Source organism: Streptomyces sp. NPDC013187 (assembly GCF_042899705.1).
GTDB lineage: Bacteria > Actinomycetota > Actinomycetes > Streptomycetales > Streptomycetaceae > Streptomyces > Streptomyces hawaiiensis_A.
Map to the genome: position 1 here is coordinate 55,867 of NZ_JBIBAF010000002.1, position 57,671 is coordinate 113,537.

The following is a 57,671-nucleotide window of genomic DNA, read 5'->3' on the forward strand; positions in this document are numbered from 1 at the left end:
CTCCTCGGCGCGGAAGCTGGAGACGCGCGCGAGGCCCGCCTCCGCACAGGCGGCGAGCCAGGCCACGACGACCAGGGCGATGGCGCCCAGGACGAGTTGAGGACTCATCGGCGGGCGTTACGAGACCGTCGGCGCCGGGGACGGGCCGGTCAGGCCCCGCTCCGCGCGCCAGCCGTCCACGATGGCCGCCTGGAGGCCGAACATCTCGGCCTTCTCGTCCGGCTCCTCGTGGTCGTAGCCCAGCAGGTGCAGCACGCCGTGGACGGTGAGGAGCTGGAGCTCCTCGTCCATGGAGTGCTGCGTCTCCGCGTCCTTGCCCTGCTTCTCGGCGACCTCGGGGCACAGCACGATGTCGCCGAGCAGGCCCTGCGGCGGCTCGTCGTCGTCCTTGGACGGCGGGCGCAGCTCGTCCATGGGGAAGGACATGACATCCGTGGGGCCGGGGAGGTCCATCCACTGGATGTGGAGCTGCTCCATGGCGTCGGCGTCCACGACGATCACCGAAAGCTCGGAGAGCGGGTGGATGCGCATCCTGGCGAGCGCGTAGCGGGCGATGTCGAGGATCGCCTGCTCGTCGACCTCGGTGCCGGACTCGTTGTTGACGTCGATCGACATGGTGCTGTGTGTGTCTACTTCCCCTTGTGCCCGGACTTGCCGCGGCCCTTGTGTGCGCCGTTCTGGGTGCCGTGCGTGGTGTCGTACTTCTCGTACGCGTCGACGATACGGCCCACCAGCTTGTGCCGGACCACGTCCTGCGACGACAGCCGGGAGAAGTGGACGTCGTCCACGCCGTCCAGGATGTCCTGCACCTGCCGCAGACCGCTCTTCGTCCCGTCCGGGAGGTCGACCTGCGTCACGTCACCCGTGATCACGATCTTCGAGTCGAAGCCGAGGCGGGTGAGGAACATCTTCATCTGCTCGGGGCTGGTGTTCTGGGCCTCGTCCAGGATGATGAAGGCGTCATTGAGGGTTCTTCCCCGCATGTACGCCAGCGGCGCCACTTCAATAGTCCCCGCAGCCATCAGTCGGGGAATCGAGTCCGGGTCGAGCATGTCGTGCAGCGCGTCGTAGAGCGGGCGCAGGTACGGGTCGATCTTCTCGTAGAGCGTGCCCGGGAGGAAGCCGAGCCGCTCTCCGGCCTCGACCGCCGGGCGGGTCAGGATGATGCGGTTGACCTGCTTGGACTGCAGGGCCTGCACGGCCTTGGCCATGGCCAGGTACGTCTTGCCGGTGCCCGCCGGGCCGATGCCGAAGACGATCGTGTGCTTGTCGATGGCGTCGACGTAGCGCTTCTGGTTGAGCGTCTTGGGGCGGATCGTGCGGCCGCGCGAGGACAGGATGTTCTGGGTGAGCACCTCGGCCGGGGTCTCCTGGCCGTCGCTCTCGCCGTTGTCGCTCGCCTTCAGCATGGCGATCGAGCGTTCCACTGCGTCCTCCGTCATCGGCTGCCCGGTGCGGAGCACCAGCATCATCTCGTCGAACACGCGCGAAATGAGGGCGACGTCCTTCGGGTCGCCGACCGCGCTGATCTCATTGCCCCGGACGTGGATGTCGGCCGCCGGGAAGGCCTTCTCGATCACGCGCAGGAGGGAATCGCCGGACCCCAGAACGGTCACCATGGGGTGCTGGGCGGGGACGGTGAGCTGTGCTCTCGCCTGTTCCTGCGCGGGGGTGTGAGCTGTCGATGATTGAGTCATGGGCCGGCGCTGAAGGCCTGCGGTTCCTCCTCGTCACGGCCGCACAGCTGAGGGCGGCCTCGCGATTCCCAGGGTACGACGGGGGACTGACAACGCCGTAGGGGTTTTGACGGCGGGGTCGGAAAGGGGAGGCAACGGCAGCACCCTCGACCGACCGCTTCTCGGGCGACGGCACTTCTCGACCGACCGCACCGGAGGCGAGAGCACTTCTCGGCCGACCGCACCGGAGGCGACGGCACTTCTTGGCCGACCGCACCGGAGGCGACGGCACTTCATGACCGACCGCTTCGGAGGCGACGGCACTTCTCGGCCGACAGGTACGGGCGGTGGGTGGGTGCAGGTCGGGGGTCCAGGGGGCGGAGCCCCCTGGCAGGCCAGGGGGTCACGCCGAGCGCCGGAAGCCGATCGTGGGGACAGCCCTCCGCAACGGCCAGGGCCTCACCAACTCCTCCGACACGAGCCCCGCCAGGAACCCGTACCTCTCCAGCGCCGCCGGTGACTGCCCCTCGACCGACTGCACCTTCCGCCACCACGCCGCGATCTCCGACCACCCCGGCGCCGACAGCGACCCCCCGAACTCCTGCACCGACAGCGCCGCCGTCAGCCCGGCGAAGGCCAGCCGGTCGGCGAGCGGCCAGTCCGCCAGGGTCCCGGTCACGAACCCGGCGACGAACACGTCTCCGGCGCCGGTCGGATCGAGCGCCTCGACGGCGATGGCCGGCACCTCCGCCGTCTCCCCCGTCCGCCGGTCCACCGCGTACGCCCCGTCGGCGCCGAGGGTGACCACGGCGAGCGGCACATACTCGGTCAGGGCGTGGGCGGCGGCCCGGGGGCAGTCCGCGCCCGTGTACCGCATGGCCTCCTCCGCGTTCGGCAGGAACGCCTCGCAGTGCCGCAGGTCGGGCAGGCCCGCCAGGTCCCACGCGCCGGTGTCGTCCCAGCCGACGTCGCCGAACACCCGGGTGCCGTTGCTCGCGGCCTGGGCGATCCAGGGCGCGCTCACGCCCGGAGCGAGGGAGGCGACGGCGGCACGCGCGCGGGAGGGGGATGCGGGGGCGGGCTCCTCGGGGGGTGGCTCGTGGCCGTGCGAGACCATCGTGCGCTCCCCCTCGTAAGCCATGGAGACGGTCACCGGGGAGTGCCAGCCGGGCACCGTGCGCGACGGGGAGAGGTCGATGCCCTCGCCGTGCTCCAGGGCGTCCCAGCAGTAGTCGCCGTAGTGGTCGTCGCCGAAGGCCGCCGCGAGGGACGTGCGCAGGCCGAGGCGGGCCAGGGCCGTCGCCATGTTGGCGACGCCGCCGGGGCTCGACCCCATCCCGCGCGCCCAGGACTCCGTCCCGCGCACCGGGGCGGAGTCGAGGCCGGTGAAGATGATGTCCAGGAAGACGGTGCCGGTGAGGTAGACGTCCCAGGGCGGGTCGTCCGGTGTGCGCAGCGGGGCGAGGGGATCGACCTGGCTCTGGCGGTGCGATGCCTTTCCGGCCGGGCCCTTTCCGGCCGGGGCGGTGGACGCGGTCACGATGCGCTCCCTGACGTGGTGCGGATCAGGCCAGTCTGCACCACATCACCGACGACGTGACGCCGATCACGCCGGACCCATCCGTCCCGTGAGCTCGCGCCGGGCTCTCCCGCGGCCCCGCCATGACCTCGGCGGGCCCTACCAGCGGGGCATCGCGGGGACCGCCCAGTCCGGGTCGGCGATCCGCATCGCCGCCGCGTCGTCGCGGTCCCGCAGGGCGCCGTCGTCGTCCAGCCACCGCTGATGCAGTGCGGCCAGCCGCTCGTGGTCGAGCTCCACACCGAGGCCGGGCGCGTCGGACACGGCGACCCTGCCGTCCTCGAAGGCGAGCCGCTCGGTGAGGACGTCCTCGGACTGCCAGGGGTAGTGGGAGTCGCAGGCGTGATGGAGGTTCGGGACGGTGGCCGCGACGTGGGTCATCGCCGCGAGCGAGATGCCGAGGTGGGTGTTGGAGTGCATCGACACGCCGACCCCGAAGGTGCGGCAGACGGCGGCGAGCTGCTGGGTGTTGCGCAGTCCGCCCCAGTAGTGGTGGTCCGAGAGGACCACTTGGACGGCATCCCGGGTGAAAGCCTCCTCGATCTCGGCGAACGTCGTCACGCACATGTTGGTGGCGAGCGGCACGCCGGTGCGCTGGGCGACCTCGGCCATGGCGGGTGTGCCGAGCGCCGGGTCCTCCAGGTACTCGAGGACGTCCCCGAGCTCCCGAGCCACCGTCACGGACGTCTCCACGGACCAGGCACCGTTCGGGTCGAGCCGCAGCGGGTGCCCGGGAAAGGCCTCGGCAAGGGCCTTGACCGCGGCGATCTCCTCGTCGGGCGGGAAGACGCCGCCCTTGAGCTTGAAGGAGGTGAAGCCGTAGCGCTCGGTGAACCGCCGGGCCTGCTCCACCACCCCGGCCGGGTCGAGGGCGGCGCCCCAGTCGTCCTTCTCGGCCGGCACGCCCTCGGGGTGGCCGGCCCACTTGTAGAACAGATAGGCGCTGTACTCGACCGCGTCGCGCACCTTGCCGCCGAGCAGCGCGTGCACGGGCAGTCCGATCGCCTTGCCGAGGGCGTCCAGACAGGCGACCTCGAAGCCGGAGAGGACGGACAGCCGCAGCTTGTCGGCGGTCTGGACACCGCGCAGCCCGCCGACGTCGACCGCGTTCTCGACGCGGGAGGCGTCCACCGCGACCTGGTCCGCGACCGTGAACAGGCCGTTCGGATCGCTGACCTGGCGCCCCTTCAGCCGCTCGGCGAAGGGCCGGGCGAGCTCCAGGTACTTGGCGTCGCCGTAGGTCTCCCCCACGCCGGTGATCCCGTCCGCCGTGACGACCTCGACGATCAGCCGGGGGGTGTACGGCTGGTGCACGCCCTGGGTGTTCAGCAGCGGCGGGTCGGCGACCAGGATCGGTGTGAGCCGTACGTCGGTGATGGTGAGGTTCACGAAGTCGTCTCCCCATGTAGATGTCATCCATGTATGAGAATGCGGGTTGGGTATGGGAACGTCAACCGCCCGGGCGGCACGATTACCATCGGCGCATGTCAGACACAGGGGGCGTCCGCGAAGTGAAGTCCGCGGCGCGCACGGTCGAGCTGCTGGAACTCCTCGCCGCGCGCGGCGACCGCCCGGCCCGGCTCCAGGAGCTGGCCGGTGAACTCGGCGTGCCGCGCAGCTCGATGTACGCCCTGCTGCAGACCCTGATCTCACGCGGCTGGGTCCGCACCGACATCACCGGCTCCCTGTACGGCATCGGCATCCACGCCCTGCTCACCGGCACGAGCTACCTCGACTCCGACCCCCGCGTCCGGGCCGTACGGCCGTACCTCGACGAGGCGTCCGAGGCGCTCGGTGAGACCATCCACATGGGCAGGCTGGACGGCCGGGACGTGGCGTACCTGGCCACGCGGGAGTCGCACGAGTACCTGCGCACGATCAGCCGGGTGGGACGGCGCCTGCCCGCGCACGCCGGAGCCCTCGGCAAGGCCCTGCTGGCGGAACGCCCGGACGGCGAGCTGCCCGAGGGGCCGTACGAGAGGCTCACCCCGAACTCGCACACGAGCAGGGAGTCCCTGGCGGCCGACCTCGCACGGATCCGGTCACGCGGCTGGTCCGAGGACCGCGAGGAGGGCGTGCCCGGCATCGTCGGCTTCGGATTCGCGCTGCGCTACGACACCCCGGCGCAGGACGCGATCAGCTGCTCCGTGCCGGTCGCCCGGCTCACGCCCGCGCACGAGAAGCGGATCGTGGCCGTGATGCGGGAGATCCGGGCGAAGGCCGAGGCGACCGTTCCGACGGGGCCCGGTTCGGTGCACTGGCGCTAGCGAAGGCGCCCACGAGCGTCGCCGAAAGCCCGCTCGACGCCTGACGAAAGGCGCTCGTTTACCCGGGCTTCACCACCCCAAACACAACGTGCCCCAGATCACACACCCCGGGCTCCCGTGGGTGACTACGTGCTTGATACAAATTGCTCGCGCGTTCCTGTCCGTCGACGGTCGTCGCCCAACCCCCCTTTTCCCCCGCTCCTTTCGCATGCCCTGGGAACGCCCGTGTTCGCCCCCCGCACCACTCCCTGGCCCCTCGTCGCCCTTTTCACGGCCGGGTACCTCGCTCCGTATCTGCTGCCCACCACCGTCGGCAGGCTCGACTCGGACCTTCCGCTCTCCGCCACCCAGGCCGGTGCCGTCGGCAGCGCCCTGCTGCTGAGTTCGGCCGCCGCCGGGTTCGCCCTGGCCTCCCGGGTCGAGCGGGTCGGAGCCCGCACCCTCGCCCGGCTCGGCCTCGCCCTGGCCCTGCTCGGCTACGGCGCCGCCGCCCTGACCACCGCGATCCCCGCCGTCGTCGCCGGCGCGATCGTCGGCGGGTTCGGCTCCGGCACGGCCACCACCGTCGCGGCGACCCTCATCGCCGGTGAGCGCGATCCGCACCGGGCCTCCACGGCCGGGCTGCTCAGCGTCTCCGCCCTCGCGGGCGCCGTGTATCTGACGGTGCCGCACCTCGGCCCGGGCCACGGTCTGCCGCTGGCCGCGATCGCCCTCACGGCCCTGGCGGTCTGGCCGCTCACCGGCCGGCTGCCCGTCGGCACGCCCGTCGCGCCCACCCGGCACGACAACGCCCGGCTGCCACACGCCCGTTCGGGGCTTCTGCTGGCCGCCGCGATGGTGTGCTGGTCGCTCGCCCAGAACTCTCTGTGGGGCGTGAGCGGGCGGATCGGCCTCGAGCAGGTGCACCTCGGCGAGGCCACCGTCGGTGTGGTCTTCGCCCTCGGGCTGGGCGCCGGCCTGGCCGGGGTCCTCGCGGCCGGCGCACTCGGGGCCCGCCTCGGACGCGCGATACCCATCGGCGGCGGCACCGTCCTCATCGCCGCCTGCATCGCGCTCAGCGCCTCCGCGACCGACCTGGGGAGCTTCGCGGCCGGCGAGATCGCCTGGAACACGCTCTACCCGGTGGTGCTGTCGTACCTCATCGGCCTCGCCGCCTCGCTCGACCCGCGCGGCCGCTGGGCGGTACTGGTCGGCTCGGCGTCCTCGCTGGGCACCGCCGCCGGGCCGCTGACCGGCAGTGTGCTGTCGGCGCAGGCCGGATTCCCGGTCATGGGCGCGGTCCTCGGCGCGGGACTGCTGGTGATCGCCCTGCCGATGACCGCCGTCGCCCTGCACACCGGCGGACGTCCGCTGCTGCCCGGCGCGATCCGCCGCCGCGGCGGGCACCCGGCCGCCCTGGTCGCCGCCGCCCCGGGTGCGCCCACGGGCGCGGTTCCCGAGATCGGTGCCCCGGAACAGCCGGTGGTGGAGATCGAGGTGGAGACCCCGGCCGTCCCCGCCCAGCGTGCCTACGACAAGGCGGGGTCGGAGGTCTTCTGAGACCTGCCTGTAGCTAACCGAAGGTGTACGACTCCACCTCGGCGAGATACCGCGCCCGCAGCTCCTCGTCGTCCTCCAGGAAGGAGGCGAGGAAGGAGTTGCGGGCCAGCTCGCGCAGCCGCTCATCGGTCAGGCCGAGGGTGGCGCGCACGGCGTCGAAGTTGTCGCCCGCGTAGCCGCCGAAGTAGGCCGGGTCGTCGGAGTTGACCGTGCACATGAGGCCCGCGTCGAGCATGGCGGGCAGCGGGTGGTCGGCGAGGGTGTCGACCGTGCGCAGCCGGACGTTGGACAGCGGGCACAGCGTCAGCGGTACCCGGTCGCGCACCAGCCGCTCCACCAGCGCCGGGTCCTCCACACAGCGCAGCCCGTGGTCGACGCGCTCCACGCCGAGGATGTCCAGCGCCTCGGTGATGTACTCCGGCGGGCCCTCCTCACCGGCGTGCGCGACCCGCCGCAGACCGAGTGCGGCGGCGGCCTCGTAGACCTCGCGGAACTTCACCGGAGGGTGTCCGACCTCGGCGGAGTCGAGGCCGACACCGGTGATCCGGTCCAGGTACGGCTTGGCCGCGTCCAGTGTGGCCAGGGCGGACTCGGCGGACTCGTCGCGCAGGAAGCACAGGATCAGCCGGGTCGAGACGCCGTGGTTGGCCTCGCTGTTCCCCAGCGCCCGCCACAGCCCCTCGACGACGGTGCCGATCTCGACGCCGCGGCCGGTATGGGCCTGCGGGTCGAAGAAGATCTCCGCGTGCCGCACGCCCTGGGCGGCGGCCCGGGCGAGATAGGCGTTCGCCAGGTCCTCGAAGTCCCGCTCGGTGCGCAGGACGGCCATGAGTTCGTAGTACAGGTTCAGGAAGGACTGCAGGTCCTCGAACCGGTAGGCCTCGCGCAGCTCGTCCGTGTCGGCGTAGGGCAGTGTGACGCCGTTGCGCGCGGCGAGCTCGAAGGCGAGTTCCGGTTCCAGGGTGCCTTCGATGTGAAGGTGCAGTTCGGCTTTGGGGAGGGACATCAACTCATCGTACGGCCGTTTCACCGACGCTTCGGAACCGGCACCCTGAGTAGATCGTGGGCCACCGTCAGCTCACCGTCGTACCCGGCGGCCCGGGCCTGCCGCTCGAACTCGTCGGGATCGGTATAGCGCTGGCTGAAGTGGGTCAGCACGAGGTGGCGCACACCGGCGTCCCGGGCCACCCGGGCAGCCTGACCGGCCGTCAGATGGCCGTGCTCCACGGCGAGTTCCTCGTCCTCGTCGAGGAACGTCGACTCGATGACGAGCATGTCGCAGCCCTCGGCCAGCGCGTGCACGCCGTCGCACAGCCGGGTGTCCATGACGAACGCGAACCGCTGTCCGCGCCGCACCTCGCTGACGTCCTCCAGCGAGATGCCGCCGAGCGAGCCCTCACGCTGCACCCGGCCCACGTCCGGCCCCTTGATGCCGTGCGCCGCGAGCCGCTCCGGCAGCATGCGGCGGCCGTCGGGCTCGACGATCCGGTAGCCGTACGACTCCACCGGGTGCGACAGCTTGCGGGCCTCGATCGTGTAGCCGTCCGTACGGGCGAGGGGCCCGTCCGCGGCGACCGGCGCCTCGGTGATGCCGACGGTCTCGCGGTAGGCGGTGGCGTACCGGAGCCGGTCGAAGAAGCGCTGCCCGGAGCGGGGGTAGTGGGCGGTGATCTCGTGCGGGACCTTGTCGAGGTTGATGCGCTGGATCACACCGGCGAGGCCGAGGGAGTGATCGCCGTGGAAGTGCGTGACGCAGATCCGGTTCAGGTCGTGCGCGGCGACCCCGGCGCGCAGCATCTGGCGCTGCGTGCCCTCGCCGGGGTCGAAGAGGATGCCCTCGCCGTCCCACCGCAGCAGGTAGCCGTTGTGGTTGCGGTGCCGGGTCGGGACCTGACTGGCGGTGCCGAGGACCACGAGTTCACGTACGGACAAGGCGGACTACCCGGGGGGCCATTCGAGGCCGCGGCCGCCGAGCACGTGGCCGTGCACGTGCCAGACCGTCTGGCCGGCGCCGCTGCCCGTGTTGAAGACGAGGCGGTAGCTGTCGAGCTTCTCCTCGTCGGCGACGGCCTGGGCCTCGCGGAGCACGTCCGCGGTGAGGGCCGGGTCGGCGGCGGCGAGGGCGGCGGCGTTCTCGTGGTGCGCCTTGGGGATGATCAGGACGTGGGTGGGGGCCTGGGGGTTGATGTCGCGGAACGCGACGGTCGTCTCCGTCTGACGGACGATCGTCGCCGGGATGGTGCCTGCGACGATCTTGCAGAACAGGCAGTCTTCCTGGGGCTCCCCTGCCATTTTCCCTCCGGGGGTTGGCCGAATGTGGTCCGGGTGGGCATCGTATCGTCGTCGAGTGCGGGTGCGTTGTGGCTGGTCGCGCCCACGCGGCGGAGCCGCACATGGATACAGCCCCGCGCCCCTAAGAGGTGGGCACAGTCGGCGGCGTTTTGGCCGGACTGGACTCCAGTGCCTCCAACGCCAGCCTGATTGCCTCGTCCAGTTGGGTGTCCCTGTCCGCCGCGTAGTCCTGCGGGCGCTGCACGACCTCCACGTCGGGATCCACGCCGTGGTTCTCCACTCCCCATTCGTAGCCCTCCAGCCAGAAGGCGTACTTGGGCTGGGTGACCAGGGTGCCGTCGACCAGACGGTAGCGGCTGTCGATGCCGATGACGCCGCCCCAGGTGCGGGTGCCGACGACCGGGCCGAGGCCCAGGGCCTTGATCGCCGCGTTGACGATGTCGCCGTCGGAGCCGGAGAACTCGTTGGCGACGGCGACGACGGGGCCGCGCGGGGCGTCCTCCGGGTAGCTGTAGGGGCGCATGCCGCGTGGGACGGCCCAGCCGACGATGCGTCGGGCCAGTTTCTCGACGACCAGCTGGGAGGTGTGGCCGCCGCGGTTCTCGCGGACGTCGACGACCAGGCCCTCTCGGGCGACCTCGACGCGCAGGTCGCGGTGGATCTGGGCCCAGCCGGGGGCCTGCATGTCGGGGACGTGCAGATAGCCGAGGCGGCCGCCGGACTTCTCGTGGACGTAGGCGCGGCGGTCGGCGACCCAGGCGTGGTAGCGCAGGGGTTCCTCGTCGGCGACCGGGACGACGACGGCGTGCCGGGGGTCGCCGCCGCCGGACGGGGAGATCGTCAGCTCCACCGGCTTGTTCGCCGTGCCGATCAGCAGCGGGCCCGGGCCGAGAACGGGGTCGACCGGCTGTCCGGCGACCGCAACGACGGCGTCTCCGGGGCGTACCGCGACGCCCGGCGCGGCCAGCGGGCTACGGGCGTCCGGGTCGGAGGTCTCGGAGGGCAGGATGCGGTCGACCCGCCAACTGCCGTCCTCGTGGCGGGAGATGTCGGCACCGAGCAGGCCCTGCCGGGGGCCGCCGCCGTGGCCGCCGCGCGGGATGACGTAGGCGTGCGAGGTGCCGAGCTCGCCCTGGACCTCCCACAGCAGGTCGACCAGGTCGTCGTGGGTGGCGAGCCGCTCCACGACCGGGCGGTAGCGGTCGAGGACGCCGTCCCAGTCCACGCCGCTCATGTCCGGCCGCCAGAAGTGGTCGCGCATGATGCGGCCGTTCTCGTCGAACATCTGGCGCCACTCGGCCGCCGGGTCGACGAACTGGCGCACGCGGCCCAGGTCGACGGTGATGTTGGAGTCACTGTCGTCGTCGCCGGAGGCGCGCCGGTCGCTGGGGACGACCTTCAGCCGCCCGTCGGTCCACAGCAGCACCCGCTTTCCGTCGCCGCTGACCGCGAAGTGGTCGGCGTCGACGGCGAGGTGCTCGACGCGCTGCTGGGCGAGGTCGTAGCGCTCCAGCTCGGACTTGGGGTCGGGGTCGTCCGGGGTGGCCCGGGACGCGCCGAGGACCCCGGAGACCGGGTGGCGCAGCCACAGGACGCCGTCCTTGGCGGCGCGCAGGTCGGTGTAGCGGGCGGCCTCGACCGGGAAGGGCACGATGCGGTCGGCGAGACCTTCCAGGTCGATGCGGGTGGTGGGGGTGCCCTCGCTGTCGGGGGTCTCCTCCCGGTCGGGCGTCTCGAAGGACCGGCCGTGCCGCTGCGGCCCGAACGGGGAAGGCGTGGTGGCCGCCAGGGTGATCAGATGCGGCCGGGCGCCCACCACGAAGGCCAGGTCGAAGACGTGCTCGTCGTAGACCGGGTCGAAGGAGCGCGTCGACAGGAACGCGAGGTGCTTGCCGTCCAGGGTGAACGCGGGCGCGTAGTCCTGGAAGCGCAGCGGGGTGGCCTCGGTGACCGACAGGTCGGTGGTGTTGGCGAGTTTCAGCTGGCACAGCGGCCGTGGGCCCGGGTGGGACCAGGCCAGCCAGGACGAGTCGGGGGAGAAGACGAGGCCCGAGACATCACCGTCGTCGCTGCGGTCGACCTCGCGGACCTCGCCCGTCTCGCGCTCCACGAGCAGCAGGCGCCCGTCGTGGCAGGACACGGCCGCGCGGCTGCCGTCGGGGGCCATGGCGAGTTCCAGCACCCGGCCGAGCTGCCCGGCGGCGATCCGGCGGGGCGTCGCGCCCGGGGCGAGCCCGGTGGCGGGCGCGAATTCCAGCGCGTCGTCGCCCTCGGCGTCCGTCACCCACACCACCCACTGCTCGCCGTCCGCCCGGAACGTCCGGGGCAGCCGGGCCCGTACGCCCGGCGTCGCCGCCAGCGCGCGGGCCGGGCCGGAGCGGTGGGTGACCCAGTGCACGGAGCCGCGTACGGCGACCGCGCTGCCGCGTGCGGTGTGGTCCGGGGACGCCGAGCCGAACCACCGGGAGGCGTTCACCGGGAACGGCTGGAGATCGGCGCGCTGTCCGCCCAGCCGCACGTCCAGCCGCCGGGGCTCTGCGCCGTCCAGGTCGTCCAGCACCCACAGTTCACCGGCGCTGGAGTAGACGACCCGGGTGCCGTCGGTCGCGGCGTGCCGGGCGTAGAAGCCTCCCCCACTCTCGGCTTCGCTCGAGCGGGAGGTGCCCCCAAGGGGGGTGTGCCTGCGCAGGTCGGAGCCGTCGGCGAGGGAGGAGTAGAGCGCTCCGGTGCCCTCGTGGTCGGAGAGGAAGCCGATCCTGTCGCCCGCCCACAGCGGGTACTCGATGTTCCCGTCGAGGTCCTCGTGCAGCCGCACGAACTCCCCGTCGTCCTCGCGGTCGATCCACAACTTGCCGGCGGTACCGCCGCGGTAGCGCTTCCACCAGGCCGCCTCACGTCCCATCGGCGCGGACAGCAGCACCGTGTGCGGGCCATGGGCGACATCGCCGACGGGCCCGTACGGCAGGGTGGTGGCCGGGCCGCCGTCGAGCGGGACGGCGTGCGCCCAGGTGCGCCGCAGGCTCGCCTGGCCCTGGGTGCTGATCGCCAGGACTTCGCCGTCCGGGGTCCAGCCGCGCACCTGTGTCTTGAGACTCCCCCAGTACGTCAGCCGCTTGGCCGGACCGCCGTCGACCGGGGCGATGAACACCTCGGGGGCGCCGTCACGGGTGGAGGTCCAGGCGACGGTGGTGCCGTCGGGCGAGATGCGGGGCTGGGTCACCGGCATGTTGTCGGCGCTGACCCGCCAGGCCCGGCCGCCGTCGAGTGGAGCGAGCCACACGTCGTCCTCGGCGGTGAAGGCGACCAGGTCGCCGTGCACATGGGGGAACCGGAGGTAAGCAGGCGATGTCACCCGATCACCCTATGCAGGGACGACGCCGCGCGGACAGGGTTCGGATCACTTGCCCTCGACAGGGCGGCAGTCCGGGTACCGCTCGCACCAGATGGTCTGGGTGACGGTCACGGTGACCGTCGGCCCGGGCTGCCCGTTCGGGGGCACGCCGACGGGCGGCGGGCTGGTGGAGTCGCAGTCGCCGAGGCCGTCGACCTCGAACCACACCTTGCCGTCCACCTTGGCGGTGATCTTCCCGCGCACACACGCCCCGTCCACCGCGTGGGTGACCCTGCCCTCGACCGTGATGTCCTTGCCGTCGTCGGTCTCGCCCTTGCAGTCGACGGTCGCGACGGTCCGCTCACGCGGCGAGGGTGACGGCTTCCCGCCGTTCTTCCCGAAGGAGGCGGTGCACGTGAGCCACCGCACGTCCGCCTTCTGCCGGTTGAGTTCTTCGGTCACGGTCTGGTCGGTGGTGTACGCGACGGACGCGGCGCTGACGCTGCCGGGCTCGCAGGCGACGGCGCCGCCCACGGCCACCACGGCGAACGTCGCCGCGACCACCACCCGCCGCCCGCGCGGCACCGGCCGATTCCTCCTGGAAGCCCCCATGGAGGGGAGCCTGCCACTGACGGAGGCCGCGCGGTAGGGCGCAAAGGCGTCAGCCGCGCAGCAGCAGCCACTCCTGGAGCGCCACCAAGTCGCCCTGGGGGTCCTTGAGATGGGCCACCTGTGCGAGTTTCACGGTGGCGCCAGGGGAGTCAGGACCAGCGTCCGGTGCGTGCCAGGAGCACGGCCGCGGCGGCCGTCCCGGCGGTCGATGTGCGCAGCACACTGCGCCCGAGGCGGTACGCCCGCGCCCCCGCCTCCTCGAACAGCGCCAGTTCCTCCGGCGCCACGCCCCCCTCGGGCCCCACGACCAGCACGATGTCTCCGGTGGACGGCAGGTCGGCCGTGGCCAGGGGGGTGTCCCCGCTCTCGTGCAGCACGGCGGCGAAGTCCGCCCCGGCCAGCAGGGCGGCGACCTGCCTGGTCGTGGCCGCCTCCGCGACCTCCGGGAAGCGCACCCGGCGGGACTGCTTGCCGGCCTCCCGGGCCGTCGCCCGCCACTTGCCCAGCGCCTTGACCCCGCGGTCGCCCTTCCACTGCGTGATGCAGCGCGCCGCCGCCCACGGCACGATCGCGTCGACGCCGACCTCGGTCATCGTCTCTACGGCGAGCTCGCCCCGGTCGCCCTTGGGCAGCGCCTGGACGACCGTGACCCGGGGCTCCTCGGCGGGCTCCTCGGACACCGAGTCCAGCTGGAGGATCAGCCGGTCCTTGCCCTCGGTGTCGAGTACGACGCAGTCCGCCCAGCGGCCGGCCCCGTCCGTCAGCACGACGTCCTCACCGGCTCGCAGCCGCTTCACGGAGACGGCGTGCCGTCCTTCCGGTCCGTCGAGCACGTACCGGCCGCCACCGCCCGCGTCGAAGTGTTCGACCACGAACACCGGCGCGGTCACAGCACGCCCCCGCCCGTCAACGAGGCGCGGGCGGCGGCCAGTTCACCGGCCAGCACCTCCACCAGCTGCCCGGCGGGCAGCTCCCTCGCCATCCGGTGCCCCTGCCCGGCCCACAGCGCCATGCCCTGCGCGTCCCCGGCCTTGGCGGCGGCCTTGCGCAGCGGCGAGGTGAGGTGGTGGATCTCGGGGTAGGCGGCGGGCGCGTACGGGCCGTGCTCGCGCAGGAACCGGTTGACGAGCCCGCGTGCGGGGCGGCCGGAGAAGGCCCGGGTCAACTCCGTACGCACGAACAGGGGGTTGGTCAGCGCCTGCTTGTGCAGGGCGTTCGCCCCCGACTCGTGCGTGGCGAGGAAGGCGGTGCCCAGCTGGGCCGCGCTCGCGCCCGCGGCGAGGACACCGGCGATCTGGCTGCCGCGCATGATGCCCCCGGCGGCGACGATCGGGATGCTCACGGCCTCGCGGACCTGGGCGATCAGCGACAGCAGGCCGATGCCGGAACCGTCCGTCTCGGGGATGTCCCGGTGGGTGCCCTGGTGGCCGCCGGCCTCGATGCCCTGGGCGATGACCGCGTCCGCGCCCGCCCGTTCGACGGCCCGGGCCTCGTCGGGGGTGGTCGCGGCGGCCAGGACGAAGGTGCCGACGCGGTGCAGGGCGTCGACGACCTCGCGGTTCGGGACGCCGAAGTGGAAGGACACCACCGGTACGGGGTTGTCGCGCAGCACCACGAGCTTGGCCTCGAAGCCGTCGTCGCGTCCGCTCTCCGGATCACCGAGCTCGGCCTCGTACCAGGTGGCCTCGCCGGCCAGCTGGTGGGCGTAGACGTCGACGGCGGCGGCGGAAGGGAGCGCGGCGCCAGCCGCTCCGGTGGAGCCGCTGCTTGCAGCGGGGTACTCCGGCTGCGGCATGAAGACGTTGACGCCGAAGGGCCTGCCGGTGAGGCTCCGGAGCTGCTTGATCTCCTGGTACATCCCGTCGGCGGTCTTGTACCCGGCGGCGAGGAACCCGAGCCCGCCCGCCTCGCACACGGCGGCGGCGAGCTGCGGCACGGAGACGCCGCCCGCCATGGGGGCCTGCACGATCGGGTGGGGGAAGAGATCGGTCAGTGCGGAGGACATGACCGCATGTTGTCACGTCCTCCGAACAACTCCGAAACCGGCCTGCCGACTGGCATAGACCAGAGGAACGAGCGCCTCCCGCTACCCGAGAGGCGCCCGTTCAGCGCCCGTTGAACGCGTCCTTCAACCGCGAGAACAACCCCTGCTGCCCCGGCCGACTGTGCCTGCCCGGGGGACGACCCCCGGACCCCCGGCAGCAGCCCGGACCGCCCCCGTCAGCGCCCGTTGAACGCGTCCTTCAACCGCGAGAACAACCCCTGCTGCCCCGGCCGACTATGCCTGCCCGGGGGACGACCCCCGGACCCCCGGCAGCAGCCCGGACCGCCCCCGTCAGCGCCCGTTGAACGCGTCCTTCAACCGCGAGAACAGCCCCTGCTGCCCCGGCCGACTGTGCCTGCCCGGGGGACGACCCCCGGACCCCCGGCAGCAGCCGGACCGCCCCCGTCAGCGCCCGTTGAACGCGTCCTTCAACCGCGAGAACAGCCCCTGCTGCCCCGGCTGGAACTGCCCCGTGGGGCGTTCCTCGCCGCGGAGTTTGGAGAGCTCTCGGAGCAGGCGTTCCTGCTCGGGGTCGAGCTTGGTCGGGGTCTGGACCTCGACGTGGACGATGAGGTCGCCGCGTCCGCCGCCGCGCAGGTGCGTGACGCCCCGGCCGTGCAGCGGGATCGACTGGCCGGACTGGGTGCCCGGCCGGATGTCGACCTCCTCCATGCCGTCGAGCGTCTCCAGCGGCACCTTCGTACCGAGGGACGCCGCCGTCATGGGGATCGTCACCGTGCAGTGCAGGTCGTCGCCGCGCCGCTGGAACGTGCTGTGCGGCAGCTCGTGGATCTCGACGTAGAGGTCACCGGCCGGACCGCCGCCGGGACCGACCTCGCCCTCGCCGGCGAGCTGGATCCGCGTGCCGTTGTCGACACCGGCCGGGATCTTGACCGTGAGCGTGCGGCGGGACCGGACGCGGCCGTCGCCGGCGCACTCCGGGCACGGGGTCGGGACGACCGTGCCGAAGCCCTGGCACTGCGGGCAGGGGCGGGACGTCATGACCTGGCCCAGGAAGGACCGGGTCACCTGCGACACCTCACCGCGGCCGCGGCACATGTCACACGTCTGGGCGGAGGTGCCCGGGGCCGCGCCCTCACCGCTGCAGGTGTTGCAGACGACGGCCGTGTCGACCTGGATGTCCTTGGTCGTACCGAAGGCCGCCTCGTCGAGCTCGACCTCGATACGGATCATGGCGTCCTGGCCGCGGCGGGTGCGCGAGCGCGGTCCGCGCTGCGACGCCGTGCCGAAGAACGCGTCCATGATGTCCGAGAAGTTCCCGAAGCCGCCGGCTCCGAAGCCGCCCGCGCCGCCGCCACCGGCCTGCGAGAGCGGATCGCCGCCGAGGTCGTAGACCTGCTTCTTCTGCGGGTCCGACAGCACCTCGTAAGCGGCGTTGATCTCCTTGAACCGCTCCTGGGTCTTCGGATCGGGGTTGACGTCCGGGTGCAGCTCGCGGGCGAGCCGCCGGAAGGCCTTCTTGATCTCTTCCTGCGACGCGTCGCGGCGCACGCCGAGTACGGCGTAGTAGTCCGTGGCCACTACGACTCCGCCAGGATCTGTCCGACGTACCGTGCCACTGCGCGTACCGCTCCCATCGTTCCCGGGTAGTCCATGCGGGTCGGTCCGACCACGCCGAGCTTGGCGACTGCCTCGCCGCCCGAACCGTAGCCGACCGACACGACGGACGTGGAGTTGAGTCCTTCGTGGGCGTTCTCATGACCGATCCGTACGGTCACGCCCGGATCCTTCGCCTCGCCGAGCAGCTTGAGGAGCACGACCTGCTCCTCCAGCGCCTCCAGCACCGGCCGGATCGTGAGGGGGAAGTCATGCCCGAAGCGGGTCAGATTGGCGGTGCCGCCGATCATCAGCCGCTCCTCGTTCTCCTCGACGAGCGTCTCCAGGAGTGTGGAGAGCACCGTAGAGACCGTACCCCGGTCCTCGTGCTCGAACGCCTCCGGGAGATCCTCCACCAGACTCGGCACATCCGCGAAACGGCGGTTCGCCACGCGGCTGTTGAGCCGCGCGCGCAGATCCGCGAGCGAGGTGTCGCCGAAGGGCGCCGGGCAGTCGACCACGCGCTGCTCGACCCGCCCGGTGTCCGTGATCAGCACGAGCATCACCCGCGCGGGCGCCAGGGCGAGCAACTCCACGTGCCGCACGGTCGAGCGCGTCAGCGACGGGTACTGCACGACGGCGACCTGGCGCGTGAGCTGCGCGAGCAGCCGCACCGTGCGCGCCACGACGTCGTCGAGGTCGACGGCGCCCTCGAGGAAGTTCTGGATCGCGCGCCGCTCGGGCGCTGTCATCGGCTTCACGCCGGCCAGCTTGTCGACGAACAGCCGGTAGCCCTTGTCGGTGGGGATGCGCCCGGCGCTGGTGTGCGGCTGGGCGATGTACCCCTCGTCCTCCAGGGCCGCCATGTCGTTGCGGACGGTGGCCGGGGAGACGCCGAGGCTGTGCCGCTCGGTGAGGGCCTTGGAGCCCACCGGCTCCTCGGTGCCGACGTAGTCCTGGACGATGGCGCGCAGCACCTGAAGCCTGCGTTCACTGAGCATCGCGCACACCTCCAGAAGTCTCCGTCTGCTTGCCCTGCCGGTCCGGCCTGGCACTCTGCGCGTGCGAGTGCCAGCATTCCCCGGCCCAGTGTACGGCGGTGGGGTACACCCCCGGCAAGGCTGGTCGTGCGGCGCCGTGCCCCGAGCGGGGCGCACCGCTAGCGTCGCCGTATGACGGTGACTTGGGAAGACCTCGGATGGGAGCGCGTGGCCGCCGGTGTGGGGCGGTGCCGGCTTCCGGTGTGGGACTGCACGGCGGGGCTGGTCGCCGGTGAGGGCGCGGTCCTCTTGATCGACGCGGGGTCGAGTCTCGCGGAGGGCGTGAAGTTGCGCGCGCAGGCGCGGTCGCTCACCGGCCACCGTGTGACACATCTCGCGCTGACCCATCCGCACTTCGACCACGTCTTCGGGGCGGCGGCGTTCCCGGACGCGGAGGTGTTCGGCGCGGTGGGCGTGGACGCGGTGCTGTCGCGAGTGCGGGACCGGGAGGAGCTGCGCGCGGACGCGGTACGCCACGGCCTGGCGGCGCCCACGGCCCAGGAGGCGGCGGAGCGTCTGGCCTCGCCCGGCCACCTGGTCTCCGGCGAGTGGACCCTCGACCTGGGCGGCGGCCGGCAGGTGCTGCTGGCGAACGTCGGCCCGGGGCACACCGCGCACGACCTGGCGGTGCTGGTGCCGGGGGATCCGGAGGTGGTGTTCTGCGGCGACCTGGTCGAGGAGTCCGGGGAGCCCCAGGCGGGCCCCGACGCGGTGCCGTCGCACTGGCCGGCCGCCCTGGACCGGGTGCTCGACCTGGGCGGCGAGGACGCGGTGTACGTGCCCGGTCACGGAGCGGTGGTGGACGCGGCGTTCGTGCGGGCGCAACGGGACGCGCTGGCGGCGCGTTTCGGCGTGTCGCGGTGATCGCCGTTCGCCTTCTCCTATCGTCATTCGAATGCGCCAGTACTCCGCCGATCTGACCCCGCCGTGGAAGAAGCCGAAGCCGGTGCCCGAGGTCGCGGCGGAGCCCGGCCTGGTGGTGGAGGAGCCGGGGACCGGCTTCTGCGGGGCGGTGGTCCGGTGCGAGGCGGGCACGGTGACTCTGGAGGACCGCTTCGGCAAGCACCGGGTGTTCCCGATGGAGCCGCGCGGCTTCCTGCTGGAGGGCAGGGTGGTGACTCTCGTCCGCCCCGCGCCGGGCGGCCCCGCGCGTCCCACCCGCACGGCCTCCGGTTCGGTCGCCGTCCCCGGCGCACGCGCGCGGGTCGCCCGCGCCGGCCGCATCTACGTCGAGGGCCGCCACGACGCCGAGCTGGTCGAGAAGGTGTGGGGTGACGACCTGCGCATCGAGGGCGTGGTCGTGGAGTACCTGGAGGGCGTCGACGACCTCCCGTCGATCGTCTCCGAATTCGCCCCCGGCCGGGACGCACGGCTGGGCGTCCTGGTGGACCACCTGGTCCCGGGCTCGAAGGAGTGGCGCATCGCCCAGTCGGTGACGAGCGAGCACGCCTTGGTCGTCGGCCACCCGTACATCGACGTCTGGGAGGCGGTGAAGCCGTCGTCCCTGGGCATCGACGCCTGGCCCCGGGTTCCTCGCGGCCAGGACTGGAAGACGGGCGTGTGCAGGGCCCTGGGCTGGCCCGAGAACACCGGCGCGGCCTGGCAGCGGATCCTGTCCGGGGTCCACTCGTACAAGGACCTGGAGCCGGAGCTTCTGGGCCGGGTGGAAGAACTGATCGACTTCGTGACGGCCTGACTCAGCTGCGGCCATGCGCGGCCGCCCCGGTTGCGGGCACGCGCGCCGCACCGCTGCGGCCATGCGCGCCGCACTCAGTGCGGGCAGCGTGCCGCCCCCCCTGCGGGCACGCGCCGCCGGCCGCTGCGGGCACGCGCGCCGCACTCGCCACGGGCAGCGCGCCGCCCCCGCTGCGGGCATGCGTGCCGCTAGGGGCGGCACGGGTGGGCGTGGGGGTCCCCCCTGCTCGAGCGAAGCCGAGAGCTTGGGGGAGGCACCCCGCTACGCCGGGCTGCGCACCCACCCCGCCTCAGCACCCACGCCGAGCACCTCAGTCCACGAGGTCTCGTACAACCCCGTCCGCCAGCAACCGCCCGCGCAAGGTCAGCACAGCCCGGCCCTCCGCATACGGCCCCTCCTGAAGCAGCCCGTCCGACAGCGCCCTGCGCGAGGCAGCAAGCCCCTCCTCCCGCAACAGCGACAACGGCGCACCCTCCCGAAGCCGCAGCTCCAGCAGAATCCGCTCGACCCGCCGGTCCTCCTCCGACAGCACCTCACGCCCGGCCCCCGGCGACCGCCCCGAAGCCAGCGCAGCCGCATACGCCCCCGGATGCTTCACGTTCCACCACCGCACCCCGCCCACATGGCTGTGCGCACCCGGCCCGGCCCCCCACCAGTCGGCCCCCCGCCAGTACAGCTCGTTGTGCAGACACCGCCCGGCCTCGGAGGTCGCCCAGTTCGACACCTCATACCACTCGAAGCCGGCGCCCGAGAGCACCTCGTCCGCGATCAGGTACCGGTCGGCGTGGACGTCGTCGTCGGTCATCGGCACCTCGCCCCGACGGATGCGACGGGCCAGCTGCGTCCCCTCCTCGACGATCAGGGCGTAGGCGCTGACATGGTCCGGCCCGGCCCCCAGCACCGCGTCCAGCGAGGCCCGCCAGTCGTCGTCGGACTCCCCCGGCGTGCCGTAGATCAGGTCGAGGTTGACATGCTCGAAGCCGGCCGCCCGGGCCTCCGCCACACAGGCCTCCGGCCGCCCCGGCGTGTGCGTGCGGTCCAGCACCTTCAGCACGTGCTGCCGGGCGCTCTGCATCCCGAAGGAGATCCGGTTGAAGCCACCCTCACGCAAGGCGGCCAGGTACGCGGGATCGACCGACTCCGGGTTCGCCTCGGTCGTGACCTCGGCGTCCTCCGCCAGCCCGAACTCGTCCCGCACCGCCCTCAGCATCCGTACGAGGTCACCGGCGTCCAGCAGCGTGGGCGTGCCGCCGCCCACGAACACCGTCCGCACCGGCCGTGGGTCGTCCCCCAGCACCTTGCGCGCCAGCCGGATCTCGTCGGCCAGGGTCTCGGCGTAGTTGTCGCGGGAGGCGAGGACGCCGCCGGTGCCGCGCAGCTCGGTCGCGGTGTACGTGTTGAAGTCGCAGTAGCCGCAGCGGGTCGCGCAGTACGGAACGTGCAGGTAGAACCCGAGCGGGCGATCGGCGGCCCCGGCGAGGGCGGACGCGGGCAGCGCGCCGTCGTCGGGGACGGGCTCGCCGTCGGGGAGTGCGGAAGGCATGCCTTCCATTGTCCAGCACCCGGGAGGTCAGTCCGCCTGGAGCACGAGCAGCGCCAGATCGTCCGCCGGGGGCCGCGCCCCGAAGTCGTGCACGAGCCGCTTGATCCGCTCGGCTATGAGCTCCGCGTCCAGGCCTGCGCACCCGGCCAGGGCCGCGGCGAGGCCGTCCCCGTCGTCGAACTGGCGGGAGCCGGAGCGGCGCTCGGTCACGCCGTCGGTGACGCACAGCAGCGTGTCACCGGAGCGCAGCTCGAAGGTCTCGCTGGTGTAGGTGGCGTCCTCGACGACGCCCAGCAGGGTCTGCGGCTGCGCGCACGGGTGGACCTCGCCGCCCGCCCCGAGACGCAGGGGAAGCGGGTGCCCGGCGGAGGCGACGGTGCAGCGGACCCCGCCGTCGAAGGGGACCAGCTCGCCGTAGAGCAGGGACAGGAAGCGCGTCTGCGGGCCGTCGCCGGGCGGGGTCGGCCGCGCCCCGGCCGCCACCAGGGCCCGGGCCGCCGCGTCCGCGGCCTCCGTGGCGTCGTCGAGCAGCAGCTGGTTGAGGCGGTCGAGGACGTCGGCGACCCGGTAGCCCTCGCGGGCCAGCAGCCGCAGCCAGGGCCGGGCCAGGCCGATCACGACGGCAGCCTCGGGGCCCTTGCCCTGCACGTCGCCGACAGCGAAGCACCAGCGGCCGTCGCCGGCCGGGAACAGGTCGTAGAAGTCGCCGCTGGGACCGCCCTTGTCGCACGGCTCGTAGACGAGGGCGCTGCGCACGCCGGGGATCTCGGCCACGGCACCGGGCAGCAGCCCGCGCTGGAGGACGGCGCTGATGGTGGCCTGGCGGGCGTACTGGCGGGCGGCGCCGATGGCGAGGGCCACCCGGCGGCTGAGGTCCTCGACGAGGCCGGTGATCTCGTCGGGGAAGCCGGCCGGCCCGGACCGCCCGATGACGAGGGTGCCCAGCGGGCGCCCCCCGGCGACCAGGCGGTACGCCAGGGCGGAACCGGGCTCGCCGTCTCCGAGCGCCTCGCCCGGCCAGGGGCAGTCGACGGGCCCGGCCCCGCCCTGGTCCCGGCCGCGCCCGAACGGGGACCCGCCCAGCGGGTCGATCGGCTGCGGCGGGTCCTTCTCCAGGGCGCGGCGCAGCTCCTCGATACGGTTCTCGCTGCCGTGCCACACTCGGGCGAGGCGTGGTCCGCCCAGGCCGGCTCCGCCGCTCCAGCCGCCGGCGGTGGCCTCGTCCTCCAGCCACACCGCGCACCAGTCGGCCAGGCGGGGCACGATCAGCTGTCCGGCGAGGGCCGCGACGAGGTCTTCGTCCAGCTGTCCGGCGAGCAGGTCGGAGGCCTCGGCGAGGAAGGACAGGGCGCCGCGGCCGAGCCACGCGCCGTCGGGCCCGTTCAGTCCGTCACGGTTCTCGTGCCGGTCCCGCCAGTCCCGCAGATCGTTCCAGTCGCGCAGGTCACGGGACTCCTCTGAGCCGGGCCGGGGCCGGGTCTTTCCGCCGGGGCCCGGGCTCTCCCGACCTCGGCGCGGGTCCCCGGTCCTTTCCCGGTCCCCTGAGCCCCACGACTCTCGCTGCTCACGCGGACCCCATGTCTCTCCGCACTCACCGGACTCACGTAAGCCCCATGTCTCTCCGCCGCCCCGTGTCCCCCACGACTCTCGCTCCGCACGCCGGTCCCAAGGGTCTTCGCCGCCGCTGGACCACAGGGCCTCCTCCGCCTCCTCACCCGGGCGTGGTTCGGGTGCCAGGATCTCCGCCACCCGCAGGCCGCGCGCCAGCGTGTGTTCCCCGGCGTACGCCTCGATCTGCTCGCCCGCCGCCCACCCGCCGGCGGGCAGTCGGGCCCACACCGTCTTGCGGCCCGTGCGGTACGTGACCCCCCACGCCTCGGAGAGCGCGCCGACGAGCCGCAGGCCACGCCCGTACTCGGGGGTGTCGTGCGGCGTCTCGGGCTCGCCGCCGCGCGGGGCACGGGAGGGGTGGTGGTCGGAGACCTCGACGACGACCGCGGTGGTGTCCGGGGCGCCGCCCGCGGCGCCTTCCAGCCGGAACTCCGTCTTGACGTCGGTGCCGGCGTGCACGACGGCGTTGGTGACGAGTTCGCTGACGACGAGCGTGACGTCGTCGGCGAGGCGGTCGCCGAGGTGCTCGGCGCCGGGCAGTCCGAGCCCGGCCCACTCGGCGAGAGCCTCGCGCACCAGGGCGCGGGCGGCGCCCGGGGCGAGGGGACTGCCGGAGAGGGTCGCGTGCGCCCGCGCGCGCTCCGGTGCGGGCGCCTCGGCGGCGGTCTCGGGCGCCGCGCAGGCGGGCGCGCCTGCCTCGGAGGCGAGCGCCCCGGTGGACGGTGTCATCACCTCCGCGGACGGTGCGGGCTCCTCGGGAACGGGCCCCTCCTGGACGGGCACGGGCCCCTCCTGGACCGGCACGGGCGTCTCCCAAGCGGGTGCAGGCGCTTCTGAGGCACGGGAGGCGGTCTCCCGTTGCGTCGGAATGGCCCCCATGGACAGCTCCCCGGGCAGTTCGTACGAATACGCCACAGTCGATGCCGACAGAGTGACAGACTGGCCACGCCCATAAGCGCCGAGTTACCGAAGTGGGCCGCCATGAGTGAGAACAGTGCTACTCCTGTGGTCGAAGACCGGTGCGAAGACGGTCAGATTCGTGCATCCGATCTGCGCCCCCTGCTCGCCGCCATGACCGCCGCACGCGACGGCGACTTCACCAAGATTCCGGAATCCGGCCACGGGATGGTGGCCGAACTGACCGCCGTCTACAACCAGATCATGGACCGCAGCGTCCACTTCACCTTCGAGGTGCAGCGCGTCCGGCGGGAACTGGTGCGGCACGGCCGGCTCGACGAGCGGCTCTCGGCCAGCCCGGGCCAGGGCTTGTGGACGTCGCGGGTCAACGACGTGAACCAGTTGCTCGACGCCCTGGTCGCCCCGGCGGCGAACGCCACGCGCGTGCTGGACGCGGTGGCCGGCGGGGACCTCACCCAGCGGGTCGATCTGCACGACGGGACACGGCAGTTGCGCGGGGATCTGCGGCGCCTGGGCCGGGCCGTGAACAAGATGGTGGACCAGCTGTCCCTGTTCACCGGCGAGGTGACGCGGGTGGCCCGTGAGGTCGGCACCGAAGGGCGGCTCGGCGGACGGGCCAAGGTACAGGGCCTGTCGGGCAGTTGGCGGGACGTGACGGAGGCCGTCAACACGATGGCGTCCCGGCTGACGGCCCAGGTGCGGGACATCGCGGCGGTGACGACGGCGGTGGCGCGGGGCGACCTGACCCGCACGGTCACGGTCGAGGCGACCGGCGAGTTGCTGGAGCTGAAGCTGACCGTCAACACGATGGTGGATCAGCTGTCGGCCTTCGCCGACGAGGTCACCCGCGTCGCGCGCGAAGTCGGCACCGAGGGCCAGCTGGGTGGCCGGGCGCAGGTGCGGGGCGTCTCCGGCGTCTGGAAGGACCTCACCGACAACGTCAACTTCATGGCGTCGAACCTGACCTCGCAGGTCCGCAACATCGCCCAGGTGACGACGGCCGTGGCCAACGGCGACCTGTCCCAGAAGATCACCGTCGACGCGCAGGGCGAGATCCTGGAGCTCAAGTCGACGATCAACACGATGGTCGACCAGCTCTCCGCCTTCGCCGACGAGGTCACCCGCGTCGCCCGCGAGGTCGGCACCGAGGGCAACCTCGGCGGCCGGGCCCAGGTGCGGGGCGTCTCCGGCGTCTGGAAGGACCTCACCGACAACGTCAACTTCATGGCGGACAACCTCACCTCCCAGGTGCGGAACATCGCCCTCGTGTCCACCGCCGTCGCCCAGGGCGACCTCGGCAAGAAGATCACGGTCGAGGCCAAGGGCGAGATCCTGGAGCTGAAATCCACGATCAACACGATGGTCGACCAGCTCTCCGCCTTCGCCGACGAGGTGACCAGGGTCGCCCGCGAGGTCGGCACGGAAGGCAACCTCGGCGGCCAGGCGCAGGTGCGGGGCGTCTCCGGCGTCTGGAAGGACCTCACCGACAACGTCAACTTCATGGCGCTGAACCTGACGTCGCAGGTCCGCAACATCGCCCAGGTGACGACGGCCGTCGCCAACGGCGACCTGTCGAAGAAGATCACGGTCGACGCGCGCGGCGAGATCCTCGAGTTGAAGGACACCGTCAACACGATGGTGGAGCAGCTGCGCGCCTTCGCCGACGAGGTGACACGGGTCGCCCGGGAGGTCGGCACCGACGGGCGGCTCGGCGGCCGGGCCCAGGTGCTGGGCGTCTCCGGCGTCTGGCGGGACCTCACCGACAACGTCAACTACATGGCCGACAACCTCACCTCTCAGGTGCGCAACATCGCCCAGGTCGCGACGGCCGTGGCGCAGGGCGATCTGTCCCGGAAGATCGACGTTGACGCGCGTGGCGAGATCCTGGAGCTGAAGACCACCATCAACACCATGGTCGACACGCTCTCCTCGTTCTCCTCGGAGGTCACGCGCGTCGCCCGCGAGGTCGGCTCCGAGGGCCGACTGGGCGGCCAGGCCCGGGTGGAGGGCGTCTACGGCACCTGGAAGCGCCTGACGACGAACGTCAACGAGCTCGCGTCCAACCTCACCACCCAGGTCCGCGCCATCGCCGAGGTCGCCTCGGCGGTGGCCCAGGGCGACATGTCCCGCTCGATCACCGTGGAGACGCAGGGCGAGGTCGCCGAGCTCAAGGACAACATCAACCTGATGGTGGCCAATCTGCGCGAGACGACCCGCGCGAAGGACTGGCTGGAGTCCAATCTGGCCCGGCTCGCCGCCCTGATGCAGGGCCACCGGGACCTCATGGAGGTCGCCGACCTGATACTCCGCGAACTGACCCCACTGGTGAACGCCCAGTACGGCGCGTTCTACCTGGCCGACCCGGAGGAGGACGGCGCGACGGTTCCCACCAAGGGCCTGGCCTTCATCGCCGGCTACGGCGCCGCCCAGGACGCGACCGTCGAGACCGGCGGCCTGCCGGTGCACGGCCTGGTCGCGCAGGCGGCCCGGGAGAAGAAGCGGATCCTGGTGGAGGGTGCCCCACCCGACTACATCAAGATCAACAGCGGTCTCGGCGAGGCGGCGCCCACGACCATCGTCATCATCCCGATCCTCTTCGAGGACAAGCTCCTCGGCGTCATCGAACTCGCCTCGTTCTCCCGCTTCTCCGATGTCCATCTGGCGTTCTTCGACCAGTTCGTCAACACCATCGGCGTCGCCATCAACACGATCATCGCCAACTCCCGCACGGAGTCCCTGCTCGGCGAGTCCCAGCGCCTGGCCATGCAGCTCCAGGAGCGCTCGGACGAACTCCAGAAGCAGCAGGGCGAACTGCAGCGCTCCAACGCCGCGCTGGAGGAGAAGGCCGCCCTGCTGGCCACGTCCTCGCAGTACAAGTCGGAGTTCCTGGCCAACATGTCGCACGAGCTGCGTACGCCGCTGAACTCCCTGCTGATCCTGGCCCGGCTGCTCTCCGACAACCCGGACGGCCACCTCTCCGACCAGGAGGTGCAGTTCGCGACGACGATCCACCGCTCGGGCTCGGACCTCCTGCAGCTGATCAACGACATCCTGGACCTGTCGAAGATCGAGGCCGGCCGGATGGACGTACGCCCCAAGCGGCTCCCCCTCATCAAACTGCTCGACTACGTCCACGCCACCTTCCGGCCCCTCACCCTCGACCGGGGGCTCGCCTTCGAAGTGGCGGTCGGCGAAGACGTACCGCGCGAGATGTACTCGGACGAGCAGCGGCTCCAGCAGATCCTGCGCAACCTGCTCTCCAACGCGATCAAGTTCACCGCGTCCGGCAAGGTCGAGCTGCGGGTGGACCGGGTGCAGGACGCCGAGCACCGCTGGGTCCGGGACACCGACGACGTCATCGCGTTCGCCGTGTCCGACACCGGCATCGGGATCGCGCCGGAGAAACTCCCGGTGATCTTCGAGGCGTTCCAGCAGGCCGACGGCACCACCAACCGCAAGTACGGCGGGACCGGCCTCGGCCTGTCCATCAGCCGGGAGATCGCGGGCCTGCTCGGCGGCCGGATCGTCGCGGAGAGCGAACCCGGGAAGGGCTCCACGTTCACCCTGTACGTGCCGGTCGTCAGCCCCGGCCACACCGCGCCCGCGCCCGTTCCCGAGGACCGCGCCGACCTGCCGCTGCCCCTCCAGCCGACCGCCGGGGTCTTCCCCGTCACGCACGACACGGACGACGCCTGGCCGTCGCCGACGAAGCTGGAGGCGTGGACGTCCGGCCGGCCGGGCCGGATCCTCGCCGGGCGGCGGGTGCTGATCGTCGATGACGACATCCGCAACGTCTTCGCCCTCACCCATGTCCTGGGCCGGGTCGGCATGACCGTGCTCTACGCGGAGAACGGCCGCGAGGGCATCGAGACGCTGGAGCGCAGCGCCGACGTCGAACTGGTCCTGATGGACATCATGATGCCGGAGATGGACGGCTACGAGACCATCGCCGCGATCCGCCGCACACCCCGCTGGTCGGGCCTGCCGATCGTGGCCCTGACCGCCAAGGCGATGCCCGGCGACCGGGAGAAGTCCATCGCCCGCGGCGCCAACGACTACGTACCCAAGCCGGTGGACATCGACGGCCTTCTCACGGTCGTGTGCGCACTGCTGGACCCCGAGGGCACGGAAGAAGAGGCATGAGCGACACGCCCACCCACCCCGAACGCGCCGGAATCCTCCTGGTCGACGACATGGAGGACAACCTGACCGCCCTGGAAGCCGTCCTGGACTCCCTCAACGAGCCGCTGCTGCGCGCCCGTTCGGGCGAGGAGGCGATGAAGGCCCTGCTGCGGCAGCCGATCGCCCTGGTCCTGCTCGACATCCGGATGCCCGGCATGGACGGCTTCGAGACGGCCGCCCACATCAAACGCCTCGACCAGACCCGGGACGTCCCGATCATCTTCCTCACCGGCGCGGACGACGACGCGGGCTACGCCTTCCGCGGCTACGCGACCGGGGCCGCCGACTACGTGACCAAGCCCTTCGACCCGTGGGTCCTCAGGGCAAAGGTCAGCGTCTTCCTGGACCTCTACCGCAAGGGCAGGGAGGTGGAACGCCTCAGGACAGAGATCCAGGAGCTGAAACGCCGGGTGCAGAAGGGCACTTAGGGGCGCGGGGAACTGCGCGAGCAACCACGAACAACCCGCAGCCGCCCGCGCTCATCAGTCGCCCCCTACGCCTCGCGAGACCCGTCGTACATCTCCTCGATCAGATGCTTGTACTCCCGCTCCACCACGGGCCGCTTCAGCTTCAGACTCGGCGTGATCTCCCCGTGCTCGACGTCGAGGTCCCTCGGCAGCAGCCGGAACTTCTTGATGGTCTGCCACCGCTGAAGCCCCTCATTGAGCTGCTTCACATACCCGTCGACCATCTCCACGGTCTGCGGCGCCGCCACGATCTCCGCGTACGACTTGCCCTCCAGCCCGTTGTCCTTGGCCCAGTCGGTGATGGCGACCTCGTCGAGCGCGATGAGCGCCGTGCAGAAGTTCCGGTCGGCGCCGTGCACCAGGATGTTGGACACGTACGGGCACACCGCCTTGAACTGCCCCTCGACCTCCGCCGGGGCGATGTACTTGCCGCCCGAGGTCTTGATGAGGTCCTTCTTGCGGTCGGTGATCCGCAGGTACCCGTCGGGCGACAGCTCCCCGATGTCCCCGGTGTGGAACCAGCCGTCCGGCTCCAGCACCTCGGCCGTCTTCTCGGGCAGCTTGTGGTAGCCCTCCATGATGCCCGGGCCGCGCAGCAGGATCTCTCCGTCGTCGGCGATCCGCACCTCCGTGCCGGGCAGCGGCTTGCCGACCGTGCCGGTGCGGTAGGCCTCGCCCGGGTTCACGAAGGACGCCGCCGAGGACTCGGTCAGGCCGTAGCCCTCCAGGATGTGGATGCCGGCGCCGGAGAAGAAGTACCCGATCTCGGGTGCCAGCGCCGCCGAACCGGAGACGCACGCCCGCAGGTTCCCGCCGAACGCCTCCTTGATCTTGGCGAACACCAGCGCGTCGGCGACCTTGTGCTTCGCGCCGAGACCGAACGGCACGGACGCGGTGCCGGTCCGGCGGAAGTTGTCCTGGGAGACCTTGGCGTACTCGCGGGCCACCTCGGCCGCCCACTGGAAGATCTTGTACTTGGCGCCGCCGCCCGCGCGGGCCTTCGCGGCCACGCCGTTGTAGACCTTCTCGAAGATGCGCGGCACGGCCGCCATGTACGTCGGCTGCACCACCGGCAGATTCTCGATGATCTTGTCGACCCGGCCGTCCACGGCGGTGACGTGCCCGACCTCGATCTGCCCGGAGGTCAGGACCTTGCCGAAGACGTGCGCGAGGGGCAGCCACAGGTACTGCACGTCCGCGCCGCTGACCAGCCCGGTCGCGGCGATCGCCTTCGCCATGTACGACCAGTTGTCGTGCGGCAGGCGCACGCCCTTGGGGCGGCCCGTGGTGCCGGAGGTGTAGATGAGGGTGGCCAGCTGGTCCTTGGTGATCGCGCCGACCCGCTCCTTGATGAGGTCGGGGTCCTTCTCCAGCCGGGCCGCGCCGCGCTTCTCCAGCTCGTCCAGGGTGAGGATCCAGTCGGCGGTCTCCACCCCGGCCGCGTCGATCACCACGACATGCGTCAGCTCGGGCAGCTCGGCGCGCTTCTCCTGGGCCTTGGCCAGCTGCTCGACGTTCTCCGCGATCAGCACCCGGCTCTCGGAGTCCGACAGGATGTACGCGGACTCGTCGGCGTTGGTCTGCGGATACACCGTGGTCGTGGCCGCGCCGGCGCACATGATGCCGAGGTCGGCGAGGATCCACTCGATCCGGGTGCCGGCGGCGAGGGCGACGCGCTGCTCGGGCTGCACGCCCAGCTCGATGAGGCCCGCCGCGATGGCGTAGACCCGCTCGGCGGACTGCGCCCAGGTCAGTGACTTCCAGTCGTCCGGCCCCTGGCCCGCCGACGGGACCGGATACCGATAGGCCTCGGCATCCGGCGTGGCCGCCACGCGCTCCAGGAAGAGGCCCGCCACGGACGGCGGACGGTTCTCGATCAGGGTCTGTGTGTCGCTCACGACATCCTCCGGGCCCGCGACGTGCGGCTGGCTCAGGTGCGGCTGGGTTCACTCGCGAGCCCTTGTTTAACTCGCGAGTAACTATCGAGCAGGGATCAGAGTAAAGGGCGACCGGCCCCTGCGTAAGGGTTCGCGGCCTGTCACTTCGTACAGAGAGCTACCCCACGAACGCACAGGGCCCGCCGCACTTTCGCACGGCGAGCCCCTGTTCAACCCGGATTGCGGTGTAACCCGCGGTAATCCGTGATTACTTCTTGCCCTTGCCCGACCCCGCGCTGTCATCACTCGACAGGACGGCGATGAAGGCCTCCTGCGGAACCTCTACGGAACCCACCATCTTCATCCGCTTCTTGCCCTCCTTCTGCTTCTCCAGCAGCTTCCGCTTCCGGGAGATGTCACCGCCGTAGCACTTGGCGAGGACGTCCTTGCGGATGGCGCGGATGGTCTCGCGGGCGATGACCCGGGAGCCGATGGCGGCCTGGATGGGCACCTCGAAGGCCTGCCGCGGGATGAGCTCGCGCAGCTTGGCGACGAGCCGCACGCCATAGGCGTACGCGGCGTCCTTGTGGGTGATCGCCGAGAAGGCGTCGACCTTGTCGCCGTGCAGCAGGATGTCGACCTTGACCAGGCTGGAGGTCTGCTCGCCGGTGGGCTCGTAGTCGAGCGAGGCGTAGCCGCGGGTCTTGGACTTCAGCTGGTCGAAGAAGTCGAAGACGATCTCGGCGAGCGGCAGGGTGTAGCGGATCTCGACCCGGTCCTCGGAGAGGTAGTCCATGCCGAGCAGGGTGCCGCGCCGGGTCTGGCACAGCTCCATGATCGAGCCGATGAACTCGCTGGGCGCCAGGATGGTGGCCCGCACGACCGGCTCGTAGACCTCCGAGATCTTGCCCTCGGGGAACTCGCTCGGGTTGGTGACGGTGTGCTCGGTGCCGTCCTCCATGAGGACGCGGTAGACCACGTTCGGCGCGGTGGCGATGAGATCGAGGCCGAACTCGCGCTCCAGCCGCTCGCGGATCACGTCCAGGTGCAGCAGGCCGAGGAAGCCGACGCGGAAGCCGAAGCCGAGGGCGGCGGAGGTCTCCGGCTCGTAGACCAGCGCGGCGTCGTTGAGCTGGAGCTTGTCCAGGGCCTCGCGCAGCTCGGGGTAGTCGGAGCCGTCCAGCGGATAGAGCCCGGAGAAGACCATGGGCTTGGGGTCCTTGTAGCCCCCGAGCGCCTCCTCGGCCCCCTTGTGCTGGCTGGTGACGGTGTCACCGACCTTGGACTGGCGGACGTCCTTCACACCGGTGATGAGGTAGCCCACCTCGCCGACGCCGAGTCCGTCGGCCGGCAGCATCTCCGGCGAGTTGGTGCCGATCTCCAGCAGCTCGTGCGTGGCGCCGGTGGACATCATCCGGATCCGCTCACGCTTGTTGAGCTGGCCGTCGATGACACGGACGTACGTCACGACACCGCGGTACGAGTCGTAGACCGAGTCGAAGATCATCGCGCGGGCGGGAGCGTCGGCGACGCCGACCGGCGGGGGGATCTCCGCGACGACCTTGTCGAGCAGCGCCTCGACGCCCAGGCCCGTCTTGGCGGACACCTTGAGCACGTCGTCCGGGTCACACCCGACCAGGTTGGCGAGCTCCTCGGAGAACTTCTCGGGCTGCGCGGCCGGCAGGTCGATCTTGTTCAGCACCGGGATGATCGTGAGGTCGTTCTCCATCGCCAGGTAGAGGTTGGCGAGGGTCTGCGCCTCGATGCCCTGGGCGGCGTCGACCAGGAGGACGGTGCCCTCGCAGGCGGCCAGCGACCGCGAGACCTCATAGGTGAAGTCGACGTGCCCCGGGGTGTCGATCATGTTGAGGATGTGCGTGTCGTTCTTGTCGTGGGTGGGAGCCCACGGGAGACGCACCGCCTGTGACTTGATCGTGATGCCACGCTCGCGCTCGATGTCCATGCGGTCGAGGTACTGGGCGCGCATCTGCCGCTGCTCGACCACTCCGGTGAGCTGGAGCATCCGGTCGGCGAGCGTGGACTTGCCGTGGTCGATGTGCGCGATGATGCAGAAGTTGCGGATCAGAGCCGGGTCGGTACGGCTCGGCTCGGGCACGTGGCTGGGGATCGCGGGCACGCAGGGTCCTGATTCTTGAGGCGTCCGCAGTGTCTGCGGTCTCGGGTCGGATCGATACGTAGCCTCCATGGTCCCACGGGTGGGGACCATGGACGGGTTTGGGCCGTGGAAGGGGCCGCTGGTAGCCTGGGTGGCTGTGCCTCATGCCCTCTCGCAGGAGGTACGACCCCAAGAAATCACCCGGTACGGGAATCGTGCGGTGTCCGTGCGGCCTCGTGCCAGAACCTGAGAAGGCTCATTCGTGGCGAACATCAAGTCCCAGATCAAGCGGATCAAGACCAACGAGAAGGCGCGGCTGCGCAACAAGGCCGTCAAGTCCTCCCTCAAGACCGCGATCCGCAAGGCCCGTGAGGCTGCTGCCGCGGGTGACGTCGAGAAGGCCACCGAGTACCAGCGCGTCGCCGCGCGTCAGCTCGACAAGGCCGTCTCGAAGGGCGTCATCCACAAGAACCAGGCCGCCAACAAGAAGTCGGCGCTGGCTTCGAAGGTCGACGCGCTCAAGGGCTGACATCTGATGTGACGCCGGAGGGAATCGAGCGGGCCCTCTCTCATCCGCTCCCGTCCGGCACCCCCGGATCCGCGCGCGGCCTGCGTTCGCCACGCGGGCGCGGATCCAGCAGCTCGAACCGAAGGCCCCGCCCTCCGCTCTTCCCCAGAGCGGCCGGCGGGGCCTTCGGCCTGTCTCCTGCGCCACCGGCGGTGTACCGGCGGAACCTGCCCTGTCCGTGGTCCTACGACCAGAACTCGTTGTTCTTGTCGATGTCCTCGACGCATTCGTCGAGGTCGGTGACCTTGTCGCCGACGATCCGGAAGACGATGCAGCCGGTGTCGTCGAGGCTCTTGCCGTTGCGCTCGGCCGTGAAACGGGTCATGCCGACCGCGTGACCGCGGCCGTCGACGGCGATGCCGATCAGGTCGGCGCGCATCGTCCCGTTCGTCTCCGCGCCGAGCCGTTCGTACATCTCTATGATCGAGTCCAGCCCTTTGAAGTCGCCCGACAACGGGTGATCGCCGGGCACGTGGTGGGTGGCATCCCCCGCGATCAATCCGCGCAGGGCGTCCATGTCACCGCGCGAGAAGGCCTCGAATCCCTTGCGGACCAGCGCTGCGTGCGGGTGTTCAGCCATGGCTTTCGCCACCTCTCCATCACTGGGCGACGTACGGCTGATACACCCGATTCTCCTCTTCGGCAGGAAGAGGGCGACTCGATCACGGCACAGTGGAGAGATGGACGCACACGACACCGAGGCACCTGTCCTGGTCCGCGCGGCAACCAGGCTCCCCGCCCAGGACCTGGAGCGGGCGCGGCGCTTCTACTCGGAGAAACTGGGTCTGGATCCCGTGGACGAACGCCCCGGCGGGCTGCTCTACCGGTGCGGCGGCGCGGAGTTCGTCCTCTTCCGCTCGACGGGAGCCTCCCCCGGCACCTTCACGCAGATGGCGTTGGAGGTCGAGGACCTCGATGCGGCGGTCGCCGAGCTGAAGCGCCGCGGGGTGGTCTTCGAGGAGGTCGACGCCCCCGGCTTCCGCACGCGGGGCGGAATCGCCGAGATCGACGGGAACTACCCGAGCAAGGGGGCGCGGGGCGAACGCGGCGCCTGGCTCCACGACAGCGAGGGCAATCTGCTGGGGCTGGGGGAGCCGGTCTTCTGAGCGACGGGACGCCCTCGGCCGGTCCGGGTGCGTGCTCCCGGCGTGCCGGGCGTGGACCCGCGTACTGGATGTACTCGGGTCTGTGCCCGGTGCGGCGGGAGTGCGTGCATGGCGTCGCGAGGCAGACCGGGATCGTAGGACAGGCCCTAGGCCCGCCCTCTGGAGCGAGCCGCCCGGGCGATGATGACCACGGCCTTCTCCAAGGCGTACTCGGGGTCGTCGCCCCCGCCCTTCACCCCCGCGTCCGCCTCGGCCACGGCCCGCAGTGCGACCGACACCCCGTCCGGGGTCCAGCCCCGCATCTGCTGCCGTACCCGGTCGATCTTCCACGGCGGCATGCCCAGCTCCCGCGCGAGATCCGCCGGCCGCCCCCCGCGCGCGGACGACAGCTTCCCGATCGCCCGGACGCCCTGCGCGAGAGCGCTCGTGATGAGCACCGGCGCGACCCCCGTCGCCAGCGACCAGCGCAACGCCTCCAAGGCCTCCGCGGCGCGCCCCTCGACCGCCCGGTCGGCGACCGTGAAGCTCGACGCCTCGGCCCGCCCGGTGTAGTACCGCCCGACGACCGCCTCGTCGATCGTGCCCTCGACGTCCGCGACCAGTTGCGACACCGCCGAGGCCAGCTCCCGCAGATCGCTGCCGATCGCGTCGACGAGCGCCTGGCACGCCTCCGGCGTGGCGGACCTCCCCGTCGTCCTGAACTCTCCCCGCACGAACGCGAGCCGGTCCGCCGGCTTCGTCATCTTCGGGCACGCCACCTCACGGGCCCCCGCCTTGCGCGCCGCGTCGAGCAGCCCCTTGCCCTTCGCCCCGCCGGCGTGCAGCAGCACGAGGGTGATCTCCTCGGCCGGCGCCCCGAGGTACGCCTTCACGTCCTTGATCGTGTCGGCCGACAGATCCTGCGCGTTGCGTACGACCACGACCTTGCGCTCCGCGAAGAGCGACGGGCTCGTCAGCTCGGCGAGCGTGCCGGGCTGCAACTGGTCCGGGGTCAGGTCCCGTACGTCCGTGTCGGCGTCGGCGGCCTTCGCCGCGGCCACCACCTCCTGCACGGCACGGTCGAGGAGCAGGTCCTCCTGGCCCACGGCGAGCGTCACCGGGGCGAGGGGGTCGTCATTCGCAGTCTTCCTGGCCATCGCCCCAAGCATCCCACGCGCCACTGACAGCGGACCCCGACGGACCGGGGCGTCCACGCGGACACAGGCGGTCCGACGTGGGACCCCGCACGAGCCAGGCCGACGTACGCCCGCCCGGGACCCGGTGCCTACGGTTCCTCCCGCCAGCCCTCCCACTCGCCGGCCAGCCGGTCCAGCTCCCCGGGAGCCAGCCGCTCGTCCTCGTCACGCAGGACGACCAGCCACTGCGCGTCCTCGGCGTCGTCCTCGCCGGCCAGCGCGTCCCGCACCAGCTGCGGCTCCTCCACGACCCCGAACCGCTCCCGCAGCGCCTCCACCACCTCTTCCGCGGCATCACGATCGGGCAGCACCAGCACATGTCGCACATCACTCACGCCGGACATTGTCCGACACCGCGTCGTGGCCGGGTCGTTCAGCCCTTGCGGACGATCTGCACATCGAGGTCGACCCTGATGCTCGGCCCCACCACCGCGATGCCACGCGCCAGCATGGTCTGCCAGCTCACCGTGAAGTCGTCCCGGTGCAGCTCGGTCGTGGCCCGGCAGGCCGCCCGCACCTCACCCTCCATGCCGTTGCCCAGCCCCAGGTACTCCGTGTCCAGCGTGACCGTCCGCGTCACGCCGTGCAGCGACAGCGCCCCCGTCACGGCCCACCGGTTCCCGCCCTTGTGCACGAACCGGTCGCTGTAGAACTCCAGCGTCGGGAACCTCTCGACGTCCAGGAAGTCCGCCGAGCGCAGATGGTCGTCACGCATCCTCATGTCGGTGTCGATGGACGCCGCGTCGATCACCACGTGCATCGCCGACCGCTCCACCGGATCGGCGACCCGTATCACCCCCGCGAACGACTTGAACCGCCCGTGGATGCGGGCCAGTCCGATGTGCCGCGCGGTGAAGCCGATCGAGGAGTGCGCCGACTCGATCTCCCAGTCTCCGGCATCGGGAAGCTCCGGCGGCCGGGCCACCTGCAGCGTCACGTCCCCCAGTGACGCGAGCGCGTTCTCGGCGACCTGCGTCGTCGCCCGGTAGGGCGTGTAGCCCTCCGCCGACACGGCGAGCCGGTACTCCCCCGCGGGCACCGTCGTCACGAACGACCCGTACGGATCCGCTCCGCCGCTGACGACCGGCCGCCCCACGGCGTCCGTGACCGCGAACTCCGCGTGCCGGACCGGCTCGTTGACCGGGTCCAGCACCCGGCAGGCCAGCACCCCCGCACTCGGCGGTGTCGGCACCGCCGCCAGGGGACTCGTCCGGTGCACCCGGTCAGTGCGGCTTGCCCGCCAGCGGCCGATCATCCACGACTCCTCTGAGTGGCTCGAAATCGCCTGTTGATCACTGTTGATCACACCTGCCGAAGACGCATTCGACCACCCATGAGGCTTTCGAGGCAACACGAGACCACATCACGGGAATCCAGCAGATGTGCTGGTACTGCGCCTGAGTAGCCCCGTGTGGCCGGAATTGACTGCTACGCGGGATTTCGCGACTCCGGCACCCTGTCGAGCTCGATCCCGAACCGCTCCCGATACACCCCGAGCACCTCCTCGTCCGTCCCCAGTTCCCTCTCCTCCCGCGTGCCGTCGGCCGCCGTCACCGTGAGCCGGCGTCCGCTGAGCGTGATCCGCCCTCCCTCCTCCGTCACCAGCGAACACACCAGCGACCGCGTGAAGTGCGACACCGGCGACGTGCTGTGCCACCACGCCCCGGCCACGAAGTCGCCGAGCGCCCGAGGACGCACCTCCAGGCGGTACTGCGGTCTGCCGTCCCGGAACACGTCCAGGTCCGCCGCCTCCACGGTGCCGTGCCCACCGCGCGCCCCGGCCGCGTCCGGCCCCGCCTCGACGATCCGGAACGTGCCCCCCGGGTCCTCCTGCTCCCCCCGGTCCCCGAACGCCAGCGGAAGGTGGCTGTGCGCCCCGAACCCGACATCGGCCAGCCAGTCACCCCCGTCCACCGTCCGTACCCTCAGCGCGAGATGGTCGTACGGGATCCCGAGCCGCCCCTCGTCCCCGTACACCCGCGCCGCCAGCAGCGCCACGTCGTATCCCAGTGCCGAGAGCAACGCCCCGAAGGATCCGTTGAGTTCGTAGCAGAACCCGCCCCGCCGCGCGCCCACCACCTTGTCCAGCAGCCGCTCCTCCGCCAGCACGATCTCCTCGCCCAGATGGATCGAGAGGTTCTCGAACGGCACGGCCTGCAGGTGCCGCAGGTGCAGTTCGCGCAGCGCGTCGACGGTGGGCCACGCCGGGTGCTGGACTCCCAGTCGGCGGAGATAGGCATCAACCTGGCTCGAGTTCATGTCCTCAGTCTCGCGCCACCCTCAGCTCACCGCCCTCTCCCGTGACCGCGAGCGCGCCGTCCCGGTCCGTCCGCAGCACCGCCGCGCCCCCGGCACGCAGCGCCGCCACCGTGCCCGGCGCCGGGTGCCCGTACGAGTTGTCCTCGCCGCAGGAGATGAGGGCCAGCCGCGGGGCCGCCCGGCGTATGAGGCCCGGGTCCTGGTAGGCCGAGCCGTGGTGGGCGACCTTCAGCACGTCCACACCCTCCAGCGCCTCGGCCGCCGGCGAGCGCGCCAATGCCCTCTGTGCCGGGGGCTCCATGTCCCCGAGGAGCAGCAGGCGCAGTCCGGCCGAGCGGACCAGCAGGGCGACGCTGGCGTCGTTCGGCCCCTCCGGCACCGGGTGCGGCGGCAGCGCCCCCGGAAGCACGCCAGGATGCACCCCTGGCGCCGAGTCCGGCGGCGGGCTCGGGGGCGGCCAGACCACCTGCCAGGACAACTCCCCCGCGCGCCGCTGCTCCCCGATAGCCGCCGGTGTCACGGGAATCCTCCGCGCCGCCGCCAGTCTCCGTACGAACGCGGCCTGGTCCTCGGGCTCCTCCAGTCCCGTCGTCTCGATCGCGCCCACCGCCCGTCCCCGCAGCACCCCGGGCAGGCCCGCCACGTGATCGGCGTGGAAGTGGGTGAGCACGACCAACGGGATCCTGCTGATGCCCAGTGAGCGCAGACAGTGGTCGACGAGCCGCGGATCGGGCCCCGCGTCCACCACCACTCCGGACCCCTCGCCCGCCGCGAGCACCAGGGCGTCACCCTGCCCCACGTCACACATCACCAGCCGCCAGCCCGGCGGCGGCCAGCCCGTCACCACCCGCGTCAGCGGTGGCGGCTGCACCACCACCACAAGCAGCAACACTCCGCAGACCCCGCACCACCAGGGATGCCCGAGCAGCCGTCGTCCGACGAGCACCAGGGTCAGGATCGCGGCCAGCAGCAGCACCGCGCCCGTCCAGCTGCCCGGCCAGTCCACTCCCCCGCCCGGCAGTGCCGCCCCGGTCCGGGCGATCCGCGCGATCCACTCTGCGGGCCAGTGCGCGCACCACGCCAGGGCCTTGGCCACGGGCATCGCCACCGGCGCCGTCGCCAGTGCCGCGAACCCCAGCACGGTCGCCGGCGCGATCGCGAACTCCGCGAGCAGATTGCACGGCACCGCCACGAGACTCACCCGCGCCGACAGCACGGCGACGACGGGCGCGCACAGGGCCTGCGCGGCTGCGGCGGCGCCGAGGGCTTCAGCCCACCTCGGCGGCACCCCGCGCCGCCGCAGCCCGGCGCTCCAGCGCGGCGCGAGCGTGAGCAGGGCCCCGGTCGCGACGACGGAGAGCAGGAACCCGTAGCTTCGCGCCAGCCACGGGTCGTACAGCACCAGCAGCAGAACCGCCGTCGCCAGCGCCGGGATCATCGACCTCCGGCGGCCGGTCGCCAGAGCGAGCAGGGCCACGGCTCCGCAGGCCGCGGCCCGCACCACACTCGGATCCGGTCTGCACACGACGACGAACCCGAGCGAGAGCACGCCGCCGAGCACGGCCGTCCCGCGCAGTGAGACACCGAGCCGGGGCGCGAGCCCCCGCCGCTCGACGTGCTGTGCCAGGCCCGGTGGCCCGAGCAGCAGCGCGAGGAGAATCGTGAAGTTGGCCCCGGAGACGGCCAGGGTGTGCGTGAGATCGGTCTCCTTGAACGCCTCCTCCAGCTCGGGTGTGATCCGCGAGGTGTCCCCGACCACCAGGCCCGGAAGCAGCGCCCGAGCGTCCGCCGGCAGCCCGTCGGTCGCCTCTCGCAGCCCGGCACGCAACCGCCCGGCGAACCGCTGCGGCCCCGAGGGTCCTCCCACCACGTCCGGTTCGCCCGGTTCCCGCACTCGCAGCACTGCCGCGACCCGGTCGCCGCCCGTCATCGCGGGCGCCAGCCGCGCACCGACCCGCAGCCGCGCCGACGGCAGCAGCCCGAGCCAGGGCGACCGCTCCCGCCCACCGGCCACCCGGCCCGGCGGGGCCGGGCCCACGTCCACGATCATCAGCACCGGTGTCCGTGTGGTCACCGTCGTGCCGCCCGCCTCGTGGACGCGCAGCACGTCGGCGTCGATCAGTACGGCCGTCGGCGCCACGTGGTCGCCGCTGACCCTCGGCCGGGTGAGCCGGGGGTCGGACGTGAGCTCGACCTCGGCGGTCACCGTCGCGTACTCCCGCGCCAGGCCGGGCACGGGTCCCCGGCGCAGATCCGCCCCGTGCAGCCCGGCCGAGGCGGCAGCCCCGGCGACACACAGCAGCAGGGCGGCGAGTGTGGCGCGCGGCCATGGAGCGGTCCGATGTCTTTGGGCCAGGAGCAGCAGACCGACGGTCACCAGACAGCCGATCACGGTGCCGAGGACCCACTGGGGCGAGGCGTTCAGCGTCAGCGCCGCCGTGCCCCAGGCCGCGAGGGCGGGCGGCACGAGCCGCAGGTCCGTCGGGCCCTCCTGGCGTGGTCGGGCGGTGCCGAGGCGCGTGCCGGAGGACGCGTGCACGGAGGACCGGGCGGGGCCGAGCCCGGGCGCGGCCCCGTCCTGCCCTGCCGACGGGCCGGGGAGGCTCCTCATGGCCGCACGAGGTCGCGCAGGTCGGCGAAACGGCGGTCGCCGATGCCGTTCACCTCGCGCAGCTCGTCCACGGAACGGAAACCGCCGTGCTGCGTGCGGTAGGCGATGATGTGCTGCGCCAGCACCGGGCCGACACCCGGCAGGGTGTCGAGCTGGTCCGCGGTGGCCGTGTTGAGGGAGACCGGGGCCGCCGGTGCGGCCGCCCCACCCGCCGCCCCACCCGCCGCGGCACCGGCCGGGCCACCGGGAGCCGTACCGCCCGCCCCTGTTCCGCCCGCGGGAGCCGGGCCACCGACGATCACCTGCTCGCCGTCCACGAGGAACCGGGCGCGGTTGAGCCCGTCGGTGTTCGTGCCCGGCTTCACCCCGCCCGCCGCGTGCAGCGCGTCGGCCACCCGCGAGCCGGGAGGCAGCCGGTGGATCCCCGGCTCCCGGACCTTGCCGCCGACGTCCACGACGATCTCGCCCGCCCCCGCCTTCACGGACCCGGACGAAGCCTCGGAGACCGCGCCGGAGGGAGCACCGGCAGCACCCGGGCCGCGTTTGTGTCCGGCAGGTCCGCTATCCGGTCGCTCCCCGTACGGCACCGCCGCCCGCACCACCTCCGGTGGCCGCACGGACTGCGTGCGGCCCGTCCAGAAGTGCTGCACGGCGAATGCCGCCGCGACGACGAGCACCACCGTCAGAGCCAGCACACTCCGCCGCTCCAGACCGCACCTGGACTGCACCCACAGCGGCAGGCGCTCCCGCAGCGCCAGGCCGGCCCGCTCCCGCCAGACTCCCTCCACGGCGCCGCCGCCCCCGCCCGCCGGCTCGCACAGGACGCCCGCGGGCTGCATGAGGGTCTCGTGATCACCCAGCCGCCGGTTCTCTTCACCATCGGTGGAACCCGGCGGCCCCTGCCCCGACTCCCGGTGCCCCCGGGCCCGTTCGACCGGCTCGGCCTGCCCTGGGTGGCCCACCGGCCCGGTGTGGTCGCCGAACAACACCCCTGCGCGCCGCCGAAGTTCCTCCGCCGAGGCATGACGCTGCCGGGCCCGCCCGCGCGCGGCCGGCGGGCGTCGGTGAGGACGGACGCGCCCGTCGGACGCCGGCCCACGGCCCGGCCCACTGGTCGCGGTCGCTGTGCGTGAACGTGATCGAAGTGCCATGCGACGAGGATCGGCCACCTCGCCCCACCCGCGATGATCTTGGTGAATTCCCGGGGACAGGCCCCCGGTTGTGGACAACTCCGTCACTCACACGGACGACCGGAGTTCCACAGCAACGTTCACCGGGGCGAAACCACGACTCCCAGCAGCCCGGGCCCCGTGTGCGCCCCGATCACCGCCCCGACCTCGCTGACATGCAGATCCGCCAGCCCGGACACCCGCGTCCGCAAGCGGTCGGCGAGTGCCGACGCCCGGTCCGGGGCGGCGAGATGATGGACGGCGACATCGACCTGGGCGCTGCCCGCACGGTCGGCCGCGATCTCCTCGAGGCGGGCGATCGCCTTGGTCGCGGTCCGCACCTTCTCCAGCGGTTCGATACGGCCGTCGGCCAGTTGCAGCAGCGGCTTCACCGCCAGCGCCGAGCCCAGCAGCGCCTGCGCGGCACCGATACGGCCGCCGCGCCGCAGGTAGTCGAGGGTGTCGACGTAGAAGTAGGCGGAGGTGCCCGCGGCTCTCTTCTCCGCTGCTGCGACGGCCTCGTCGACCGTTCCGCCCGACTCGGCGGCCTGCGCCGCGGAGAGCGCGCAGAAACCGAGCGCCATCGCGATCATGCCGGTGTCCACCACCCGCACCGGCACCGGCGCCTGCCGTGCGGCCACGACGGCCGCGTCGTGGGTGCCGGACAGTTCGGCGGAGAGGTGGAGGGAGACGATGCCGGTGGCGCCGGACTCGGCGACCTTGCGGTAGGTCTCCTCGAAGACCGCGGGAGCGGGCCGCGAGGTCGTCACGGGGCGCCGCTTCTGCAAAGCCTGGGCGAGGGCGCGGGTCGAGATCTCGGTGCCCTCCTCCAGCGCCCGGTCACCGAGGACCACGGTCAGCGGTACCGCAGTGATGCCGTGACGCTCCATCGTCCGGGTCGGCAGGTAGGCCGTTGAATCGGTGACGATCGCGACATGGCGGGACATGAGCTGGAGGTTACCTGCCGTAGCGCTCGTGTGGCAGCCCGGGCCCTGCGCCCTGCGTCGCGAGTGGCCGGTTCAAGTGGTGCTCTCGGGACGGGGCTTCTTCTGCCACGGGTGCGTCAGGCGCGGTCCCGGCGGCGTGATGGCGGGCCGTGCCGGTTCCTGCGCCGGGCCCGGCTGCGCGCCGTCCGACCAGGTCTGCTGCTGCGCGGACGTGGACTGCGGCTCCGGCCCCGTCCAGTGCCGCAGTGCGCCGGACTCCAGGTCGATCTGGGCGCTGAGCGTGTCCAGGTCGTCGTCGGCGAAACGGTGAGCCCGATCGCGGGCCGCCCAGCGCAGCGAGTCCGCCGAGTGCGTGATGCGTTCGGTGCGCTCGCGCAGCCCGGGCAGCCGCTCGGTGAGCGCGGCGCGGTCCGGCTCGGACTCCAGGCGCTTGAGCTCTTCGTCCAGCTCGTGGCCGTGCGCGCTGAGCCGTTCGAAGAGGCCGACCGACTCCTTGAGGGACTCGTCCTCGGCGACGGCCGCGTGCAGTGCGTCCTGCGTGGCGCGCATCGAGGTGCGCAGCTTCAGCCGCAACTGGGCGATTTCGCCCGCGGCGCCGGGCTGGACGAAGGACTTGGCGCGCAGTGTGTGGTCCTCGACCGTGCGGCGGGCCTGGGTGATGCCGCGGTCCACGCCGCGCTTGGCGGCGCCGACCGCCTTCACGGTGGCGTACGCCCCGAGCCCGAGAAAGAGCACGAAGAGCAGGGCGAAGACTGCGATCACTGCTTCCACAAGGGCTCCTCCTCAGGACGTCACGGCGCCTCGCGTCGCTCTTCCACGGTAAACGCAGCGGGCAGGTCCGGAGTTCCAGAAAAACCCCGAACCTGCCCGTAGGGGACCACCCCGAGAGGGGCCCTGCCGTGGAGGACCACCCCGAGAGGGGCCGTGGAGGCCCCTCCGGCAGCGGTCCGTACGTCCTGGCGGCTAGGCCGGAACGATGTTCACCAGCTTCGGCGCGCGCACGATCACCTTCCGGATCCCGGCGCCGCCCAGCGCGGCGACGACCTTCTCGTCCGCCAGCGCGACCTTCTCCAGCTCCTCGTCGGAGATCGACGGCGCGACCTCCAGTCGCGCCTTGACCTTGCCCTTGATCTGCACGACACAGGTCACGGTCTCGTCGACGACGTACGCCGGGTCGGCCACCGGGAAGTCCCGGTGCACCACCGAGTCGGTGTGCCCCAGCCTGCGCCACAGCTCCTCGGCGATGTGCGGGGCCAGCGGCGCCACCATCAGCACCAGCGGCTCGGCGACCGAGCGCGGCACGGCGCCGCCCGCCTTGGTCAGGTGGTTGTTCAGCTCGGTGACCTTGGCGATGGCGGTGTTGAACCGCATGCCCTCCAGGTCGCCGCTGACCCCGTCGATCGCCTTGTGCAGGGCGCGCAGCGTCTCTTCGTCGGGCTCGGCGTCGACGACGGTCACCTCGCCGGTGGCCTCGTCGACGATGTTGCGCCACAGCCGCTGCAGCAGCCGGAACTGGCCGACCACCGCGCGCGTGTCCCAGGGACGGGAGACGTCCAGCGGGCCCATGGCCATCTCGTACAGGCGCAGCGTGTCGGCTCCGTACTCGGCGCAGATCTCGTCCGGAGTGACCGCGTTCTTCAGGGACTTGCCCATCTTGCCCAGCAGCCGGGAGACCTTCTCGCCCTGGTACCAGTAGGCGCCGTCCCGCTCCTCCACCTCGGCGGCCGGCACCGCGATGCCACGGCTGTCGCGGTACACGTAGGCCTGGATCATGCCCTGGTTGAACAGCTTGTGGAACGGCTCGGCGGACGAGACGTGTCCCAGGTCGTACAGGACCTTGGACCAGAAGCGCGCGTACAGCAGGTGCAGCACGGCGTGCTCGGCGCCGCCGACGTACAGGTCGACACCGCCGTGCGGCTGGCCCTCGCGCGGGCCCATCCAGTACTGCTCGATCTCGGGGTCGACCAGCTTCTCGGAGTTGTGCGGGTCCAGGTAACGCAGCTCGTACCAGCAGGAACCGGCCCAGTTGGGCATGGTGTTGGTCTCGCGCCGGTACGCGCGCGGGCCGCGGCCGTCGCCCAGGTCCAGGGTGACGTTCACCCAGTCCTCGTTGCGCGACAGCGGCGTCTCGGGCTGGGTGTCGGCGTCGTCCGGGTCGAAGGTGCGCGGCGAGTAGTCCTCGACCTCGGGCAGCTCCAGGGGCAGCATCGACTCGGGCAGCGCGTGGGCGATGCCGTCCTCGTCGTAGACGATCGGGAAGGGCTCGCCCCAGTAGCGCTGGCGGCTGAACAGCCAGTCGCGCAGCCGGAAGTTGACGGTGCCCTCGCCGACGCCGGACCGCTCCAGCCACTCGGTGATGCGCGCCTTGGCCTCGACGACGCCCAGGCCGTCCAGGCTGACCTCGTCGTTCGAGGAGTTGATGATCTTCGCGTCGTACGACGCGAAGGCGTTCTCCCAGGTCGAGGTGTCCGTGCCGCGGCCGTCGGTCGGCTCGACGATGCAGTGGATCGGCAGCTCGAAGGCGCGCGCGAACTCGAAGTCGCGCTGGTCGCCGGCCGGGACGGCCATGATCGCGCCGGTGCCGTAGCCCATCAGGACGTAGTCGGCGATGAAGACCGGGACCTGCTCGCCGTTGACCGGGTTGGTGGCGTACGCGCCGATGAAGACGCCGGTCTTGTCCTTGGCCTCGGCCTGGCGCTCCACGTCGGACTTGGAGGCGGCCTGGGCGCGGTAGGCGGCGACGGCCTCACCGGGCGTCGCGTGGCCGCCGGTCCAGACCTCGTGGGTGCCCTCCGGCCAGGCGGCCGGGGTGAACTTCTCCACCAGCGGGTGCTCGGGCGCCAGCACCATGTAGGTGGCGCCGAACAGGGTGTCGGGGCGGGTGGTGAAGACCGTGATGCGCTCGCCGTCGATGGGGAAGTCGACGCGGGCACCCTCGCTGCGGCCGATCCAGTTGCGCTGCTGCAGCTTGATGGCCTCGGGCCAGTCCAGCGCGTCCAGGTCCTCCAGCAGCCGGTCCGCGTAGGCCGTGATGCGCATGTTCCACTGGCGCAGCTTGGCCTTGAAGACCGGGAAGTTGCCGCGCTCGGAGCGGCCCTCGGCGGTGACCTCCTCGTTGGCCAGCACGGTGCCCAGCCCGGGGCACCAGTTGACCGGCGCGTCGGAGGCGTAGGCCAGCCGGAACTCGCCCAGGACGTCGGCCTTCTCGGCGGCGCTCAGCTCGCTCCACGCGCGCGTGTGCCCCGGTACGGGCCGCTCACCGGACTCGAAGTCGGCGACCAGCTCGGCGATCGGGCGGGCCCGGCGGGCGTCGTGGTCGTACCAGGAGTTGAAGATCTGCAGGAAGATCCACTGGGTCCACTTGTAGTAGTCCGGGTCGATCGTGGCGAACGACCGGCGCTTGTCGTGGCCCAGGCCCAGCCGGCGCAGCTGGGACTTCATGTTCTCCATGTTGGCCTCGGTGGACACGCGCGGGTGCGTGCCGGTCTGCACCGCGTACTGCTCGGCGGGCAGGCCGAAGGCGTCGAAGCCCAGGGTGTGCAGGACGTTGTGGCCGGTCATCCGCTGGAAGCGCGCGAACACGTCCGTGGCGATGTAGCCCAGGGGGTGGCCGACGTGCAGGCCCGCGCCGGAGGGATACGGGAACATGTCCATGATGAACTTCTTGGGGCGGGCGACGATCTCCCGGTCACCGGCCAGGTCACCCATGGGGTTGGGCGCGGCGTAGGTGCCGTCGGCGTCCCAGAAGTCCTGCCAGCGTGCCTCGATCTCGGCAGCCATGGCGGCCGTGTAGCGGTGCGGCGCCGCCACCTCGGAGGTGGCGGCGGGGTTCGTCTCGCTCATGATCCTCAAAGCTCCATCGATCGTCTCTGCCTGCGGCTGTCTGGTTCGAGAAACGAAAAATCCCCTCACACAGGAGGGGACGCCGCGCCGATGCCGGCCACTCGACTTCTCCGGTGGCCGGGACTGATCAGCGCGGCCCGCTAAGCAGAAGGCGTACGGCACGCATGGCGCTAGGGTACCGCAGGCCCTCAGCGCGCCGCGACGCGCTTTCGAGGGCCGTCCCGCGCCATAAAAGCTGAACCATGGTCAATAGTTACTTCGCGTAACAGCCGCTAAGGGACATCACTACAGCCGTATTGTCCTTTGATAACAACGCAATAACTCAAACCTCGTACTGATCGGTATGACTCCGCTTAGAGTTCGGCAGCGGGACCGCTGCTTTCCCGAACCGCTCGGAGTTGCCCCCATGAACCCTCATCGCAGTAACACCTCCCTACACCCGGTCGCCGGGACGTGGGGAGGCTTGTCGTGAACCCGTACGACTCCACGGCAGACGACTCGTTCGCCGAGTTCCTCAACTTCGGTGCGGGCGTGCTGTCCCTCGTGTGTCTGACGTGCTCGGTGATCTGGGGCCTGGTCGCCCAGGACCGGGTCCTCCTCGACGCGCGGCGCCGCATCCTGGCGCAGGCCGTGCACCGGACCACGGCCGTCGCCTCGATCGTCTTCCTGCTGGTGCACATCGGCGTGAAGCTGGCGCTGTCCCACACCTCGTGGATCGCCGCGGTGATCCCCTTCGGGCTGGTGTTCACCGACGAGGAGCTGGTCGGAGGCAGGGCGTTCCTGATCGGCCTGGGCACCCTGGCGGGCATGCTCATGATCTTCGTGGGCATCACCGGCGTGCTGCGCAACCGCTTCGCGTCCCCCGCGCCCGTCGCGGCCCGCTGGCGGGCCATGCACATGCTGGCCTACCCGGCCTGGTGCGCCGCCCTTGTCCACGGCCTCTACGCGGGTCGCTCGGCCAAGCCGATCTTCGTCATCCTGTACTGCCTGTCCCTGGCCGGCGTGGCCGGAGCGCTCGCCCTGCGCGCGGCTCCGCGCCAGGTCAAGCGCCAGGTCGCCGACAAGATCGCCTCGATGATCGGCCCCGGCGAGGGTCAGGGCCGCAGGGACCTGGAGGAGAGCCGGGCCCGGGCGGGCGGCTTCGCGCTCCCCGACCGGGAGGGCAGGGGCACGCCCGCGCGCGGCGCCGCGTCCCCGTCGGGGCCGCTGTACGAGACGGCGGAACGCCCCGCGGCCAAGGAGCCGGCGAACGGCTTCGCCGCGGCCTACCGGGCCGTCTCGGGCCCTCCCCAGGGCCGCCAGGCCTTCGCGCCCGGGCCGACCACCAGCATGCAGCTGCCGCTGGACCTGCAGCCCACGGAGGCCATCCCGACCGTGGACGGCCCCTCCAGCACCTCGGGCAACTGGCCGATCCCGTCCCCGCCCCCAGTCGGCGAGGCACCGCCGTCCGCCTACGACCCGCTCCAGGACACGGGCTTCAACATCCCGCCCTACGACCCCCTCCAGGACACCGGACAAAGCATTCCGGCCTACGGCAATCCAGGCACCGCCGGTTACGGATCGAGTGACGTGTACGACACGGGTGAGACGAACGCCGCCTTCGACACGTACTACCCGAACGACACGTACAACAGCGGTCCCGCCAATGACACAAATCCCGGTGCGTCCTACGACTTCGACGCACCGGGATCGGGCGAACCTTGGAACACGCCTTCCGGAGGCTTTAAGTGAACGAGGCCCTGCCCGACGTACCCGAAGTCCGCGTGGTCGGTCTTCCCCAGCTCACGTCGGGCTTCGACCTTGTCGATCGGCTCGATCTGCCCATGCACCTCAAGGTGCACGGGCCGCTCGAGCCGATGGGCGGTGAGCAGCTCGCGCAGCTCGCCGAACGCATCAACCTGAAGGGCCGCGGCGGCGCGGGCTTCCCCTTCCACAAGAAGCTGCGCTCGGTCGCCGAAGCGGCGATCAAGCGCGGCGTCCGGCCGGTCGTCGTCGTGAACGGCAGCGAGGACGAGCCGGCCTGCCGCAAGGACACGGTGCTGATCAACCGTGCCCCGCATCTGATCCTGGACGGCGCCCTGCTGTGCGCCGAGGCCCTGGGTGCCCGCACGCTCGTGGTGGGGGTCACCCGTGAGTCGACCCAGCGCTCCATGGAGGCCGCGCTCGCCGAACGCGGCCTCAACAACGGCCGCCGCTCGGCGCTGCGCGCGCGCGTCCAGCGCAACCCGGTCCGCATGGTCACCGGTGCCGCCGCGTCACTGATCCGCTCGATCGACGGCGGGCCGGCCATCCCGCCCGGCCGCAAGGTCAGCGCCTCGCAGAACGGCGTCGGCGGCGCACCCACCCTGCTGTCCAACGCCGAGACCTTCGCCCAGCTCGCGATCGCCGCCCGCATCGGCCCCGAGCGCTACGGCAACACCGGCCTGTACGACGAGCCGGGCACCGTCATGCTCACGGTCTCCGGCGCGGTCGCCCGCCCCATGGTGATCGAGGTCCCGACGGGCGTGCCGCTGCGCTACGTCCTGCAGCTCGCCGGCGCGCCGCCGGTACCGCAGGGCGTGCTCACCGGCGGCTACCACGGCAAGTGGATCGACGCGGCGACGGTCAACGAGGCGGTCGTCTCCCGCAACTCCCTTGACGCGGTGGGCGGCGCGCTCGGCGCCGGCGCGATTCTGCCGATCACTCAGGACACCTGCCCGCTGGGCGAGTCACTGCGGGTGGCGCAGTGGCTGGCCGAGGAGAGCGCGGGCCAGTGCGGCCCCTGCTACCTCGGTCTGCCCGCCGCCGCGCGCGGCCTGGAGGACATCCTCAACGGCGGCGGCCCCGCCGCCCTGGAGGCCCTCAAGCAGGTCGCCAAGAACGTGAAGCGGCGCGGCGCGTGCTCGCACCCGGACGGCTCCGCGATGTTCATCGAGTCGACCATCAAGGCCTTCACCGACGACCTGGCCGCCCATGTCCTCGGCAACGGCTGCGGACGGCCCGTGGAGGGCGTTCTGCCGCTCTTCGAGGGCGGCAGGGCCCCGACGGGCATCCCGGGCGGCGGCGAGTCCGAGGAGAACGGCCCGAGCCGCCAGAAGATCTACGTCGACTGGACGCTGTGCCGGGGCCACGGCCTGTGCGCGGACATCCTGCCGGAGGTGTTCCAACTGGGCGCCGACGGCTTCCCGACCGTGGCGCAGGCGCAGGTACCGCGGTACGCCGAGGCCAAGGCTCTACGCGCGGTGCGCCGCTGTCCGGCGCTGGCGCTGCGCCTCGAGGAGTCGGGCGCACCGGGCGCGCCGTCCCGCAACCTCCCGGTCCTCTCCCAGGGCCGCGGCCGCCGCGCTCTCGGCCGCTGAAGGCACACACCGGCGGGCCTCCCTCCAGGGGAGCCCGCCGTACGCACAGGCACGGCAAGCACGACAAGAAGGCGGGTCATCCGATCGGATGACCCGCCTTCTCATCTGCTGTGGAGCTAAGGAGAATTGAACTCCTGACCTCCTGCATGCCATGCAGGCGCTCTACCAACTGAGCTATAGCCCCTTGTTGCGCTCCGCCCGGTTTCCCCGGCGGCGACGCCAACATTACTGGTCCTGCGGGTCCAACACCAAATCGGTTTCACCTTGCCCGATATGACCGTTTTGCCGCTCCCGAGACTTCGAACGTCAGGCCGTGACGAACGAATAGAACCGCTTGAGCGTGCAGTGCTCCTCCAGCAGCCGGCCGTAGATCGGCTCGCCCTCCAACTCGCGGTACGTCTCGATCGGGTCGCCTTTTATGATCAGCGCCCGCGCGCATTCCTCGCACCAGTACTGGTAGTCGGGATTGATCGGCTCCATGTCGCGGACGATCGGAGTCCCGCTGCCGCACCAGTCGCACTTCCGCCTGTGTGCACCCATCGATCAGCTCCAGCTGTGGCCGCAGGCCGTGCACACGTAGGAAATCCCGCCGTTGTCGCCGAGCATCTGGGCCACGTGCCCGGAACCGCAGGAAGGGCAGCTGAGTCGGGTGGACATGTCCCGTGTGAACGCTGCTTCGAGGAGGTGGTCGACCTCCTCGAGGATGCTCGCAGGCATCGCTACTCCTCCCGTCGGGCCGCGCCCCCTTCCGGCCGTTTGATTCTGCCACGGCCGGACCAATACGGTCAGCGACGCCTCAGTACCAGTCCGGACACGCCACCCGGCGGGGCCGTAGAGGTATACGCCTCAGCGAGCCCGAGTGACTCAAGCCGGAGCACGAAAAATCCCGCCCCCACACCGGGAACGGGATCTTGACGTGGAGCTAAGGAGAATTGAACTCCTGACCTCCTGCATGCCATGCAGGCGCTCTACCAACTGAGCTATAGCCCCTTGTGCTCTCCCCGGCCTGCGGGGCGAACAAGAAGAACTTTAGCCTGCGACCTGCCGGAAAGTGAAATCCGGGGGTCAGTCGTCGTCGCCGAGCACCGGCTCCGGCAGGGTGCCGGCGTTGTGCTCCAGCAGGCGCCAGCCGCGGGCGCCTTCGCCCAGCACGGACCAGCAGCAGTTGGAGAGTCCGCCGAGGCTCTCCCAGTTACGGGGGTCGAGACCCAGCAGGCGGCCGATGGTGGTGCGGATCGTGCCGCCGTGGCTGACCACGACGAGCGTGCCGTCCTCGGGGAGCTTCTCGGCGTGCCGCAGCACCACCGGGGCCGCCCGGTCGGCGACCTCGGTCTCCAGTTCGCCGCCACCCCGGCGCACCGGCTCGCCGCGCTTCCACGCGGCGTACTCCTCGCCGTGCCGGGCGATGATCTCCTCGTGCGTCAGGCCCTGCCAGACGCCCGCGTAGGTCTCCCGCAGCCCCTCGTCATGGGTGACGTCGAGGCCGGTGAGCGTGGCGAGCTCGGCGGCCGTGGCCGCTGCGCGCCGCAGGTCGGAGGCGACCATGGCGTCCGGCTTGAGGGAGACGAGCAGCCGGGCGGCGCGGCGCGCCTGGGCGACGCCGGTCTCGGTCAGCTCGACGTCCGTGCTGCCCTGGAACCGGCGCTCCACGTTCCACGAGGTCTGGCCGTGCCGCCAGAGGATGATGCGACGGCCACGGCCCTTCCCGGCGGACGCCTCACGGGAGGAGGTCACGGTCACCGCCAGTCACCGTCCAGTTCCGCCTCCTCCTCGGCCGCCCGCAGCTTGGCGTGCTCCTCGGCCTTGCCACGGGTGGCCTTGGCCTCCTCGGGCAGGTCGAGCTCGGGGCAGTCCTTCCACAGCCGCTCCAGGGCGTAGAAGACGCGCTCCTCGCTGTGCTGGACGTGGACGACGATGTCGACGTAGTCCAGCAGCACCCAGCGGGCCTCGCGGTCGCCCTCGCGGCGCACCGGCTTCGCGTCGAGTTCCTTCGAGAGGCGCTCCTCGATCGCGTCGACGATCGCCTTGACCTGGCGGTCGTTGGGCGCGGAGGCAAGCAGGAAGGCGTCCGTGATGGACAGCACGTCACTGACGTCGTAGGCGACGATGTCGTGGGCCAGCTTGTCGGCGGCCGCCTGGGCGGCGGTGTTGATCAGCTCGTGAGAGCGGTCGGTCACGGTCACTGCAAGGCTTTCGGTCGGCGGACACTTGACACCCAAGGGTCTCACGGACCGCCGCGGGCCCCCCACGCGATAACGGGGATCACATGGGGAGCGCGCGCCCGCCGCCTAGCCGGCCGACGGCTTGTAGTCCTGGCCGAGGACCACGGAGACGTCGGCGCTCGCGGAGATCTTGCCCTTGGTGACGGAGCCCGCGGGCAGGCCCAGGGTCTTGGCGACCTCGGCGGCGTTCGCCTTGTCGGCGGCGTCGGCGTACACGACCTCGGAGGTGGCCCGGGCGGTGCCGGTGCCGCTCTCCAGGAAGGTGAAGCCGCCGTTGAGGAGCACGACGCGGGCCTTCTCGGTGTTGTCCTTGACGCCGGTGGCGTTCTGGACGGAGACGCTGACGGCGGCGTCCTTGTCGGGGCTCTTGGCGGTGCCGCCGAGGACGTTCTTGACGATGCCCGCACTCGCCCGGGCGCTGAGCGTGCCGTCGTTCTGGACGGGCAGCAGGTCGGTCTTGACGTCGCCGCCCTTGGCGAGGTCGGAGAGCCCGGCGAGGAAGGTGCCGAGGTCCTTGTCGGTCAGGGACGGGTCCAGGATCTGCGCCAGGGTCTGGATGGTGGTCGTGGCTGCCTGCGGGTCGGAGGACATCTTGCGCAGGACGCCCTGCATGACCTGCCCGAAACGCTCCAGCTGGGCGTTCTGGGCCTCGCCGGGAGCACGGTAGGTGGCGTAGGCGACCGCCATCTTGCCGCTGAGGGTCTGGTCCTGGCCCTTGTTCACCAAGGGGGCCTCGCCCTTCTTCTTCGCGGCCGGGTCGGGGACGTCGGCGTCGGTGTCGACGTCGATGTTGCCGATCAGGTCGACGAGGTTCTGCAGGTAGGGGGTGTCCAGGCGCCAGGTGCCCTCGATGTCGGTGCCGAGGACCGTGTCGAGCGCGTCGCGGGTGCCGTCGGAGCCGTCGTCCTCGACCGACTTGGCGAGCGTCGTCGTGGTGCCGTCGTCGCTGGTCAGGGCGAGGGAGTTGGGCAGCAGGACGGTGGCGCCCCGCTGGGTGGTGGTGTTGTCGACGAGCAGGGCCGTGGATGTGCCGCCGCCCTTGGTGTCGTGCAGGTGGACGACGATCACGTCACGCTTCTGGGCGCCCGCGGCCGTGGCCGTGCCCGCCTTGGAGTCCTCGGAGGACAGGCCGGGCAGCTTGCCCGCGTACCAGAGCCAGCCGACGCCGCCGGCCGCGACGAGCGCGAGGACGACCGTCAGGGCGACGATCCGGCTGCGGGCCCGGCGCCGGGCCTCCTCGCGGCGTTCGGTGCGGTTCTCGGTGAACTTGAGCCAGTCGATGACGTCTTCGGAGTTGGCGTCCGGTTCCTCGACGAAGGCGAACTGCTCGGTGTGGTACTCCCGTTGCGGCTCGTCGGGAGCCTGCTGGTCGTAGGCCGGGCCGGCCTGCTGCGGGATGTGGGCGGTCTGCTGGGCAGGCTGTTCCGCGACGCGGGGCTGCCGGCCTGTGGCACCGGCGGCGGTGGCCTGGCCGTAGGGGTCGTGCGGGGCGCCCTGCGCGGGACCGCCCTGCTGCGGGGCGGTGCCGTACGGATCGTAGGAGCCGTAGTCGGAGGCGGGCTCGGCCGTGCCGTAACCGTACGGCGACGGGGGCTGCTGTGCCGCTTGCGCGTACGGGTCGTAGCCGTAGCCCTGCTGGTGCTGCTGGGCGTACGGGTCGTACGTCTGCTGCTGGGTCTGGACCTGCCGGTAGACCGGCCGGCCGTACTCGTCGTAGCCGACGAGCTCGTACTGGTCGGCGCCGTGGTCCGCGGCCCCCGCGTCGTATCGGTCGTTCACCGGTGCCCCTCTCGGCTCACTCGCCGCGGTACAGCTCGCGCTTGTCGATATAGCGCACGACACCGTCCGGCACCAGGTACCAGATCGGGTCACCCTTGGCGACTCTCGCGCGGCAGTCGGTGGAGGAGATGGCCAGGGCGGGAACCTCCACCAGTGAGACGCCGCCCTCCGGGAGCCCGGAGTCGTCCAGGTGGTGGCCCGGCCGGGTGGCCCCGATGAAGTGCGCCAGGGAGAACAGTTCCTCGCTGTCCCGCCAGGTGAGGATCTGGGCGAGCGCGTCGGCGCCGGTGATGAAGAACAGATCCGTGTCGGGGTTGAGCGCGCGCAGGTCGCGCAGGGTGTCCACGGTATAGGTGGGGCCGCCGCGGTCGATGTCGATGCGGCTGACGGAGAACTGCGGGTTCTCGGCGGTCGCGATGACCGTCATCAGGTAGCGGTCCTCGGCCGGGGAGACGCTGCGGTGGGTCTTCTGCCATGGCTGGCCGGTCGGGACGAAGACCACCTCGTCGAGGTGGAACGCCGCGGCGACCTCGCTGGCCGCCACCAGGTGCCCGTGGTGGATCGGGTCGAAAGTGCCGCCCATGACGCCGAGCCGGCGCTTGCGCGACCGTGAAGGACCCTCTCCGGTTCCGTCGGTGCGGGGGGCCGTCGCGGAGGCACGGCGGGGCTCCGAGTGTCGCTCGGTGCCGCTCGCCGTCTCCTGTGCCGGGTCGTACGGCGTCTCGTTCGCCGGACCGGTAGGCATGTCCTGCTCTCCCATGCGTGCAGACCCTACCGGCCCTGCCTGAGGGCTCCGGCCGCCCCCGTGGTCCCCCGGGCATCCTCGGCGGGATGCCCCGCCGGTCTCAGCGGTCGCGGTTGAAGCGGGTGGTGATCCACAGCAGGAGCAGCAGGATGAAGAGTGCGGCGCCGCCGGTGAGGTAGGGGCTGAGGCTCTCGTGGTTTCCGCCGTGCTCCTCGCCCTCGGCGGCGAGGGTGACCAACTGGGCAGCGGTGCTGTGGAAGCTCATCTTCGGCAGGACCTATCGCGTGTGGGCGGGTTAAAGACGTCGGCTCATCGTAAGCGGGCGCCCCTTCCGCGATCACCCCGACTCCGCTTGTTCGTGCCGCGGGCGGTCACGCGTGCCGCCGCCCGGGCCGGTCCCGGGGCCCGGCGGGGAACCTTCGTGTGGCCTCAGTCGTCCTTCCGTCTGTAGCCACGCAGCAGGAACCACGCGGTCAGCGCACAGCCCAGGATCATCACGATCAGCACGATCCGCAGCAACCCCGGCCCCTCCCCCTCGGCGGCGCTCGCGGCCTCGGCGAGCCAGGCGGTCGGGGGGTGGTGCTCCATGGCGGTGGTCTCCTTCGCTGTACTGCCCGACCACCGTAACTCCGCCTAGGCTGGGCTCTGCCTCGGGGAAGCAAAAGGCCGCACAAGGGGCCGCAAAGGTCACACCAGACGCATGGGGGAAGACATGTCCGACGGCCATGAGCACCAGGGGCACGAGCGCGTGCCGAGCAGGCAGCGCAGGCGCTTCCCCGGGATCTCCTCACGTACGTACGAGCACCCGGCCGACCGTTCCGCCCTGGTGGCACTGCGCAAGCTGAGCGGTTTCGACACGGTGTTCAAGGCACTCAGCGGCCTGCTGCCCGAGCGCAGTCTGCGGCTGCTGTTCCTGTCCGACTCGGTGCGCGTCTCGGACCAGCAGTTCGCCCACTTGAACGTGATGCTGCGAGACGCCTGCTACATCCTGGACCTGGAGAAGGTCCCGCCGATGTACGTGAACCAGGACCCGCAGCCGAACGCGATGTGCATCGGCCTGGACGAGCCGATCATCGTCGTCACGACCGGTCTCGTCGAGCTGCTGGACGAGGAGGAGATGCGGGCGGTCGTCGGGCACGAGGTGGGGCACGCGCTGTCCGGGCACTCCGTCTACCGGACGATCCTGCTGTTCCTGACGAGCCTCGCCGTCCGGGTCGCCTGGATCCCCCTGGGCAATCTCGCGATCATGGCGATCGTGACCGGTCTGCGGGAGTGGTTCCGCAAGTCGGAGCTGTCCGCGGACCGTGCGGGGCTGCTGGTCGGGCAGGACCTCCAGGCGTCCATGCGGGGCCTGATGAAGATCGCGGGCGGCAACCACCTGCACGAGATGAACGTGGACGCGTTCCTGGCCCAGGCCGAGGAGTACGAGGCCGGGGGCGACCTGCGCGACTCCGTGCTGAAGATCCTGAACGTGCTGCCCCGCTCCCACCCCTTCACCACCGTGCGGGCGGCCGAGCTGAAGAAGTGGGCGGAGTCGCGGGACTTCCAGCGGATCATGGACGGCCACTACGCGCGGCGTGACGAGGACAAGGACACCTCGGTGCGGGACTCCTGGCGGGATTCGGCGAACCACTACACCTCCCATGTGAAGAGCTCCAAGGACCCGCTGATGAAGCTGGTCACGGACCTCGCGGGCGGCGCCGGCGACCTTGGTGACCGGGTCCGTCGTGGCTTCGGCGGCTTCACGGCCGCGCCCCCGAAACCGCCTCAGGGGCCTGGGACGGACACATCGGGCCCGTCGGACTCATCGGGGGACGACCAGCCGCCGCGGGACGAGCGCTAGGGCCTGTCGTTTGGATCAGGTCGGCCGGGAGTGACAGCGCCTCTCGGCCGACCCGAGCGGGGCGTGGTGCGTGCAGATGCAAGGCGGAGGAGGGCGTCAACGCGATGGGGGTCCCTCCCGCGCGAGCGCAGCCGCGCGTGGGGGAGTTGACAACCGACGACAACGCGGCAGATGTGCGTGCCACGCCCCGCGACGCCGGCATGATCCAAACGACAGGCCCTAGCCCGGCTGGGGCCCCTCACACCTTCGGCTGCGCGCTCGTCGCCAGGGAGCCGCACAGGGCCGTCGCGCCGCCCGTGGCATAGGGGTCGGTGCCCGCGGGGCCGCCCTCCTTGGCCGTCTGGCCGGCCAGGAGGGGCCGGAGGTGGTTCGTGGAGTCCTCGGCGCAGGAGAGAGGGCCGGCCTGGACGTAGGAGACCAGAAGCTGGGCCTGGTGCAGCCGCAGGTCGTCGCGGTCGAAGCGGAAGTGCAGCTCGCGCCGGAGCGTGAACAGGGACACCTCGTCCTTTTCGCCGGAGCCGGAGCCGGACCCGGCCGCCCGCAGCGCGTACACGAACGTGTGGTCGGCGGTGACCTCCAGCGTCGACGCGTCGGCCTCGGCGGCCTGCAGCGTGCCCTGGACCCGGACCCTCCGGTCGGCGAGCTCGGCGCGTGAGGGGTCGAAGCGCACCAGCCAGCCGGTGGGCGCGTGGCGTCCGTCGGCGGTGGGGCGGGTGAAGCTCTGGTCGAACTGGTCCAGTTGATCGGGGTCGAGCAGCACGCGGACGGCGCGGACCTCACCGCCCGTGAGGACCTCGGGGTCCAGGGCCGAGCGGACGATGTAGTCCTTGGCGGTGGTCAGGGCGCTCACGACCTGGCTGTCCGAGAAGTGCGCGGTGCGCCGCGAAGCGGGCAGGGGCACCCCCTCCGCGCCGGTCCGGAACTGTGCGGCGGGGCTGTGCTCGTACAGATAGGCCGGATCCGCCGTGCCGGGCACCTTGCCCTCGGGGGCGAGCGGGATGACGGTCATCCGCAGGGGCTCTACCGGCTCCTGGGCGGCGGGGGTCTGGTAGGGGTGCCGTACGCCCATGTAGATCGCGGTGCCGAAGGCGATGGCGATCAGCAGGACGAGGACCAGGGCCTGCCGGGACAGGCCCCGGCGCAGCGGCCGGCGGCGTCGGACGGCGGGGGCGTGGTCGGCGATGCGCTCGTGCGCGGAGAACTCCTGGAGGCGGGCAGCGCGGACGAACGACTCGTCGAACACGACGGATCGGTACTCGTCCTCTCCACCTCCGGGGGCGCCCTCCGGAGTCCCCTCAGGTGGGTTTCCAGGCCCGCCCATATCTTCAGGGTAGGTCGCCGGAAGCTCGGGTAAACGCCCGGCTGCTCCACAAGTTCTGACAGGTTCTCACCACGATGGGCGGGTTCCGGTCAGGGGCCGTGGGGGATCACCGAGACGGCCGGCGGGGAGTACTCGGCGGAAGCCGAGGGGGCCACCGCGCTGCCCTGTTCCAGCCCGGTCGAGGCGGGCGGCGGCGCGGGCTCCTCGCGGTTGGAGGACGCACCCCGGTAGACCGCCGTGAAGGCCAGGGCGACCATGCCGATGCCCATCACGAGGGCGAGCAGCCAGGCGACGGGGCGGTGCCAGCGCACCTGTTTGCTGTAGGGCCCGGTCCCGCCGTAGTGGTCCTCGAGGATGTCGGGGTCGTCGATCTCGCCGGAGCCGGGATCTTGACCGAA

General features: G+C 71.6%; 49 protein-coding genes and 2 tRNA genes (2 of these 51 only partly in view). 11 read left to right on the forward strand and 40 right to left on the reverse strand.

Going from position 1 to position 57,671, the window contains the following annotated elements:
* The 5 genes from ACFY5B_RS03445 to ACFY5B_RS03465 form a co-directional block, all read right to left on the reverse strand.
* Positions 1–108: the 5' end (the start) of a hemolysin family protein gene (locus ACFY5B_RS03445; RefSeq protein ID WP_389963851.1), read on the reverse strand. The gene continues 1,200 nt to the left of window position 1, outside the view; 108 of the gene's 1,308 nt are visible here — the first part of the coding sequence; its start codon is at positions 106–108; its stop codon lies beyond the left edge, outside the window.
* 9 nt (positions 109–117) lie between these two features.
* Positions 118–615 carry an rRNA maturation RNase YbeY gene (gene ybeY / locus ACFY5B_RS03450; protein WP_190898580.1) on the reverse strand — a complete coding sequence of 166 codons (498 nt, stop codon included), beginning with the start codon at positions 613–615 and terminating at the stop codon, positions 118–120.
* 14 nt (positions 616–629) lie between these two features.
* On the reverse strand, positions 630–1,697 hold the full coding sequence (locus ACFY5B_RS03455; protein WP_389963854.1) for a PhoH family protein: 1,068 nt from the start codon (positions 1,695–1,697) through the stop codon (positions 630–632).
* Between the two features lie 382 nt (positions 1,698–2,079).
* A complete protein-coding gene (locus tag ACFY5B_RS03460) occupies positions 2,080–3,216 on the reverse strand; it encodes a carbohydrate kinase family protein (protein ID WP_389963857.1) in 1,137 nt (378 codons plus the stop codon).
* A gap of 138 nt (positions 3,217–3,354) precedes the next feature.
* Positions 3,355–4,671: a glucarate dehydratase family protein gene (locus tag ACFY5B_RS03465; protein ID WP_389963860.1), complete on the reverse strand. Its 1,317-nt coding sequence runs from the start codon at positions 4,669–4,671 to the stop codon at positions 3,355–3,357.
* A gap of 68 nt (positions 4,672–4,739) precedes the next feature.
* On the opposite strand from ACFY5B_RS03465, the gene ACFY5B_RS03470 reads away from it, so the two are divergent.
* Positions 4,740–5,522, forward strand: a complete 783-nt coding sequence (locus ACFY5B_RS03470; RefSeq protein WP_389963864.1) for an IclR family transcriptional regulator — start codon at positions 4,740–4,742, stop codon at positions 5,520–5,522.
* A gap of 225 nt (positions 5,523–5,747) precedes the next feature.
* Positions 5,748–7,061, forward strand: coding sequence for an MFS transporter (locus tag ACFY5B_RS03475; RefSeq protein WP_389963868.1), 1,314 nt, complete (start codon positions 5,748–5,750; stop codon positions 7,059–7,061).
* A 13-nt stretch (positions 7,062–7,074) separates the two neighbouring features.
* Here ACFY5B_RS03475 and ACFY5B_RS03480 read toward each other — a convergent pair whose 3' ends face one another.
* From ACFY5B_RS03480 to hrcA, 9 genes are all read right to left on the reverse strand, one after another.
* Positions 7,075–8,067, reverse strand: coding sequence for an adenosine deaminase (locus ACFY5B_RS03480; RefSeq protein WP_389963870.1), 993 nt, complete (start codon positions 8,065–8,067; stop codon positions 7,075–7,077).
* A gap of 20 nt (positions 8,068–8,087) precedes the next feature.
* Positions 8,088–8,993 (reverse strand): ribonuclease Z, encoded by a 906-nt coding sequence (locus tag ACFY5B_RS03485; protein WP_389963873.1) that lies wholly within the window; start codon positions 8,991–8,993, stop codon positions 8,088–8,090.
* 6 nt (positions 8,994–8,999) lie between these two features.
* Positions 9,000–9,353: a histidine triad nucleotide-binding protein gene (locus ACFY5B_RS03490; RefSeq protein WP_104780643.1), complete on the reverse strand. Its 354-nt coding sequence runs from the start codon at positions 9,351–9,353 to the stop codon at positions 9,000–9,002.
* A 121-nt stretch (positions 9,354–9,474) separates the two neighbouring features.
* On the reverse strand, positions 9,475–12,705 hold the full coding sequence (locus tag ACFY5B_RS03495; protein WP_389963876.1) for a S41 family peptidase: 3,231 nt from the start codon (positions 12,703–12,705) through the stop codon (positions 9,475–9,477).
* 45 nt (positions 12,706–12,750) lie between these two features.
* The gene (locus ACFY5B_RS03500) at positions 12,751–13,296 is read right to left on the reverse strand and encodes a hypothetical protein (RefSeq protein ID WP_389963879.1); all 546 of its coding nucleotides are present in this window, start codon (positions 13,294–13,296) and stop codon (positions 12,751–12,753) included.
* A 149-nt stretch (positions 13,297–13,445) separates the two neighbouring features.
* Positions 13,446–14,186: a 16S rRNA (uracil(1498)-N(3))-methyltransferase gene (locus ACFY5B_RS03505; protein WP_389963882.1), complete on the reverse strand. Its 741-nt coding sequence runs from the start codon at positions 14,184–14,186 to the stop codon at positions 13,446–13,448.
* A complete protein-coding gene (locus ACFY5B_RS03510) occupies positions 14,183–15,301 on the reverse strand; it encodes a nitronate monooxygenase (RefSeq protein WP_389963885.1) in 1,119 nt (372 codons plus the stop codon). The genes ACFY5B_RS03505 and ACFY5B_RS03510 overlap by 4 nt, the downstream gene beginning before the upstream one ends.
* Before the next feature lie 444 nt (positions 15,302–15,745).
* The gene (dnaJ, locus tag ACFY5B_RS03515) at positions 15,746–16,882 is read right to left on the reverse strand and encodes a molecular chaperone DnaJ (protein WP_142164010.1); all 1,137 of its coding nucleotides are present in this window, start codon (positions 16,880–16,882) and stop codon (positions 15,746–15,748) included.
* Entirely contained in the window at positions 16,882–17,898 is a 1,017-nt protein-coding gene (hrcA, locus tag ACFY5B_RS03520) for a heat-inducible transcriptional repressor HrcA (protein WP_389963888.1), read from the reverse strand. The genes dnaJ and hrcA overlap by 1 nt, the downstream gene beginning before the upstream one ends.
* 171 nt (positions 17,899–18,069) lie before the next feature.
* Between hrcA and ACFY5B_RS03525 the strand changes: the two genes are divergently transcribed.
* Together ACFY5B_RS03525 and ACFY5B_RS03530 are read left to right on the forward strand one after the other, a co-directional pair.
* Positions 18,070–18,801 (forward strand): MBL fold metallo-hydrolase, encoded by a 732-nt coding sequence (locus tag ACFY5B_RS03525; RefSeq protein ID WP_389963891.1) that lies wholly within the window; start codon positions 18,070–18,072, stop codon positions 18,799–18,801.
* A gap of 31 nt (positions 18,802–18,832) precedes the next feature.
* A complete protein-coding gene (locus ACFY5B_RS03530) occupies positions 18,833–19,633 on the forward strand; it encodes a DUF3097 domain-containing protein (protein ID WP_389963894.1) in 801 nt (266 codons plus the stop codon).
* Positions 19,634–19,943: 310 nt separating this feature from the next.
* On the opposite strand, the gene hemW is transcribed toward ACFY5B_RS03530, so the two are convergent.
* A complete protein-coding gene (gene hemW / locus ACFY5B_RS03535; protein ID WP_389963897.1) occupies positions 19,944–21,176 on the reverse strand; it encodes a radical SAM family heme chaperone HemW in 1,233 nt (410 codons plus the stop codon).
* 27 nt (positions 21,177–21,203) lie between these two features.
* Positions 21,204–23,570, reverse strand: coding sequence for a SpoIIE family protein phosphatase (locus tag ACFY5B_RS03540; protein ID WP_389963900.1), 2,367 nt, complete (start codon positions 23,568–23,570; stop codon positions 21,204–21,206).
* Between the two features lie 288 nt (positions 23,571–23,858).
* Here ACFY5B_RS03540 and ACFY5B_RS03545 point away from each other — a divergent pair, with 288 nt between their 5' ends.
* Together ACFY5B_RS03545 and ACFY5B_RS03550 are read left to right on the forward strand one after the other, a co-directional pair.
* On the forward strand, positions 23,859–27,848 hold the full coding sequence (locus ACFY5B_RS03545; protein ID WP_389963903.1) for a HAMP domain-containing protein: 3,990 nt from the start codon (positions 23,859–23,861) through the stop codon (positions 27,846–27,848).
* Positions 27,845–28,315, forward strand: a complete 471-nt coding sequence (locus ACFY5B_RS03550) for a two-component system response regulator (RefSeq protein ID WP_389963906.1) — start codon at positions 27,845–27,847, stop codon at positions 28,313–28,315. The genes ACFY5B_RS03545 and ACFY5B_RS03550 overlap by 4 nt, the downstream gene beginning before the upstream one ends.
* Before the next feature lie 65 nt (positions 28,316–28,380).
* Here the strand turns inward: ACFY5B_RS03550 and ACFY5B_RS03555 are convergent, their stop codons facing one another.
* On the reverse strand, positions 28,381–30,252 hold the full coding sequence (locus tag ACFY5B_RS03555) for an AMP-dependent synthetase/ligase (RefSeq protein WP_389963909.1): 1,872 nt from the start codon (positions 30,250–30,252) through the stop codon (positions 28,381–28,383).
* A 247-nt stretch (positions 30,253–30,499) separates the two neighbouring features.
* Entirely contained in the window at positions 30,500–32,368 is a 1,869-nt protein-coding gene (lepA, locus tag ACFY5B_RS03560) for a translation elongation factor 4 (protein WP_389963912.1), read from the reverse strand.
* A gap of 241 nt (positions 32,369–32,609) precedes the next feature.
* Between lepA and rpsT the strand changes: the two genes are divergently transcribed.
* Positions 32,610–32,876, forward strand: a complete 267-nt coding sequence (gene rpsT / locus ACFY5B_RS03565; RefSeq protein ID WP_053669127.1) for a 30S ribosomal protein S20 — start codon at positions 32,610–32,612, stop codon at positions 32,874–32,876.
* A 223-nt stretch (positions 32,877–33,099) separates the two neighbouring features.
* Here the strand turns inward: rpsT and ACFY5B_RS03570 are convergent, their stop codons facing one another.
* Positions 33,100–33,495 (reverse strand): nuclear transport factor 2 family protein, encoded by a 396-nt coding sequence (locus tag ACFY5B_RS03570; protein ID WP_389963915.1) that lies wholly within the window; start codon positions 33,493–33,495, stop codon positions 33,100–33,102.
* Positions 33,496–33,595: 100 nt separating this feature from the next.
* Between ACFY5B_RS03570 and ACFY5B_RS03575 the strand changes: the two genes are divergently transcribed.
* Positions 33,596–34,021, forward strand: a complete 426-nt coding sequence (locus tag ACFY5B_RS03575; RefSeq protein WP_389963918.1) for a VOC family protein — start codon at positions 33,596–33,598, stop codon at positions 34,019–34,021.
* Positions 34,022–34,167: 146 nt separating this feature from the next.
* Here the strand turns inward: ACFY5B_RS03575 and holA are convergent, their stop codons facing one another.
* From holA to leuS, 9 genes are all read right to left on the reverse strand, one after another.
* Positions 34,168–35,157 carry a DNA polymerase III subunit delta gene (gene holA, locus ACFY5B_RS03580; protein WP_389963921.1) on the reverse strand — a complete coding sequence of 330 codons (990 nt, stop codon included), beginning with the start codon at positions 35,155–35,157 and terminating at the stop codon, positions 34,168–34,170.
* A 128-nt stretch (positions 35,158–35,285) separates the two neighbouring features.
* Positions 35,286–35,531 (reverse strand): hypothetical protein, encoded by a 246-nt coding sequence (locus ACFY5B_RS03585; RefSeq protein WP_389963923.1) that lies wholly within the window; start codon positions 35,529–35,531, stop codon positions 35,286–35,288.
* A 38-nt stretch (positions 35,532–35,569) separates the two neighbouring features.
* Positions 35,570–36,451, reverse strand: a complete 882-nt coding sequence (locus ACFY5B_RS03590) for a YceI family protein (protein WP_389963926.1) — start codon at positions 36,449–36,451, stop codon at positions 35,570–35,572.
* Positions 36,452–36,624: 173 nt separating this feature from the next.
* Positions 36,625–37,455 carry an arylamine N-acetyltransferase gene (locus tag ACFY5B_RS03595; protein WP_389963929.1) on the reverse strand — a complete coding sequence of 277 codons (831 nt, stop codon included), beginning with the start codon at positions 37,453–37,455 and terminating at the stop codon, positions 36,625–36,627.
* 4 nt (positions 37,456–37,459) lie between these two features.
* Positions 37,460–40,066: a ComEC/Rec2 family competence protein gene (locus tag ACFY5B_RS03600; protein ID WP_389963932.1), complete on the reverse strand. Its 2,607-nt coding sequence runs from the start codon at positions 40,064–40,066 to the stop codon at positions 37,460–37,462.
* A complete protein-coding gene (locus ACFY5B_RS03605) occupies positions 40,063–41,217 on the reverse strand; it encodes a helix-hairpin-helix domain-containing protein (protein WP_389963935.1) in 1,155 nt (384 codons plus the stop codon). Before ACFY5B_RS03605 ends, ACFY5B_RS03600 begins: the two co-directional genes overlap by 4 nt.
* Positions 41,218–41,336: 119 nt before the next feature.
* Positions 41,337–42,182 (reverse strand): DegV family protein, encoded by an 846-nt coding sequence (locus ACFY5B_RS03610; RefSeq protein ID WP_389963938.1) that lies wholly within the window; start codon positions 42,180–42,182, stop codon positions 41,337–41,339.
* A 72-nt stretch (positions 42,183–42,254) separates the two neighbouring features.
* On the reverse strand, positions 42,255–42,953 hold the full coding sequence (locus ACFY5B_RS03615) for a hypothetical protein (RefSeq protein WP_389963941.1): 699 nt from the start codon (positions 42,951–42,953) through the stop codon (positions 42,255–42,257).
* 192 nt (positions 42,954–43,145) lie between these two features.
* Positions 43,146–46,025 carry a leucine--tRNA ligase gene (gene leuS, locus ACFY5B_RS03620; RefSeq protein WP_389963944.1) on the reverse strand — a complete coding sequence of 960 codons (2,880 nt, stop codon included), beginning with the start codon at positions 46,023–46,025 and terminating at the stop codon, positions 43,146–43,148.
* A gap of 468 nt (positions 46,026–46,493) precedes the next feature.
* Here leuS and ACFY5B_RS03625 point away from each other — a divergent pair, with 468 nt between their 5' ends.
* Positions 46,494–47,756 (forward strand): cytochrome b/b6 domain-containing protein, encoded by a 1,263-nt coding sequence (locus ACFY5B_RS03625; RefSeq protein ID WP_389963947.1) that lies wholly within the window; start codon positions 46,494–46,496, stop codon positions 47,754–47,756.
* Complete coding sequence (locus ACFY5B_RS03630) at positions 47,753–49,363, forward strand: NADH-ubiquinone oxidoreductase-F iron-sulfur binding region domain-containing protein (RefSeq protein WP_389963950.1); 1,611 nt, start codon at positions 47,753–47,755, stop codon at positions 49,361–49,363. Before ACFY5B_RS03625 ends, ACFY5B_RS03630 begins: the two co-directional genes overlap by 4 nt.
* A 111-nt stretch (positions 49,364–49,474) precedes the next feature.
* Here ACFY5B_RS03630 and ACFY5B_RS03635 read toward each other — a convergent pair.
* From ACFY5B_RS03635 to ACFY5B_RS03680, 10 genes are all read right to left on the reverse strand, one after another.
* Positions 49,475–49,547: transfer RNA gene (locus ACFY5B_RS03635), tRNA-Ala, on the reverse strand.
* A 122-nt stretch (positions 49,548–49,669) separates the two neighbouring features.
* A complete protein-coding gene (locus tag ACFY5B_RS03640) occupies positions 49,670–49,903 on the reverse strand; it encodes a hypothetical protein (RefSeq protein WP_006136074.1) in 234 nt (77 codons plus the stop codon).
* A gap of 3 nt (positions 49,904–49,906) precedes the next feature.
* Positions 49,907–50,080 carry a hypothetical protein gene (locus tag ACFY5B_RS03645; protein ID WP_344453471.1) on the reverse strand — a complete coding sequence of 58 codons (174 nt, stop codon included), beginning with the start codon at positions 50,078–50,080 and terminating at the stop codon, positions 49,907–49,909.
* A gap of 200 nt (positions 50,081–50,280) precedes the next feature.
* Positions 50,281–50,353: transfer RNA gene (locus tag ACFY5B_RS03650), tRNA-Ala, on the reverse strand.
* Between the two features lie 75 nt (positions 50,354–50,428).
* A complete protein-coding gene (locus tag ACFY5B_RS03655) occupies positions 50,429–51,097 on the reverse strand; it encodes a histidine phosphatase family protein (protein ID WP_389965122.1) in 669 nt (222 codons plus the stop codon).
* A gap of 2 nt (positions 51,098–51,099) precedes the next feature.
* A complete protein-coding gene (gene rsfS, locus ACFY5B_RS03660; RefSeq protein ID WP_053669099.1) occupies positions 51,100–51,546 on the reverse strand; it encodes a ribosome silencing factor in 447 nt (148 codons plus the stop codon).
* A gap of 105 nt (positions 51,547–51,651) precedes the next feature.
* The gene (locus ACFY5B_RS03665) at positions 51,652–53,364 is read right to left on the reverse strand and encodes a LytR C-terminal domain-containing protein (protein WP_389963955.1); all 1,713 of its coding nucleotides are present in this window, start codon (positions 53,362–53,364) and stop codon (positions 51,652–51,654) included.
* Positions 53,365–53,380: 16 nt separating this feature from the next.
* Complete coding sequence (nadD, locus tag ACFY5B_RS03670; RefSeq protein ID WP_389963958.1) at positions 53,381–54,124, reverse strand: nicotinate-nucleotide adenylyltransferase; 744 nt, start codon at positions 54,122–54,124, stop codon at positions 53,381–53,383.
* A gap of 85 nt (positions 54,125–54,209) precedes the next feature.
* Positions 54,210–54,374: a hypothetical protein gene (locus tag ACFY5B_RS03675; protein ID WP_094057638.1), complete on the reverse strand. Its 165-nt coding sequence runs from the start codon at positions 54,372–54,374 to the stop codon at positions 54,210–54,212.
* 164 nt (positions 54,375–54,538) lie between these two features.
* Positions 54,539–54,697 (reverse strand): hypothetical protein, encoded by a 159-nt coding sequence (locus ACFY5B_RS03680; RefSeq protein ID WP_389963963.1) that lies wholly within the window; start codon positions 54,695–54,697, stop codon positions 54,539–54,541.
* Positions 54,698–54,821: 124 nt separating this feature from the next.
* On the opposite strand from ACFY5B_RS03680, the gene ACFY5B_RS03685 reads away from it, so the two are divergent.
* The gene (locus ACFY5B_RS03685) at positions 54,822–55,952 is read left to right on the forward strand and encodes a M48 family metallopeptidase (protein ID WP_389963966.1); all 1,131 of its coding nucleotides are present in this window, start codon (positions 54,822–54,824) and stop codon (positions 55,950–55,952) included.
* Positions 55,953–56,190: 238 nt separating this feature from the next.
* Here ACFY5B_RS03685 and ACFY5B_RS03690 read toward each other — a convergent pair whose 3' ends face one another.
* A complete protein-coding gene (locus ACFY5B_RS03690; protein ID WP_389963969.1) occupies positions 56,191–57,273 on the reverse strand; it encodes a hypothetical protein in 1,083 nt (360 codons plus the stop codon).
* A gap of 89 nt (positions 57,274–57,362) precedes the next feature.
* A protein-coding gene (locus ACFY5B_RS03695) for a hypothetical protein (protein WP_389963972.1) crosses the window boundary here: on the reverse strand, positions 57,363–57,671 show its 3' portion. It continues 294 nt past the right edge of the window; the window shows 309 of its 603 coding nt (coding positions 295–603); the start codon falls outside the window, past its right edge — the gene reads right to left on this strand; it ends in the stop codon at positions 57,363–57,365.

Coding starts and splice junctions, on each gene's coding strand:
- ybeY (WP_190898580.1), bottom strand. CDS start 615: ATGTCGATCGACGTCAACAACGAGTCCGGCACCGAGGTCGACGAGCAG.
- ACFY5B_RS03455 (WP_389963854.1), bottom strand. CDS start 1,697: ATGACTCAATCATCGACAGCTCACACCCCCGCGCAGGAACAGGCGAGA.
- ACFY5B_RS03465 (WP_389963860.1), bottom strand. CDS start 4,671: ATGACATCTACATGGGGAGACGACTTCGTGAACCTCACCATCACCGAC.
- ACFY5B_RS03470 (WP_389963864.1), top strand. CDS start 4,740: ATGTCAGACACAGGGGGCGTCCGCGAAGTGAAGTCCGCGGCGCGCACG.
- ACFY5B_RS03480 (WP_389963870.1), bottom strand. CDS start 8,067: ATGTCCCTCCCCAAAGCCGAACTGCACCTTCACATCGAAGGCACCCTG.
- ACFY5B_RS03490 (WP_104780643.1), bottom strand. CDS start 9,353: ATGGCAGGGGAGCCCCAGGAAGACTGCCTGTTCTGCAAGATCGTCGCA.
- ACFY5B_RS03500 (WP_389963879.1), bottom strand. CDS start 13,296: ATGGGGGCTTCCAGGAGGAATCGGCCGGTGCCGCGCGGGCGGCGGGTG.
- ACFY5B_RS03510 (WP_389963885.1), bottom strand. CDS start 15,301: ATGTCCTCCGCACTGACCGATCTCTTCCCCCACCCGATCGTGCAGGCC.
- hrcA (WP_389963888.1), bottom strand. CDS start 17,898: ATGCTCAGTGAACGCAGGCTTCAGGTGCTGCGCGCCATCGTCCAGGAC.
- ACFY5B_RS03525 (WP_389963891.1), top strand. CDS start 18,070: ATGACGGTGACTTGGGAAGACCTCGGATGGGAGCGCGTGGCCGCCGGT.
- ACFY5B_RS03530 (WP_389963894.1), top strand. CDS start 18,833: ATGCGCCAGTACTCCGCCGATCTGACCCCGCCGTGGAAGAAGCCGAAG.
- hemW (WP_389963897.1), bottom strand. CDS start 21,176: ATGCCTTCCGCACTCCCCGACGGCGAGCCCGTCCCCGACGACGGCGCG.
- ACFY5B_RS03545 (WP_389963903.1), top strand. CDS start 23,859: ATGACCGCCGCACGCGACGGCGACTTCACCAAGATTCCGGAATCCGGC.
- ACFY5B_RS03550 (WP_389963906.1), top strand. CDS start 27,845: ATGAGCGACACGCCCACCCACCCCGAACGCGCCGGAATCCTCCTGGTC.
- ACFY5B_RS03570 (WP_389963915.1), bottom strand. CDS start 33,495: ATGGCTGAACACCCGCACGCAGCGCTGGTCCGCAAGGGATTCGAGGCC.
- ACFY5B_RS03575 (WP_389963918.1), top strand. CDS start 33,596: ATGGACGCACACGACACCGAGGCACCTGTCCTGGTCCGCGCGGCAACC.
- holA (WP_389963921.1), bottom strand. CDS start 35,157: ATGGCCAGGAAGACTGCGAATGACGACCCCCTCGCCCCGGTGACGCTC.
- ACFY5B_RS03590 (WP_389963926.1), bottom strand. CDS start 36,451: ATGATCGGCCGCTGGCGGGCAAGCCGCACTGACCGGGTGCACCGGACG.
- ACFY5B_RS03595 (WP_389963929.1), bottom strand. CDS start 37,455: ATGAACTCGAGCCAGGTTGATGCCTATCTCCGCCGACTGGGAGTCCAG.
- ACFY5B_RS03600 (WP_389963932.1), bottom strand. CDS start 40,066: ATGAGGAGCCTCCCCGGCCCGTCGGCAGGGCAGGACGGGGCCGCGCCC.
- ACFY5B_RS03605 (WP_389963935.1), bottom strand. CDS start 41,217: ATGGCACTTCGATCACGTTCACGCACAGCGACCGCGACCAGTGGGCCG.
- ACFY5B_RS03610 (WP_389963938.1), bottom strand. CDS start 42,182: ATGTCCCGCCATGTCGCGATCGTCACCGATTCAACGGCCTACCTGCCG.
- leuS (WP_389963944.1), bottom strand. CDS start 46,025: ATGAGCGAGACGAACCCCGCCGCCACCTCCGAGGTGGCGGCGCCGCAC.
- ACFY5B_RS03640 (WP_006136074.1), bottom strand. CDS start 49,903: ATGGGTGCACACAGGCGGAAGTGCGACTGGTGCGGCAGCGGGACTCCG.
- ACFY5B_RS03645 (WP_344453471.1), bottom strand. CDS start 50,080: ATGCCTGCGAGCATCCTCGAGGAGGTCGACCACCTCCTCGAAGCAGCG.
- nadD (WP_389963958.1), bottom strand. CDS start 54,124: ATGGGAGAGCAGGACATGCCTACCGGTCCGGCGAACGAGACGCCGTAC.
- ACFY5B_RS03675 (WP_094057638.1), bottom strand. CDS start 54,374: ATGAGCTTCCACAGCACCGCTGCCCAGTTGGTCACCCTCGCCGCCGAG.
- ACFY5B_RS03680 (WP_389963963.1), bottom strand. CDS start 54,697: ATGGAGCACCACCCCCCGACCGCCTGGCTCGCCGAGGCCGCGAGCGCC.
- ACFY5B_RS03685 (WP_389963966.1), top strand. CDS start 54,822: ATGTCCGACGGCCATGAGCACCAGGGGCACGAGCGCGTGCCGAGCAGG.
- ACFY5B_RS03690 (WP_389963969.1), bottom strand. CDS start 57,273: ATGGGCGGGCCTGGAAACCCACCTGAGGGGACTCCGGAGGGCGCCCCC.